The organism is Allobosea sp. TBD101 (assembly GCF_059817965.1).
Genome location: NZ_CM187543.1, coordinates 4,330,674 through 4,387,947, shown reverse-complemented (window position 1 = coordinate 4,387,947; position 57,274 = coordinate 4,330,674). Strand labels below are relative to the sequence as shown.

Sequence of the window (57,274 nt, the reverse complement as noted above, 5' to 3'; positions counted from 1 at the left end):
TGTTCATCGAATCCGGCGGCGATAACCTCGCCGCGACCTTCTCGCCCGATCTCGCCGACATCACGCTCTATGTCATCGACGTCGCCGGCGGCGAGAAGATCCCGCGCAAGGGTGGGCCCGGCATCACCCGCTCGGACCTGCTGATCATCAACAAGATCGACCTGGCGCCCTATGTCGGGGCCAATCTCGACGTGATGCGGTCGGACACGCAAAAGCAGCGCCCTGGCAGGCCCTTCGTCTTCTCCGACCTGAACCGGCTCACAGGCGTGGAGGAGATCGTCGCCTTCATCGAGAAGAACGGCGGCCTCGCCGCCGCATAGGCAGCCCCGGTCGTTGCGGCCTTCGCGAAGGCGGGCACCGCTGGCGCTGTGGGCTCCTCACCCTGTCTGCGGGCGGAAAGCCGACGGGGCGTATCGCGCCAGCTCCTGCAGCAGCATCGGCCAGGCTCGGAGCCCCAGCGCGACCGAGGGGATGTGGAAGAATTCGTTGGGCGCGTGCACGTCCTCGTCCGGCAGATTGAAGCCGAACATCAGCGTGTCCAGTCCCATCGCCTCCTTGAAGATCGCGGTGATCGGCACGGTCGCGCCGAGGCGCACATGCACGGGCTCCTGCCCGGAGGTTCGGCGCAGCACGGCCGTCGCCGCCTGCACCAGCGGGTGTTCCGCTACGAGCGTGGAGGCCGGCGAGCCCCCGCCGATCGCTTCGAAGCTGACCCGAACTCCCGGCCGCGCCACGGCGAGGATATGGTCCTTCAGGGCCTGGCAGGCCTGGTCGGGGTCCTGTCCCGGCGCCAGGCGGATGGTGATCTTGGCCCGCGCCTCGTCCGGGATGACGGTCTTGGAGCCGGCGCCGGTATAGCCGCCCCACAGGCCGTTTACGTCGATCGCGGGGCGTAGCGTCAGTCGTTCCCGGACGCTGTAGCCGGGCTCGCCGGCAGCGATGCCGCCGACATCCGCGACGAAGGCGGCCTCGTCGAAGGGCAGGGCCGCCGTATCGCGCCGGTCGCGCTCTGACAGCGGCCGCACGGCATCCATCAGGGCGGGGATGGCGATGGCGCCGTCGGCATCGTGGAGGGTGGCGATAATGGCGGCGAGTTCATGCAGGGCATTGCGGACCGAACCGCCATAGCGGCCGGAATGCAATTCCTTGTCGGCGGTCCGGACGACCAGTTCGAGCTTGGTCAGGCCGCGTGCGCCGACATTGATCGTGGGAACGGTCGGGCTCGCCCGGCCGCCATCGGCCGAGATCATCGCATCGGCTTGCAGCAGGTCGCCGTAGCGGCGGACGATCTCGTGCAGGCTCGGGCTGCCGGTCTCCTCCTCGCCCTCGATGAACAGCTTGATATTGACCGGGCAGCGCCCCTCGACGGCGAGAAAGGCCGCGACCGTCTCGATCGCGATCGTGGTCGAGCCCTTCACATCCGAGGCACCGCGCGCGTAGAGGCGCCCGTCGCGGATCGTCGGCTCGAAGGGCGGCGATTGCCAGAGCGCCAGCGGGTCCGGCGGCTGTACGTCGTAATGGCCGTAGACGATGATCGTCGGCGCTCCCGGCGCGCCGAGCCAGGCGCCGTAGACCGCCGGCTGCCCGTCGCCGTCGAGAAGCTGGACGTCGCTCAGGCCGATACCTTTCAGCCAGTCCAGCAGGAAGGCGCGCGTATCCGCCATGCCCTGCGCATAGGCGGGGTCGGTGCTGACGCTCGGCAGCCTGAGGAAGGCATCGAGGCGGGCCATCACACCGTCATGGCGACGCTGCAGGTAGTCGATGACGGGTTCGGCGCTCATCGCGAGCCTCCGCTCATGGGTTCGGGAGTAGGCTCCGCGGCCGGAGTCAGCAGCTCGGTCGGCATCTCGATCTCGGCTGAGAGCAGCAGGAAGGAGAGCGTCTTGCCGTGGCCGTCGAGCCCGAGGCTGCCGTTGACGCCACCATCCAGCACATCGTCGAGCACGAAGTTGAAGGCGTTGAGCTTCGGCAGCTCATAGCGCCTGACGGCGCTGGGCTTGCGCTCGCGGAAGACGCGCGCGACGAAAGCTGCCGTCAAGCGCTCGCGCAGCGGCTCGTAGAAACGCGGTTCGTGGCAGATGACGACGATGTTGAGCCGGTTGCCCTTGTCGCCGGAACGGGCATGGGCGAGTTCGTAGAGCGAAACCGCGCGGGTCATGCCATCTCCAGAAACGAGACTTGCGGTGCGACGTGCTTGCGATCCACCAGGCAGGACGCGCTGCGCAGCCGGGGCGTCAGGCGTCAGGCGTCTGCGGACGCCGCCGCCGCCGGCCGGGCCGGCGCAATACAGCGCCTCGACCTCGTCGAGCAGGCACTCCGCCGCAGCGCGGTCGGTGGCCTCGGCTGCGAACCGGACGCGCAGATCGCCGTCCGCGAAGTTTGGAAGCTCGGCATTCAGCCGCGAGCCGGCCGTATCGCCGAAGACGCTGACGACTCCGATCAGATCGGCGCGAACGCGCAGGGCGGGGTGAAGGCGGGCGAGGCGCTTCCTCACCGTGTCGATGGCGAGGGCGGCGCGGGATTTCGCATTGGGGCCGGCATAGGAGATCTCGGCTTCGGCGAGAAATCCGCCGTCGAAGCAGATCGTCGCTTTCAGCGTCTCGGGCCGGGGGTGCCCGCGCGCGCCGGTCACCCGCACCCGGTCCGGCCCGATTTCCGCGAGTTCGACCTGCGTGAGATCGAGCACCACATCCGGCGTCAGATAGTCGGCCGGATCATGGATCTCGTAGAGCGCCTGTTCCGTGACCGTCCGGCGGTCGACGAGCCCGCCCGTCCCCGCCGGCTTGGTGACGACGAAGGTTCCGTCCGGCTCGACTTCGGCGATCGGATAGCCCAACATAGCCATCCCCGGCACGTCCTTGACGCCGGGATCGGCGAAGTAACCGCCGGTCACCTGCGATCCGCATTCGAGCAGATGGCCAGCCAGAATGCCGGCCGCGAGCCTGTCCCAATCGTCATCCGCCCAGCCGAAACTGTGTTTGAGCGGGCCGAGCACGAGGGCGGGATCGGCGACGCGCCCCGTCACGACGATATCCGCGCCCGCGCTCAGCGCCGCGGCGATCGCATCCGCCCCCAGATAGGCATTCGCCGCCACGATGGCGGGCTCGTCGCGTAGCAGGGCGCCGTCGGTTTCCATGCGGGCGAAATCGGCCGAGCTGAACATGTCCCGCAGATCGTCGCCGGCCACCACCGCGATCTTAAGGTTGGGGCAGCCGAGCTCGATGGCCCAGCTCCTGATTTTCGCGGCGGCGCCGAACGGGTTGGCCCCGCCGAAATTGCCGATGATCTTGATGCCCGCAGCGGCGCAGGGCGCCAGCGCCGGCCAAAGCAGGCGCCTCAGGGCCGGAACCTCGCCGCGCGTCGGATCTGCCAGGCGGTCGAGCTGGGCGAGCGCCAGGGTGCGTTCCGCCAGGGTCTCGAAAATCAGGAATCGCGGGCCGTCATGACGCGCGAGCGTCGCGATCAGCGGCCCCGACGCATCGGCGCGATCACCGGCGAAACCCGCCGCAGCTCCGATCCAAACCTGCTGTGTCACCACTGCGTTTCCATGCCGTCCGCGTCATTCATGCGCAGGCATGCAAGCGCTCGCAGGGAAAAACGTCAAATAATGGCGCTTAATTTATATATAGGCTTGACCTATAAAAAGCTTCGCCTTTCCGCCCGGCTTCGCCAATGAACCAGACCCTGCGCCAGCTCGAAATCCTCGTCGCTATCGGCGATACCCTGAGCTTGACCGCTGCTGCGGAAAAGCTCGGCGTATCGCAGCCCTCTGTCAGCGAAACCTTGAGGCGCGTCGAGGGGGAACTCGGTTGCAGGCTGGTCGACCGGACGACGCGGCAGCTGGCTCTGACCTATGAAGGCCAGCATGTCGTGGCCAGCGCGCGGGAAGCGATGCGAAGCCTGGCGGGTACTTTCGAAGCGATCGCGCGGCGGGGCGACAGCGTGCATGGCCGCTTGTCCGTCGCCGCATTGCCGTCTGCCGTCTGTACCTTGCTGCCGCCAGCGCTGCGGGCCTTCCGTGATCGTTATCCGGGCATTGCGGTCGCGGTGCGCGATGCCTTGCAGGATCGCGCGATGGCGATGCTGCAGGACGGCAGCGTCGATCTCGTCATCGCCGGCCGGCCCGACGGACAGGGCGCTTTCGCCTTCGAGGAGATCGCGAGCGACCGGCTGATGCTCGTCGTGTCGCGCCGGCATCCCTTGTCCGGGCGCGGCAGCGTCGACTGGAGCGAGCTGGCACCCTTCGACTTCATTGCGATGTCGCCGTCCTCCTCGGTCCGGCGCTTCACCGATGCAGGCTTCATCCACGCCGATCTGCCGGCCGCGCCGGCCTATGAGGTCGATCAGATTTCCTGTGCCGCGGCGCTGGCAGCGGCGGGGCTCGGCGTGACGGTGCTACCGACGATGACCTTCGCCATGTTCAACGCCGACGAACTGGCCATGGTCCCTCTCGTCGCGCCAGTGATCCAGCGCAGCATCGGCATGACCTCGCTGAAGGATCGGCCGCTCTCGGCCAGCGCGATCAAGTTCGTCGCCGTCCTGCGCTCCGCTGGCGCTTAGGTCGGCGGGTCTATTTGAGCTGACTGTCCTTGCTGCCGCGTCGGTTGTAGCCGGAGAGCGCCGCCGATCGGTCATGGCCGGACTGGCAGGCAACGCAGAGCCGGGCGCCGGGCATGGCAAGGCGCCGCGCTTCGGGGATCTCCTCGCCGCATTCCTGGCAATGGATCTCGCCCGGGCCGCTGGGCAGCCGCGAGCGCGCGAGGCGAACCGCATCCGAAATCGAGCCGTCGATCTGGTCCTGAACCGCTCCGTCCGGAGCCCATCCGCTCGCCATCGCGCAATCTCCTCGACCTCCAAGATGGCCTTGGGCTGCGCGAAATCCAAGAGCTTCGGTTCAGGCGAAGCGCTTCGCCCCGGCGACGCAGAGCACCACCACGGCGGTCGCCGCGATCATCGTCCAGGCGATCGGTTCGCCGAGCAGCCAGCCTGCCAGCGTCAGCCCGAAGAACGGTTGCAGCAGCTGAAGCTGGCCGACCGTCGCCGTGCCGCCGAGCGCCAAGCCTCGATACCAGAACACGAAGCCGACCAGCATGCTGAAGACCGAAACATAGCCGAGGCCGATCCAGGCCGGCGCCCCGATGCCCTGCCAGGTCGATGGCCAGAACAGCAGGGTGATCACCGCCATCGCCGGCAGCGACAGGAGCAGCGCCCAGGAGATCACCTGCCAGCCGCCGAGCCGACGCGAGAGCGTCGCGCCTTCGGCGTAGCCGAGCCCGCAGAGCAGGACGGCGGCAACCATCAGCAGATCCCCCGTCAACGAGCCGCTGTCGCTATTGGCGAGCGTGAAGCCGACGACCGTCGCGCTACCGAGACCCGAGAACAGCCAGAACACAGGGCTCGGCCGCTCGCCGCCGCGCAGCACGCCGAACAGTGCAGTCGCAAGCGGCAAGAGCCCAATGAAGACGATCGAGCGCGCCGAGGGGATGTGCTGGAGGGCGAGCGCGGTCAGCAGCGGAAAGCCGAGTACGACGCCGAGCGCGACGACCGCGAGCGGGCGGATATCGGCGCGGCTTGGCCATTGCTGACGCAAGAGCATGAGGCAGGCGGTGCCCAGCAGGGCTGCGATGGCGGCGCGGGCGCCGGTCAGGAACAGGGGCGAGAAGCCGGCCACGGCCACGCGCGTCGCCGGCAACGAGCCGCTGAAGATCAGCACGCCGATGAGCCCGCTGCCCCAGCCCTTGCCGCCCCAATCCTTCATCATGCGACCTGCCTGCTCCTTCACGCCAAGCCGTGCTATAGGCGTGGGCGGCCGACGAAGCCAGCGACAGACCGATACATTCATGGTAAACTGTATGGCTATGGATGACCATACAATCCGATTGAGCGAACCTGCCGCGACGCGAACGGAGGCGGTAATGGCGGCGATCCGCGGCAGGCTGGCCGCGCGGACGCTGGCGCCGGGCGACCGCCTGCCTTCGATCCGCGGCTTCGCCGCGACGATGAAGGTTTCTCCCTCCACCGTCGTCGAGGCTTATGACCGCCTCGCGGCCGAGGGGCTGATCCGCGCGCGGCAGGGCTCCGGCTTCTATGTCACCAGCGGCGGCCTGCCGCCGCTGGCGCTGACGCAGGCGGCCTCGCCGCAGGAACTGGTGGTCGATCCGTTCTGGGTCTCGCGCCAGTCGCTCGATGCCGAGCCCGGCGCGCTGAAGCCCGGCTGCGGCTGGCTGCCGCCCGATTGGATGCCGGACGAAGCTCTGCGCCGCGGCTTCCGGGCGCTGGCGCGGGCCGATGGTGCGATCCTGACCGATTACGGCGGCACGCGCGGCGCCTCCGTCCTGCGCCGCCTCCTGCTCGGGCGCTTCGCCGAGGCCGGGCTCGCGGTTTCGCCGGAGCAGCTCATGCTGACCGGCTCGGGCACGCAGGCGCTCGACCTGATCTGCCGCTTCTTGTTGCGGCCGGGCGATGCCGTGCTTGTCGATGACCCCTGCTATTTCAACTTTCAGGCTTTGCTGCGGGCGCATCAGGTGCGCGTCCTGAGCGCGCCTTATACGCCGACAGGGCCGGACATCGCCGCTTTCGAAGCGGTGGTCTCGGCTGAGCGCCCGCGCCTCTACCTGACCAATTCCGGATTGCATAATCCGACCGGCGCCGGCTTGTCGCCACAGGCCGCCTATCGCGTACTGAGCGCCGCTGCTGCCAGCGACATGATCATCGTCGAGGACGACATCTTTGCTGATTTCGAGCCCGAGCCCTCGGCGCGTTTGGCGGCGCTCGATGGGCTGGAGCGGGTCATCCGGATCGGCAGCTTCTCCAAGACACTCTCGGCGGCCATTCGCTGCGGCTATATCGCGGCGCGGGCGGATTGGATCGAAGGGCTGGTCAACCTGCAGGTCGCGACCAATTTCGGCGGTCCAAGCCCGGTTTCGACGGAATTGCTGGCCGGCGTCCTCGCCGGTGGCAGCTACCGCAAGCATATGGAGGAGCTGCATCGCCGGCTCGCCCAGGCGCGGCGCGAGGTCTCGACCCGGCTGGAGCCCTTGGGGATTATCCCGTGGCTGATGCCGCGCGGTGGCTTCTATCTCTGGTGCCGCCTGCCTGAAGGCATCGATTCCGCCGAGCTGGCCCAGCTCGCGGTGATGCAGGGCGTGGTGCTGGCACCCGGAAATGTCTTCAGCGTTGCTCAGACGGCCGGCGATTTCATTCGCTTCAACGTCGCCCAGTCGCGCGATCCGCGCGTGTTCGAGGTACTCCGGCAGGCGATGGCGACCATCCGATTGCACGGTGGGGCCGCCGCCCGCGATTGATCCAGCGCAGAATGGGCATGTGCCGCACTCGTCAGCCCGCCGCCCCGCTGTTATAGACCGCCGCAACAACCGGCCCGGCCGGACAAGACCGAAAGCTTTGAGATCATGCATCTGAGGATCGGCACGCGCCGCAGCCCGCTGGCGATGGCCCAGACCCACCACGTCATGGGCTTGATCCGGGAGAAGTTCCCGCAGGCGGAATTCACCCTCTGCCAGATCGCCACCATCGCCGACCGCGATCGCGTCTCCGAATTCCACCAGTTCGGCATGGTCGGCGTCTTCGCCGTCGAGCACGAGCAGCAACTGGTGAAGCGCGAGGTCGACTTCGTCGTCCATTCGCTGAAGGATCTGCCGACCACCCTGCATGAGGGACTCGTCCTGGCTTCGGTGCCGCCGCGCGAGGACCCGCGTGACGCGCTCTGCGGCGCGACCATGGCCTCGCTGCGCCAGGGAGCACGCGTCGGCACGGGGTCGCTTCGGCGGCGCGCGCAGATCCTGAACCTGCGGCCGGATGTGACCGTTGTTCCGATCCGCGGCAATGTCGGGCCCCGCCTCGCCAAGATCGGCGGAGAGGATGCGCTCGATGCGGTCATTCTCGCGCAAGCCGGCTTGCGCCGGCTGGGGCTGGACGAAGCCTCGTCGGAGACGCTCGCCCCGTCCCTGTTCCCTTATGCGGTCGGGCAGGGCGCGCTCGGGCTCGAGGCCCGCGCCGAGGATACGGCGGTGATCGAGGTGCTGAAGGCGATCGAGTGCCCGCAGGCCCGTGCCGAGGCCGAGGCCGAACGCGAGATGATGCATGCGCTGGGGGCTGGTTGCAGCCTGCCGGTCGGCGCCTGTGCGACATGGCAGGACGGCCGCCTGACGCTGCATGCGCAGGTGACCTCGATCGAGGGTACCGAGCGCGTCGTCGCGGATCAGAGCGCGCTGCCGGAACAGGCGCGTGAACTCGGCCTTTCGGTCGCGCAGATTCTGAAGGAGCGCGGCGGCGTCGCGATCCTCGAGAAGAGCTATCGCGGGCATTATCCGAGCTTCAAGTCGCTGTAGCGCCCGTTCGGGCCACCGGTCCTTCGCCGCGGCGTCGAGTTCGGCGCGGCGGTGTGTCGTCTATCCCTTTGCTGCCGCTGGAGATTTCGCGGAGGCGGCATCAGCCTTTCGGCTCCTTACCGTCGTCGAGCATATTCACCACAATTCGACAAGCGCGCAGGTTTCTGGGGATGCATGCGCGAAAATCAGTGGCCAAAACCCAGTTGTCTCGCCAAAACTGTCAAAAAAATTGAACGACACGTTTTGGGGAGATGACGGTGCCGCGCGTTTTGATCGCCGAGTTCATGCATGAGACGAACACTTTCAGTGTTCAGCTTACGGACGAGGCCACGTTCCGGGCGCATGGCGCCTTCCGCGACAACGAGATCCCCGGGGCCTTCCGCGGCACGCGCACCTCGATGGGCGCGGCCTTCGAGGCGGCCGACAAGTTCGGCTGGAGCGTTGTCCATCCGCTGGTGACCGGCGCCAACCCGTCCGGCCGCGTCACCGATCACGCCTTCGATCTCTTCGCCGGCCAGATCGTCGATGCCGCTCAAGGCGTCGATGGCGTGCTGCTGCATCTTCACGGCGCCATGTCGACGGAAAGCTCTGATGACGGCGAGGGCGAGTTGCTCGCCCGGCTTCGCAAGCGCATCGGTCCTGACGTTCCTGTCGTTGCGGTGCTCGACCTGCATGCCACGGTCACGCAGCTCATGGCCGACAACGCCAACGCGCTGATCTCCTACCGGACCTATCCGCATATCGACCAATACGAGCGGACCTGGCAGGCCGCCGAATTGCTACAGCGGGCGATCAAGGGCGAGATCAAGCCCAGGGTCGCGCTCGCTCGCCGCCCGATCCTCTATGCCCTCGACGGTGGCCGCACCACCTCGCCGCCCTTCCTTGAGCTGCTGCGCCGTGGCGATGCGCTCGAAGCTTCCGGCGATGCGCTGGTCGTCAGCGTCCAGGCCGGCTTCTCCTCGGCCGACGTCCACGATATCGGCCCTTCGATCGCGGTCACGGCCGATGATCGCGCCAAGGCGCAAGCCATCGCCGAGGAGCTGATGGACTATGCCTGGGAGCAGCGCCGCTTCTCCTCGATCCATTTCACGCCGCTGGCCGAGGCCATGGCCCGCGCCAAGGCCGGCGAGGCCGATACGGGCAAGTCCGGCTACAAGCCGGTGGTGATCTCGGACTATTCCGACAATCCCGGCTCCGGCGCCTATGGCGATGCCACCAACCTGCTGCGCGCTGTGCTCGATGCCGGGCTGAAAAATGTCGGCTTCCACGCGATCAACGACCCCGAGGCCGTGCTGGCCGCGCAGGCGATCGGCGTCGGCAAGCGTGGCCGGATCAAGCTCGGCGGCAAGGTCGACCCGACCATGGGCGGCGGGCCGCTCGATCTCGACGCCCATGTCGTCGCGATCACCGACGGCTATTTCCTCTGCCATGGCCCGATGGCTGGCGGCGTCTGGCGCAATTACGGGCTCTCGGCGCTGCTCCGCGTCGACGATGTTGAGATCATCGTCATCACCCATAACGGCCAGGCGACCGACCTCGCGCAGTTCACCTCGCTGGGCGTCGATCCGACCCGAAAGTCGACGGTGATCGTCAAGTCGATGCAGCATTTCCGCGCCGCCTTCGAGCCGATCGCCCGCGAGGTTCTGGAGGTCGATACCGGCGCGCTTTCGACCCGCAATTTCAAGGAGCGGCCTTACAAGAAGGTCCGCCGCCCGATCTTCCCGCTCGACGATATCTGACCGCCGCTCGTAAGCGCCGGCGACGACTGAATGTGAGGAGAACACCATGGCGATTCAGGCCGATATCGTATTGCGCAACGGGCCGATCTGGTGCGGGCGCGAGGAGGGCGTCGTCGAGGCGCTGGCGATCTTCCGCGACAAGGTGCTGGCGGCCGGCAGCGATGCCGAGATCAAGCCGCTGATCGGGCCGAAGACCCGCGTCATCGACCTGAAGGGCCGGCTGGCGACGCCGGGCCTCAACGACTCGCATCTGCATCTGGTCTCGCTGGGCATGACCATGGGCTGGGTCGATTCCAAGCCCGAGAGCGCGCCGACGCTGGAGGCGCTGCTCGGCGCGATTTCGGCCCGCGCCGCACAGTCCAAGCCCGGCGAATGGATCCTCTCGCGCGGCTACGATCAGACCAAGCTCGACACCGGCCGCCATCCCTATCGCGAGGAGCTGGACCGCGCGGCTCCGAACAATCCGGTGATGCTGGTGCGCGCCTGCGGCCATATCGCGATCTGCAATTCCGAGGCGCTGCGCCTTGGCGGCATCGACGAGACGTCCCCGACACCGCAGGGCGGCCTGATCGAGCAGCAGAACGGTCGCCTCACCGGCCTGCTCGCCGAGAATGCCCGCGCCCCAGTCCAGGCGGCAATTCCGGCCGCGACCGAGGAGGACATCATCGCCGGCATCGAGCGCGGCGGGCAGTATCTGCTCTCGCTCGGCATCACCAGCTGCATGGACGCCGCCGTCGGCCAGAAGGGCGGCTTCCGCGAGATCGCGGCCTATCACCGCGCCAAGCGCGACGGCCGCCTGCCGGTCCGCACCTGGCTGACCTTGCTCGGCGACGACGGTCGCTCGATCGTGCCGCAATGCTACGACGCCGGACTGATCTCCGGCACCGGCGACGAGATGCTGATGATCGGCGGCGTCAAGCTCTTCCTCGACGGTTCGGCCGGCGGCCGCACCGCCTGGATGACGGAGCCCTATCTCGGCGAGGACAAGACCACCGGCGTCTGGATGTGGGAGGATGCCGAGCTTGAGCGTATGGTGCTCGACGCCCACAAGAAGGGCTATCAGCTCGTCTGCCACGCCATCGGCGATGCCGCGATCGAGCAGCTCATCACGGCTTACGAGAAGGCGCTTGCGGCCTATCCCGATCCGGACCGGCGCCACCGCATCGAGCATTGCGGCTTCTCGACCCCTGCCCAGCATGAGCGCATGGTCAAGGCCGGCATCTATCCCTGCCCGCAGCAGGTCTTCATCCATGATTTCGGCGATGCCTATGTGAAGGTGCTCGGCCCGGAGCGCGCGATGCCGAGCTATCCCTTCCGCACCTGGTTCGATCTCGGCCTCAAGCCGGCGACGGGCAGCGACGCACCGGTCTGCGATCCCAACCCCTTCCCGAATTTCCACACCATGCTGACGCGTGAGACCTGGAAAGGCACGGTGATGGACGAAAGCCAGCGCGTCTCGATCGAGGAGGCGCTGCAGGCCTATACCGAGTTCGGCGCCTTCTCGCAGAAGCAGGAGAATGTGAAGGGCCGGCTCGCGCCGGGCCTCCTCGCCGACGTCGCGGTGTTCTCGCGCGACCTGCTGAGCGCCGCTCCCGCCGACATCCTCAAGGACACGCGCTGCGATCTGACCATCCTCGGCGGCGCGGTCGTCTATGAGCGGGGAGCTTGAGGCAGAGCATCTTCGAGCGAAAAATGCCGGTTCGCGTGAAGAAAATGCGAAACGGGGCTCCGAACAGCTCTGCGACACCGTGAATCGCAGAGCTATTCGGGGAATTTGACCGTGCGGGGGAAGACAAGCGCGGCAAAGCCGTTATGGTTCCACTTCAAAGCAAACAACTCCGGATCAGCCGGAGCAGATGGGAAACGGGAGGATTGATCGTGTTGTTGAAGAAACTTGCCTTCGCTACCGCGCTGACGCTGGTAGCCTTCACCGTATCTGCACAGGCTCAGGAGCCGCGTCGCGGCGGAACGATCCGCTTCACGGCGCCCTATGGCGCCTCCTTCGTCAGCAATGACAGCCACGTCTCGAACCAGATCCAGGACGAGATCTACGGCTATGCGCTGCACGGCATGCTGTTCCGCTGGGATTCCAATACCGGCAAGCCGGAGCCCGAGCTCGTCGAGTCCTTCTCGACCTCGGCCGACGGTCTGACGCATACGCTGAAGCTACGCGAGGCCTATTTCCACAATGGCCGCAAACTGTCGGCCGATGACGTGATCTGGTCGTTCACCCGCCTCGTTGACGGATCGAAGAGCTATCCCGGCGCGCGTCACGTCTCGCGCATCAAGGGCGGCGCCGAGGTTCGCGAAGGCAAGGCGAAGGAAATCTCCGGCCTTAAGAAGATCGACGATCGCACCATCGAGATGACGATGACCGACGCGGTCGATCCGGGCTTCCTGTTCTTCAGCGCCCCCACCGCGATCCTGCCGGCCAAGGAGGCGCAGGAGGCGGACTTCTTTAACAAGCCGATCGGCCTCGGCCCCTTCAAGTTCGTCGAGCATGTGCCCGGCTCGCGCATGGTCTTCGAGCGCTGGGAGAAGTACTACAAGGCCGGCAAGCCCTATGCGGACAAGCTGGTGATCTCGCCGATGGGTGAGGCCGCGGCCCGCGACGTCGCCTTCCGCAACAAGGAGATCGACGTCTCGATTCTCGGCTCGACCCAGTACGTTGCGTACAAGGCCGATCCGAACCTCTCGAAGGGCATCCTTGAGGTCGCGGAGGTCTTCACCCGCAACATGGGCATGAATCCCGAATTCAAGCCCTTCTCCGACAAGCGGGTGCGCCAGGCGATCAACCATGCCATCGACAGCGAGCTGATCATCAAGCGCCTGGTGCGCGACAAGGCCTATCGCGCCGTGAGCTGGCTGCCGCTGTCTTCGCCGGCTTTCGACAAGGGCGCCAAGCCCTACGCCTTTGACCCGGATAAGGCGAAGAAGCTCCTGACCGAGGCGGGCTATCCGGACGGCTTCGAGTTCGAGTGGACAGCCACGCCGAACGAGAGCTGGGGTATCCCGATCGTCGAGGCGACGATCCCGATGCTCGCCAAGGTCGGCATCAAGGTGAAGGTCAAGCCGGTGGAAACCTCGGCTCTCGGTGGCGTCGTCGCGAAGGGCGATTTCCAGGCCTATATCTGGTCGAACACGTCCGGACCGGATCCGCTGACCACGCTGAAGTGCTTCCATTCGGCGACGCCGCGCTCGTCCTGCAACTACACCGGCTTCAAGAACCCGGCCTACGACAAGGTGCTGGACGATGCTGCCGCAGAGAAGGACGCTGCCAAGAAGGTCGAACTGCTGAAGAAGGCCAACGCGCTGCTGCAGGACGAGGCTCCGGTCTGGTTCTTCAACTACAACAAGGCGGTGCTGGCCTATCAGCCCTGGCTGCATGGCCTGCAGGCGAATGCGACGGAGCTCGCGCTCCAGCGCTACGAGGATCTCTGGGTCGACGCGACTTCGCCTGCGGCGAAGTAAGCGCGCCTCAGCGGAGGTTCTCGCCAGCTCGATGACACCCGCACCCCGGACCGGCGGCCACGCTGCTCGTCCGGGGTGACGGCGATTTTCGAGCCTTGACCTGAGTCCGCCCCGCGGCGGCGATCAGGAGTTTACCATGCTGCCCTATGTCATCCGTCGCCTGCTGCAGGCCATTCCGATCCTGCTTGCGGTCGCCGGGCTGATCTTCGTGATGTTCAGCGTCATTCCCGGCGATTTCGCCTCGACTCAGATGTCCGACGGCCGCTCGGTCGTCGATGCCGAGCAGGTCGCGCGCATGAACAAGCAATTCGGCCTCGACGATCCCGTCCATGTTCGCTTCGCGAATTATGCCGTGAAGCTTGCGACGTTCGATCTCGGCACCTCGTTCCGCACCCGCCAGCCGGTGATCAATTCACTGGTCGAGCGAATCTGGCCCAGTCTTCAATTGGCCATCGCCGCCATGACGTTCGCGATCGTCCTCGGTGTTCCGCTCGGCTTCCTGGCGGCACTGAAACCGGGTGGCTGGCTCGACATGCAGTCGATGTTCGTCGCCGTGTCAGGCCTGTCCCTGCCGCAGTTCTGGCTCGGGCTGATGCTGATGTATGCCTTCGCGCTGGTGCTCGGCTGGTTCCCGAGCTTCGGCTATGGCGACGGCAATCCGCGCTACATCGTGCTGCCGGCGGTCGCGCTCGGCGTGGCGCCGCTCGCCTTGCTGGCCCGCACCACGCGCGCCGCCGTGCTCGAGGTCATGAACGCCGACTTCGTCCGCACCGCCCGCGCCAAGGGCAACAGCGAGGTCCGGGTGATGCGCTGGCATGTGGCGCGCAACGCGATGGTCATCGTGCTGACGACGCTGGGCCTGCAGTTCGGCTCGATCATGGGCGGCGCCGTGGTGATCGAGAAGCTTTTCGCCTGGCCGGGCATCGGCTCGCTCCTGGTCGACAGCGTGTCGCTGCGCGACATTCCCGTCGTCCAGGCCTGCATCCTGCTGCTCGTGCTTTTCTTCCTCGTCGTGAACATCATCGTGGACGTGCTCTGCGCTCTGATCGATCCGCGCATCAAATACACCTAGGGGCGGGGCAGCCGATGAAATTCCGGGCTAATCTGTGGATCGGCGGCGTGCTCTTCGCTGCCGTCGTCGTCGGCGGGACGCTGGCGCCCTGGCTGGCGCATACCGATCCCGTCATGGATGCCAATCTGATGAATGCCGAGGTTCAGCCCGGTGCCGAGTTCTGGTTCGGCACGGATGCGCAGGGCCGCGACATCTACAGCCGCGTGCTCTACGGCGCGCGCATCTCGCTGACGGTCGGCATCATCTCGCAATTGATCAACACCGTGATCGGCGTGGCGCTGGGCATGTCGGCGGGGTACTTCGGCGGCTGGTGGGATGATTTCGTCAACGGCCTGACCAACCTCATGCTGTCGATCCCCTCGCTGGTCTTCGCACTCGCCATCATGGCGATCCTCCAGCCGGGCCTGACCAGCTTGCTGATCGCGCTCGGCCTGACCAACTGGTCCTATACCTGCCGGCTGTCGCGGGCCGCGACGCTGTCGATCAAGCAGCAGGGCTATGTCGAGGCGGCGCGCTCCTTCGGCTCGAGCAACCTGCGCATCATGCTGCTGCAGATCCTGCCGAACATCGCCGGTCCGATCATCGTCATCGGCACGCTCGGCATGGGCGGCGCCGTGCTGGCGGAGGCGGCGCTCTCCTTCCTGGGCCTCGGCATCCGCCCGCCCTTCCCAAGCTGGGGTTCGATGCTCTCCGATGCGCGCGACCAGATCACCACCGCACCCTGGATCTCGATCTTCCCCGGCCTCGCCATCTTCATGACCGTGCTCGGCCTGAACCTGCTGGGCGACGGCCTGCGTGACATCCTCGACCCGCATTCGCAACTTCGCAAAGCCTGATACCAGAGCCTATGACGACGCCTGACCTGATCGATCCGCCGCTTGAGACCATCCGCTTCCACGGGCTGAAGGCGGGGCCGAAGCTCCTCGTCTTCGGCGCCGTTCACGGCAACGAGACCTGCGGGCCCAACGCCATCGCCCGCGTGATCGAAGATTGCCGCGCCGGCCGGGTTTCGATCCAGCGCGGCGAGGTCACCTTCCTGCCCGTCGCCAATCCCAAGGCCTACAGGCAGAACACCCGCGAGGGCGATCGCAACCTCAATCGTGACCTGCGCGAGCGGCCGCAGCCTGTCGATAACGAGGACAGGCTCGGCAACCGCCTCTCCGCCATCCTGCGCCAGCACGACATGCTGCTCGACGTCCATTCCTTCACCGGGGAAGGCGTCCCCTTCGTCTTCTTCGGCCCGGACGACAATCGTGGCACGCTCGAACCCTTCCGGCATGGCGCGGCCGAGGCCGCCTTCGCCGCCAGCCTTGGTGTCGACCTGATGATCCATGGCTGGCTCGACATCTATGTCCGGCTGATCGCGGCGCGCGAGCGCCTGGGCCTGCCACGGCTCGCTGTCACCGAAGGCTTCGGCACGACGGAGTTCATGCGCTTCGCCGGCGGCTATGGCGTGACGCTGGAATGCGGGCGCCACGAGGACCCGGCCTCCGTCGATGTCGGCTACAAGGCGATCCGCAACGTGCTCGCCCATCTCGGGCTGACCGACGAGGCGCCGCCGGCCCCCGAGAAGCGCGTCGTCGTCCATATGGACGACCTCGTCATCTGCGAGGCCGAGGGCGACCGGGTCGAAGGCTCGTGGAAGACCGGTGACCGCGTCGCTGGGGGCACGCCGATCGCCCGTCGCGCCGACGGCACGATCGTGGCGATGCCGCGCGACGGCTTCATCATCTTCCCCAATCCCAAGGCCAAGCCCGGCGAGGGCATCTGCTATCTCGGGACGGAGAGCACCCGCCGGTTCTGAGAGCATTTTCGAGCGAAGTGGATACCGGTTCGCGTGAAGAAAATGCGCTAAAGCAAGACTCTGAGGCCGGCTACTGCACGATGCCGCGCTTGGGGCCGAAACCCGGAATATTGCAGCCGCAGCCCGAGCCATAGGGCAAGGGCGGCGTCGGGCAATCGCCCCGGCTGGTCACGCAGATATTACCGTAGCGTGGCTGCCTGTAATACGGGCGCTCATAGCCGTAGCCGCGGCGGTCATAGCGCCGCCGCGGACGGTCGTCGTCATCATCGTCATCATCGTTATAGGACGGCGCGCCGCGATAGGGGCCGCCGTAATACTGGGCCTGGGCCGGGATTGCGCTGAGCAGGACGGCGCAGGCCAGAACCGAGATCGTGAGTTGGCGACTCAGCATGTTCGTTCCTTTCGATATCCGCGCCGGCAAGCGGGCCGGCGCAGCGTTCGTCCTCTCTCTAGCCGGTTCATCATGAACGGCTTCTGAGGCGGCCTAGAGGCGCGGGAAGGACGCTTCGAAGCGGGCCGATGGGTCGACGAAAAGTGGTCTCGCCGACAGCAGCAAATGGCGGGCGCGGCTATTGCCGATCCAATCGCTAAAATGCCGGGGATCGGGCTGACGGGTTCTTAGAGCCTCGTGCGTAGAGCCATGCCCATGCATCTGCTGATGAGGCCCCGCAAACGCGCCGCGCAGCTGCCCGCGGATATCGAGATCGAGATCATCTCGCGTCTCTTCGCGGCCCTGCCACAAATCCTCTGCATCGCGGCCGGGCTGATCGTCGGCTCCGCCATCATGGCCGTGCAGACCGGTGAAACGATCTTCTGGTGGCTGACGGGAGCCGGCATCGTGACGACGCTGCTGCGCATCGCCAATATCGCCGGCTTCAAGCGGCGCGATCCCGCGCGCAAGCTGACCCTGGCGGAGGCGCGGCGCTGGGAGGCCGGCTATGCCTACACGGCCTTCGCCTTCACGCTGGTCATCGCCACGCTGACCCTGACGGCTGCGGCTGTCGACCATGCCGAAGGCTTCGTTCTCAGCCTCGGCCTGACCATGGCGCTGACCGCTGGATCCTATCTGCGCACCTTGCGCTACTGGATCTGCGCCGTGCTCTCGACCATCGCGATCGGCACGCTGGTCGTCGCCTTCCTGGTTTCCGGCGATCCGCTCTATCAGGCGCTCAGTGTCCTGCTGCTCGTCTACCTCTATTCGATCTACGAGAGTTCCGATCATATCATCGGCCAGTTCGAGGAACTGTTGATGGTCCGGCGCGAGCTCGATTTCGCCGCGAGTCACGACCCTCTGACCGGGCTCCTGAACCGCCGCGGACTGGATAGCGTTCTCGACGAGGCCGGCGATAGTGGAGAGGCGCTAGGGCTTCTGCTGCTCGATCTCGACGGCTTCAAGCTCATCAACGATCGCCACGGCCACCAGGCCGGCGACGACTTGCTCAAGCAGGTCGCGATGCGCCTGAAGGGCGTCGTGCGGCCGGGCGACATCGTGGCGCGGCTTGGCGGCGACGAGTTCGCCCTGGTCGTGCGCGGCGTCGAGGATGCAGCTGCGATCTCCGAAGTTGCCAACCGAGCGGTGTCGATCGTCAAGGCGCCGTTCATGCTGATGGGGCAGCTCGTCACCGTCGGCGCCAGTGTCGGGGTCTCCGTCAAGCCGGAACGGGATTCCGGACAGTGGACGGCGGAGGTGCTGACGCGCGCGGCCGATCAGGCGCTCTATGGCGCCAAGCGCGCCGGCAAGGGCCGCAGCATGATCGCCCACTGGGACGACGTCGCCTGACATCACCGCGAACTGCGGGTAGCTTGATCTCGGCGGGCCATTCACCTACCGTCCGGCAGGTAGCTCGCCGATGGCGCTGCGCAGAGACGGGAGAGGGCGATGTCGTCAGGCGGAAAGATTGTCGCGGAAGGCGCGCGCCGCTCGCCTTACTTCACCGAGGAGCATGAGGCGCTGCGCGACCAGGTCCGCCGCTTCGTCGAGACCGAGATCAAGCCGCATGCCGTGCAATGGGAGGAGGACGGTTTCGTTCCGCGCGACGTGCTGCGCAAGATGGGCGAGCTCGGCTTCTTCGGTATCCGCTACCCCGCCGATTATGGTGGCTCCGAGATGGACACGATGGCGACTGTCGTGCTGGCCGAGGAACTGGGCCGCTCGACCTTCTCCGGCGTCGCGATCACCGCGCTGGTCCATACCGACATGGCCTCTGTCCACATCGCCAATGCCGGCAGCCAGGCGCAGAAGGACAAGTACCTGCCCGATATCATCGCCGGCGAGAAGATCGTTGCCGTCGCCGTGACCGAGCCCGATGCCGGCTCGGACGTGAAGGGCATCCGCACCACGGCGCGGCGCGAGGGCGACCATTACGTCCTCAACGGCGCCAAGATGTTCATCACCAACGGCGTCCATGCCGATCTCTACTGCGTCGCCGCCAAGACGGATCCGCAAGCGCGGCCCTCGCAATCGGTCTCGATCTTCCTCGTCGAGAAGGGCATGCCGGGCTTCTCGGTCTCGCGCGCCCTCGACAAGCATGGTTGGCGTTCCTCGGACACCGCCGAACTCTCCTTCGTCGATTGCAAGGTGCCGGCCGAGAATCTGCTCGGGCAGGAGGGCCGCGGCTTCTACGCGATCATGAGCAATTTCCAGAACGAGCGCACCGTGATCGGCGCCATGGCGATGGGCGAGGCGCAGGCCGCGATCGACCTGACGCTGGACTATGTGAAGACGCGGAAAGCTTTCGGCGCGCCGCTCTGGGAGAAGCAGGCGATCCGCCAGCGCCTCGCCGAGCTTGCGGGCAAGGTCGAGGCCGGCCGCCAGCTCGTCTATCACGCCGCCTGGCTCGACGCGCAGGGCTTCGACGCCACGCGCGAGGTTTCGATGGCCAAGGCCTATTGCGGCGAACTGGTCAACGAAGTCATGTACGACTGCCTGCAGTTCCATGGCGGCATGGGCTACATGCGTGAGAGCGCGATCGAGCGCATGACCCGCGACGCCCGCGTCCAGTCGATCGGCGGCGGCGCGACCGAGGTCATGCTCGAAGAAGTCGCAAAGCGGCTGTGAGTGACGCCCCAGCGACGCGGCCTGCAGCCGAAGGTGGCTCGCGCCGCCTGATCCTCGACCATGCTGCGCGGCTGCTGCGTGGCGGCGGCTATCACCAGACCACCCTGCGCGAGATCGCCGAGGCCGTCGGCATCCGCAAGGCGAGCCTCTACTACCATTTCGGCTCGAAGGAGGAAATCGTCGAGGAGGTCGTCAACGATGGCGTGCGCTTCGTCCATGAGGCGGTCGTCGCGGCGCTGGCGGCTGAGGAGGGCGCTTCGCCGCGCGTGCGGCTGGAGGCTGCGATCCGCGCGCATCTCTCGGCGCTGCACGGCCATGGCGACTACACCTCCGCCAGCATCAAGGTCTTCACCTTCGGCGCGGCGCCCGTGCCGGAGAGCGTGCGGGCCGTGCGCCGCGCCTATGAGGATGTCTGGCGGCAACTGATCGCCGAATGGCAGCAGGCGGGCGGCATGCCGGCCGGGAATTCGCCGGATGTGCTCAGGCTCTTCCTGCTCGGCGCGCTCAATGGCTCGACCGACTGGTACCGGCCGGAACGCTACTCGATCGACGCTCTGGCGCGGGAGTTCGTGGCGCTGCTCTCGCCGCATTGAGCGTCAGTCCCGCCTCCCACGCAGGGGAGGGCGGCATCGTCATGGCTGACCGGCGCGGCGGCGGTTGCTAGCATCGCTCACGCGGGGCTGACGGTCGCCTCGCGATCTGACGAGGATCCTTCGCCCGATGCGCGCCTTCTATCACCCCGACCAAGCCCTTCACGATCCCCAGCAATACATGCGCTTCGGCAAGGTCGTGGCCCCCAAGGACCTGCCGGAACGGACGGAACGCCTGCTTGGCGCGCTCAGGAAACACGGCATCACGCCGGAGCAGCCGGCGGCGCATGGCACTGAACCGGTTCTGGCGATCCATGATGCGGGCTTCGTCAGGTTCCTCGAAACCGCCTGGGCGCGCTGGCAGGACCTGCCGGCCGAGCGCGGCCCGGAAGTCTGGCCGAGCACCTTCCCCTATTGGAGCGGCCGCCCGGACGAGGATGTCCGTCCGCCCTGCCGTCCCACCGGCTTCATCGGCCAGCTCGGCTGGTATCTCGGCGATCTCTCGGTCCCGATCGGCGAGCATTGCTGGCATTCGACGCTGCGCTCCTCGGAGACCGCGGTTTCCGCAGCCGATGCGATCCTGGCCGGCGAACGCGCCGTCTACTCGCTCTGCCGTCCGTCCGGCCACCATGCCCGCGCCGATCGCGCCACCGGCTTCTGCTATCTCAACAACACCGCGATCGCGGCCCAGCGCCTGCGCTCGCAATTCGGCAAGGTCGCGATCCTCGACGTCGACGCCCATCACGGCGACGGCACGCAGCAGATCTTCTACCGCCGTGACGACGTGCTGACGATCTCGGTCCATGCCGATCCCACGAACTACTATCCGTTCTTCACCGGCTATGCCGACGAGCGCGGCAACGGCCCGGGCGAGGGCTTCAACCTCAACCTGCCCTTGGCGCATGGTGCGGGCGGTGCGGCGATGGAGGCGGCCGTCGCCGAGGCCGGCAAGGCGATCCGCGATTTCGGCGCCGAGGTCGTGGTGATCGCGCTCGGCTACGACGCCCACAAGGACGACCCGATCGGTGTGCTGAAGCTGGAAGCTTCGGATTTCGGCACGATCGGCCGGCAGGTGAAGGGTTTCGGCCTGCCGACGCTCGTGGTGCAGGAGGGCGGTTACGCCATCGAGGCGATCGGCGATTGCCTCGACGCGTTCCTGGGCGAGTTCAAGTAACGCTCTTCTTCGTAACCCCATGTGTCTTCCCGTGCGCGCTGCGGCATGAAATGCCGCTGCGCAGACACGGGACCGCATGACGAGAAGGCACTCTTTCCTGCGGACAGTCCCGCATCTGCGCAGCAACACTGCGTGTTGCAACGCGTGCGGGGTGACGCCCCACGTCAACGGCCCCCGTGCAGCGTTTGCGACCGCCAACCACCGCGTCATCCCGTGCGCGCTGCGGCATGTGAATGCCGCTGCGCAGACACGGGACCGCGTGACGAGAAGGCGCCCTTTCCTGCGGACGGTCCCGCATCTGCGCCGCAGCACTTCGTGCCGCAGCGCGTGCGGGATGACACCCTTTGGCGATCCTCAGATCGCCGCTTCGATCAGGAACGGCCCCTTGCGGCTCAGCGCGGCCTTGAACAGGCTCGCGAACTCCTCGGCCGTCGTCGCCCGCGCGGCTTCGACGCCCATGCCCTTGGCCATCATCACCCAGTCCAGCGCTGGCTCGTCGATGTTCAGCATCAGCGTGGCGTTGCGGCCGAAATCGTTGACGCCGACGGCGCGCATCTCGCCATGCAGGATCTGGTAGGTCCGGTTGGCGAAGACGACGGTGACGATGTCGAGGTTCTCGCGCGCCTGGGTCCACAGCCCCTGCACCGTGTACATGCCTGAGCCGTCGGCCTGCATGCCGATCACCTTGCGGTCGGGGCAGGCGACGGCCGCGCCGATTGCAAGCGGAATGCCTTCGCCGATCGCGCCGCCGGTGAGCTGGATATAGTCGTGCTGCGGCGCGCTGTGGCAATCGTAATAGAAGCTGCGGCCGGACGAGACCGACTCGTCGCAGACGATGCAGTTCTCCGGCAGCAGGGCGGAGACGATGGCGCAGGCCTTGTCGGCATCGAGCTTGCCGGTCGGCAGGCCGAGCTGTTCCTTGCGCGCCGGGGCGATGTAGAGCGGGGCCGTCTTCGTTGCGCCCATCTCCTCGGCGAGCCCGGTTATCGCGGCCGGCAGGTCGTCGCCGGGGATCGCGAGCTTGGCGACCTCGCAGCCGTCATGGATCAGGCGGCCGGGCTTGCCGGGATAGGCGAAGAAGCCGACCGGGACCTGCGCGCCGACGAGCACGAGATAATCGACATCCTTGAGCTGCTCGAGCGCCTTGTCGATCGGATAGAACACCTTGGGCATGGCGACGCGGCCGGCGCCGCGCTGGATGCGCCCGTTCGACATCTGGCTGAAGATTTGGGCGCCGGTCACCGCGCAGATGCGAGCAGCCATCTCCATCGGCTTTTCGCGGAGCGCGAGGCCGGTCAGCATGATCGCGCCGCGCTTGCCATGCTTGCGCAGCCCGGCTGCGACCTCGCGGATCGTCGCGCCATCGACGCTCTTGAGCGCCGGCAGTTCGGTCGGCTTCAACGTGGCGGGCTCGACGCTGCCCCAGGCGCAGTCGGCCGGCAGGATCACGGTGGTGACGCCGGGCAGGGTCAGCGAGGCGACATAGGCCTCTCCGATCGCCGGGCCGACATCCTCCGGCGTCGCGATGCGGCGGACGAAATGCGACATCGGCTCGGCCAGGCTCTCGATATCGCTGGTCAGCGGCGCATCATGCTGGAGATGGTAGGTCGCGTGGTCGCCGACGACATTGATCATTGGCGTGCGGGCGCGCCGCGCGTTGTGCATGTTGGCGAGCGCATTCGCCATGCCAGGGCCGCAATGCAGCAGCGTAGCCGCCGGCTTGTCGGCCATCCGGGCATAGCCGTCGGCCGCGCCGGTCACCACACCCTCGAACAGGCCGAGCACGCAGCGCATTTCGGGCTTGCGGTCGAGCGCCGCGACGAAATGCATCTCGGAGGTTCCGGGATTGGCGAAGCACGTATCGACCCCGTTGATCAGAAGCGTGTCGCAAAGGCGGTCGGCGCCGTTCATCGGAAAACCTCGACTCAAAGAAATAAGGGCGTCTACGCGCCAGCGGGCGGAAGAGGAGGAAATTCCCTCTGCCCTGTCAAACGAGAGAATGTCATGACTTTCCCAAGCGGCGCTGATCGGCCGCTTGACGTTTTTGCATATGCAATTACGCTAATCTGGAACGAAGGTTGCATCGCACCATGGATGACGTTTAGGCGTCTGAGTGAGGTGTCAGCCAAAAAACAGGGGAAGGGTTTCAATCATGGCAGTTTTCAAGCGCGCTGGCGCGGCAGTCGGTTTTGGCCTTGTTGCGCTTCTCGCGGCGGGCGGTGTCCAGGCGCAGACCAAGGTGAATATCGGCATTTCCGGCTGGACCGGCTTTGCGCCGCTGGTGCTTGCCAAGGAGGCCGGCATCTTCGCGAAGAACGGCCTCGACGTGACCATCAAGAAGATCCCGCAGAAGGACCGCCACCTCGCCATCGCATCGGGCGACATCCAGTGCGCCGCGACCACGGTCGAGACCTGGATCGTCTGGGATGCGGCGGGCGTCAAGACCAAGCAGATCTTCCAGCTCGACAAGAGCTACGGTGCCGACGGCATGGCCGTGCGCAAGGATGTCGCGGCGATCAAGGACCTGAAGGGCAAGACGGTCGCGGCTTCCGCGCCCGGCACCTCGCCCTATTTCGCGCTGGCCTGGATGCTCAAGGAGAACGGCCTCTCGGTGAAGGACGTCAAGGTCGTCAACATGGAGCCGGGTCCGGCCGCGCAGGCTTTCATCGCCGGCCAGAACGACGCGGCCATGACCTACGAACCCTATCTCTCCACGGTCCGCGACAATACCGCTGCCGGCAAGATCATCGCGACGACCCTCGATTACCCGATGGTGATGGACACCTTCGGCTGCACGCCGGCTTTCCTCGTCAACGACAAGGCGGCGGCGGCACTGACCCAGAGCTATTTCGAGGCACTCGAGATGATCAAGAAGGACCAGGCCAAGGCCTACGAGATCATGGGCGCCGACGTGAAGCAGACCGGCGAGCAGTTCGGCAAGTCGGCCGGCTTCCTGCGCTGGTCGGATGCCGAGGGCAACAAGAAGTTCTTCGCCGGCGACTGGCAGGCCTTCTCGGCCAAGGCTGCGGACCTGCTCCTCGAGATCGGCCTGATCAAGGCCAAGCCCGATCTCGCCACGCTGGTCGACACGAAATTCGTCACCGGCAAGTGACAGCGACTGCGTGATCGGCGACATCCTCCCGGATGTTCTGGAGCCCGGCCTGCGCGTCGTCTTCTGCGGCACGCAGGCCGGTGCCGCCTCGGCCAGGCGCGGCGCCTATTATGCCGGGCCGGGCAACAAGTTTTGGCCGGTTCTCCACCAGATCGGGCTCGTGCCGGAGAGGCTCCAGCCTGAGGAGTTCCGGACCCTGCTGCGCTATCGGATAGGCCTGACCGATGTCGCCAAGCGCACATCGGGTCCGGATTCCGCGCTGCGTGGCGACCATTTCGATCTGGCCGGCTTCGTCGAGCGGATCGCTGCGAACCGGCCCCGCATCCTCGCCTTCAACGGCAAGCGTGCGGCTCAGGCCGCCCTTGGGATCAGCCAGGGGCGGCTCGCCTACGGGCCGCAGGCGCGCCGACTGGCCGATGCCGACATCTACGTCCTCCCCTCGACTTCAGGCGCCGCAGCCGGCTTCTGGTCGATCGAACCCTGGAAGCAACTGGCCATGGCCGTGACCGGAACCCTACCGCGATGAGACCCTTGCAACCCGTCTCGGCCTCGGCCCGTATCGGCTACGGCCTGGCTTTCTTCGCACTCTTCGTCGCGCTCTGGTCGGTCGCGACCTTCGGCGGCTATGTCCAGCGCCTCTTCCTGGCCGATCCGCTGACCATGGTCGGCGAGGGCTACAACCTGATGGTCCGCTACGGCTTCGGGTTCGACATCATGATGACGATCTGGCGCGTCGTCGGTGGCTTCATCCTGGCCGTCCTCGTCGCCCTGCCGATCGGCATCCTGATGGGCGCCTACAAGCCGATCGAGGCCTTCCTCGAGCCCTTCGTCTCCTTTGCGCGCTATCTGCCGGCCTCGGCCTTCATCCCGCTCCTGATCTTGTGGGCCGGCATCGGCGAGACGCAGAAGCTGCTCGTCATCTTCATCGGCTCGGTCTTCCAGCTCATCCTGATGATCGCGGTCTCCGTCGGCTCGATCCGTCGCGATCTCGTCGACGCCGCCTATACGCTGGGCGCGACCGACAGCTCGGTCGTGCGCCGCGTCATGCTGCCGAATGCGGCGCCCGAGATCGCCGAGATCTTCCGCCTCGTGCTCGGCTGGGCCTGGACCTATGTCATCGTCGCCGAGCTGATCGGCTCGTCCTCGGGCATCGGCCACATGATCACCGACAGCCAGGCGCTGCTGAACACCGGGCAGATCATCTTCGGCATCATCGTGATCGGCCTGATCGGCCTGGTCTCGGATTTCCTCTTCAAGGCGGTCAACCAGCGCCTGTTCCCGTGGGCGCGCACATGAGCAAGCTTGTCATCGAGAATGTCGGCAAGGTCTTTCCGGCGCAGCGCGGGGCTGAGCCGACGCGCGCCCTGATGCCGGCCTCGCTCAACGTTGCCGACAACGACTTCATCACCATCCTCGGCCCCTCCGGCTGCGGCAAGTCGACCTTGCTGCGCATCATCGGCGGGCTGGAGACCGCGAGCGAAGGCCGCGTCCTGCTCGATGGCTCTGCCGTTTCAGGGCCGGGCGCCGATCGCGGCTTCGTCTTCCAGAGCTACACGCTCTTCCCCTGGCTGACGGTGCAGCAGAACATCGCCTTCGGCCTGCGCGAGAAGGGCGTGTCCGAAGCCGAGCGCCTGAAGGTCGCGCGTGACTGGGCGGTGCGCGTCGGGCTGGGCCAATTCGTCGACCATTTCCCGAAGCAACTCTCCGGCGGCATGCAGCAGCGCACGGCGATCGCCCGCGCGCTCGCCAACGACCCCAAGATCCTGCTGCTCGACGAGCCCTTCGGCGCGCTCGACAACCAGACCCGGGCGCTGATGCAGGAAATGCTGCTCGGCATCTGGGAGCGCGAGCAGAAGACCGTGCTCTTCGTCACCCATGATATCGAAGAGGCGATCTTCGTCGGCTCGCGCGTTGTGGTGATGAGCAAGCGCCCGGGACGGATCAAGGCCGACATCCCCGTCGATCTGCCGCATCCGCGGCCCTACACCATCAAGACGACGCCGGAATTCGTCGCCCTGAAGGAGCGGCTGGTCGAGGAGATCCGCGCCGAGGTCATCGCCGCGGATCACTAGTCTAGCGCTAGCCCTGCTTCCCTGGCGGAACTGAACCGCATCGCCTGCGTTGTCATGTCGCAGGCGTGTGGCTGCCTTGCGCTGAGGGGCCGTTACGACGGCGCATTGCGTTGCCATCTTCAGCGAAAGGGGCGCTGCCAAAGGTGGGGCCAATGCATTCGCTGATTGCCAGGATGTTGTCTCGGCTCGCGATCGAGCCACGTATCGATGTCGTATTCCCCGATGGTACATTGCAGTCGGTCGGGCAGGGTGCCGCGCCGCGTTTGCGGATGCGCATCGTCGATTCACCGACGGAACTGAAACTCGCGCTCAATCCCGAGCTCGCCCTCGGCGAGGCGGTGATGGATGGGCGCGTGGTCGTCGAGCAAGGCTCGCTCTACGACCTGCTCGACGCGCTGGTCGCAGCCATGCACCGGGCGCGCCCCAAGGGCTGGGGCAAGGTTCTGGAAGGCTTGCGCACGGCGGTTCGGCGCTTCCACCAGCACAACACGCCGGCGCTCGCCCGGCGCAATGTCGCGCATCACTACGATCTCAAGAGCGATTTCTTCCGGCTCTTCCTCGATCCGGACATGCAGTATTCCTGCGCCTATTTCGCCGAGCCCGGCATGACGCTCGCGCAAGCGCAGCTCGCCAAGAAGCGCCACATCATGGGCAAGCTCGATCTCCAGCCTGGCCAGCGCGTGCTCGACATCGGCTGTGGCTGGGGCGGCATGGCGCTGTCCATCGCCGGGGAGACCGGCGCCTCGGTCACCGGCATCACGCTCTCCGAAGAGCAACTCGCCATCGCCAGGCAGCGCGGCGCCGAAGCCGGCCTGCCGGTCGAGTTCCGCTTGCAGGACTATCGCCATCTGAACGAGCCCTTCGACCGCATCGTCTCGGTCGGCATGTTCGAGCATGTCGGCGTCGGCTTCTACCGCGACTACTTCCGCAAGATCCGGGAATTGCTCAGCGATGACGGCGTAGCGCTGGTCCACACCATCGGTCGTTCGTCACCGCCCGGCGCGACCAATCCCTTCATCGCCAAGTACATCTTCCCCGGCGGCTATATCCCCGCCATGTCGGAGGTGGCGGCGGCGGTCGAGCAGGAAGGGCTCGTGATCACCGATGTCGAGGTGCTGCGCCTGCACTATGCCGAGACACTGAAGATCTGGCGCGAGAACTTCCTCGCCCGGCGCGATGAGGCCGTCGCCATGTATGACGAGCGCTTCGCCCGGATGTGGGAATTCTATCTCGCCGCCTGCGAGGCGAGCTTCCGGCATGACGACCTCGTCGTCTTTCAGTTCCAGCTTGCCAAGAAGCTCGATGGTTTGCCGATCACGCGCGGCTATATCGCGGAGCGCGAGGGCGAGCTGGGGAAGGCGCTCTAGGCAAGCTCCAGGCTTGTCATTCCGGGTTCTTCGCTGTGCGAAGCCCCGGAATGACAACGATGGTTCAAGCCGGCTCCGGCCCGACATAGCGGGCGCGAGGTCGGATCAGGCGTCCGGTTTCGCCCTGCTCCAGCGCATGCGCGATCCAGCCGGCGCAGCGTGCGGCAGCGAATAATTGGAACGGCACGTCCGGCGCGAGCCCGAGTTCGTTCGCGATCGCCGTCAGCACGAAATCGATATTCGGCTCCTCGCCGGTCAGCGCCGTGACGGCCCGGCGCGTCTCCTCATAGGCTGGCGGTAGCGTGAAGGCCGTGAGCAGCGCACGAGCCCGAGCATCGCCATCGGGATAGAGCGGATGGCCGAAGCCGGGCAGGGGCATGCCGGTGGCAAGCCGCGCCGAGACCGCCATCTCGACGCCTTCGCTTGCGATCTCGCGCATCAGGCCGAGCACACGCGGCGTCATCCCGCCATGCAGCGGCCCCGACAATGTCGCGAGCCCGGCGAGGATGCTAGCGGCGAGCGAGGCGCGCGTCGAAGCCGCGACACGAACGGCAAAGGTCGAGGCGTTGAGCTCGTGATCGGCGAGCAGCACCAGCGCGCGACGGATCAGGTCGGCGCCGCGTTCGTCGCAGCCCCAGGCCTGTGCCAAACGGTGATGGATCGGCCCCTGTCCCGGCCGCCCGGCGATGGCGTCGACCAGCGAGTCGATGACGGAAGCCGCCTCCAGATAGAGCGCCTTCTTGGTACGGCCGGCCATGGCGGGATCGCTGGCGGCGCGCGCGGCGATCACGGCGAACATGCGCTGCCGCGGTGGCGCCTCCGGAACGATCGTGAACAGCGGCGGGAAGCGCTGCGAGCCGCAATCCCACAGCAGCCGCGCGACATCTTCCAGCTTCGCCGTCTCGGCCAGCACCTCGGCATCCTGCCCGCGATACCAGAGCTTGCCGCGCTGGATCGTGGCGATGCCGGAGGCCAGGATCGGCTCGCCGAAGGCGATCGCATCCTCGGCGATGGCGGCGGGCTTGCGCCCGCGCGCCTTGCGATGCTCCAGCCGGGCCACGTCCTCTGCCCGGTAGAGCCGCCGGCGCGAGTCGCCCGCATCGCCGCGCGCCTCGATCAGCCCGCGGCTGACATAGGCGTAGAGCGTCTGCGGCTTCAGCCCGAGCCGCTGCATTACCTGTTGTGCCGTCAGCCAGTCGGTCATGGCAAAATATATTGATTATATTGTTCAAGATTGATTCTACTGATGAAGCTATCAATCTTCAAGCCTCAGATGTTGAGGAGAACCCGCCATGTCCGATGGCCTTGAAGATGTCGTTGCCGCCCATACCGTGCTCTCGGAAGTCGATGGAGCGGCGGGCCGGCTGGTGATGCGCGGCCATAGTCTCGATGAGCTCGCGGGCCATACCTCCTTCGAGGAGATGGCCGCGCTGATGCTCGACGGCTTCGTGCCGGATCTGCCCGCCATGAAGGATCTGCCGGCGGCGCTCGGCGCGGCCCGGCAGGAGCTGTTCGCGACGGTGGTGCAGGAGGCCGTTATCCCCGTGACGCTCGGGCCGGTCGAGATGATCCGCGCGATGACGGCGCTGGTTCCTGACGGCGAGGATGTCGGCACGGTGTTGCGGCTTCTGGCGGCGCCCGCCGTGTTCACCGCCGCGTCGCTGCGCCTACGCCAAGGCCTAGCGCCGGTTGCGCCCGATCCGTCGCTGTCTCAGGCAGCCGATACGCTGCGCATGCTGACGGGCAAGGCGCCGACGAAGCAGCAGGCCGCCGCGCTCGACACCTATCTCGTCACGGTGGCCGATCACGGCCTTAACGCCTCGACCTTCGCCTCGCGCGTCGTCGCCTCGACCCGCGCCGGCCTGGTCTCGGCCGTGCTCGCCGGGATCGGTGCATTGAAGGGGCCGCTCCATGGCGGCGCGCCCGGTCCGGTGATCGAGATGCTCGATGCGATCGGCGCGCCCGGCAACGCCCGTACCTGGCTGGAAACCGCGCTCGATCGCGGCGACCGGCTGATGGGCTTCGGCCACCGCATCTATCGCGTGCGCGATCCGCGCGCCGATGCGCTGAAGGGCGCGATCCGCCGGCTCGGCGCCGATAGCGGGCGGCTCGCGCTGGCCGAGGCGGTCGAGCAGGCGGCGCTCGCCATCCTGCGCGAGCGCAAGCCGAACCGCACGCTGGAAACCAATGTCGAGTTCTACACGGCGCTGCTGCTGGAGGCGCTCGGCTTCTCGCCGGACAGCTTCACCTGCGTCTTTGCGCTCGGCCGTACGACGGGCTGGCTCGCCCATGCCAAGGAGCAGATCGCCGGCGGCCGCCTGATCCGTCCGCAATCGGTCTATGTCGGCCCGCAGCCGCGGCAGGCGGCCTAGCGCGTTGGTGCCAGCTTTACGACGAACAGCTCGCCGCCATTCCCGGCGGCGAGTTTTGCGGTCACCGGAGCTTGGAGCACGGCGCTGTCCCCGGCGGCCAGCGCCATGCCATTCACCAGCCAATCGCCCCGGCGCGCGACCAGAACCAGCAATCCGCGCTCGGCCGCAATCTCATACGCTCCGCCTGTCAGCCGCTCGACGCTGTGACTCCAGGCCCCGTGCCGGCTCATCACGTTGAGGTCGTCGATCGCTCCATCGACCAGCACGCCATCCACTGCCCGGTCGGCGGCGAAGAAGAACGGCGCGGTCGCGCGATCGAGCGCCACCGTCTCGCCATCACCGAAAGCCAGCCGAATGCCGTTGCCGGTCAGCACCGACAGGGTGCGATCAATGCCGTGGAAGGACGAGAACGGTCCGTCCTGCCCGACATGAGCCATTGAGATGCGCCAGTCGAAATCGCTCAGGGAGGCTCCCTCAGGAGAAACAGCGATCTCGGTCGTGGTGCCGCCGCCGTTCTTCCACGGCATGACCTTGCAATTGGCGGCGCGGATGATGCGCATGGCAGGCTCCTTCGAATTCATGCCGAACCCTTGTCATTCCGGGGCGCCCGAAGGGCGAACCCGGAACCCACGACTGGGTAGAACATCGTGGTTGGACAAGGCTCGCCCGGTCGTGGGTTCCGGGTTCTCCGCTGGCGCGGAGCCCCGGAATGACACGAGGGCTCAGCCCAGGATACCCGGCAGGTTGAGCCCCTTGTCGCGGGCGCAGTCCAGCGCGATGTCGTAGCCGGCGTCGGCATGGCGCATCACGCCGGTGGCCGGGTCGTTCCAGAGCACGCGCGCCAGGCGGGCAGCCGCGTCATCCGTGCCGTCGGCGCAGATCACGACACCCGAATGCTGCGAGAAGCCCATGCCGACGCCGCCCCCATGGTGCAGCGAGACCCAGGTCGCGCCCGACGCCGTGTTTAGCAGGGCGTTGAGCAGCGGCCAGTCGGAGACCGCGTCCGAGCCGTCCTTCATCGCTTCCGTCTCGCGGTTCGGCGAGGCGACCGAGCCGGAATCGAGATGGTCGCGGCCGATCACGACCGGCGCCTTGAGCTCGCCGTTCCTGACCATCTCGTTGAAGGCGAGGCCGAGGCGGTGACGGTCGCCGAGGCCGACCCAGCAGATGCGCGCCGGCACGCCCTGGAACGCGATGCGCTCGCGCGCCATGTCGAGCCAGTTATGCAGGTGCTTGTTGTCGGGCAGCAGCTCCTTCACCTTGGCGTCGGTCTTGTAGATGTCCTCAGGATCGCCCGAGAGGGCGGCCCAGCGGAACGGGCCGATCCCGCGGCAGAACAGCGGGCGGATATAGGCCGGCACGAAGCCCGGGAAGGCGAAGGCGTTCTCGAGACCCGCTTCCTTGGCGACCTGGCGGATGTTGTTGCCGTAGTCGAAGGTCGGGATGCCCATGTCCTGGAAGGCGATCATCGCCTCGACATGCTCGCGCATGGAGGCGCGGGCCGCGGTCTCGACGGACTTCGGGTTGGCCTCCCGCGCCTGCTTCCACTGGCCCATGGTCCAGCCCTTCGGCAGGTAGCCGTTGATCGGATCATGCGCCGAGGTCTGGTCGGTGACCATGTCGGGGCGGATGCCGCGGCGGACCATCTCGGGCAGGATCTCGGCGCAGTTGCCGAGCAGGCCGACCGACTTCGCCTCGCCTTTCTCAGTCCAGCGGGCGATCATCTCCAGCGCTTCGTCGAGCGTCTCGGCCTTCTCGTCGAGATAGCGGGTGCGCAGGCGGAAATCGATCGAGTCCGGGTTGCACTCGACGGCGAGGCAGGAAGCGCCGGCCATAACCGCGGCGAGCGGCTGGGCGCCGCCCATGCCGCCGAGGCCGCCGGTCAGGACCCATTTGCCCTTGAGGTTGCCGCCATAGTGCTGGCGGCCGGCCTCGACGAAGGTCTCGTAGGTGCCCTGCACGATGCCCTGGGTGCCGATATAGATCCAGGAGCCGGCCGTCATCTGGCCGTACATCGCGAGCCCCTTCTTATCGAGCTCGTTGAAATGGTCCCAGTTGGCCCAGTGCGGCACGAGGTTCGAGTTTGCGATCAGGACGCGCGGCGCATCCTTGTGGGTGCGGAACACGCCGACCGGCTTGCCGGACTGCACGAGCAGCGTCTCGTCGGCCTCGAGCTGGCGCAGCGTTTCGACGATGCGGTCGAAATCCTCCCAGGAACGGGCGGCGCGGCCGATGCCGCCATAGACCACGAGCTCCTGCGGGTTCTCGGCGACATCAGGATGCAGGTTGTTCATCAGCATGCGCAGCGGCGCCTCGGTCAGCCAGCTCTTGGCGCTGAGTTCGGTGCCGGTGGCGGGGCGGATGACGCGGGTATTGTCCAGGCGGGTCATGAGCGGCTCCGTTCGAGAGTCTTGGCCGCATCGAGGGCGGCGGCGATGATGGCGGACAAGGCGGTTTGCAAGGAAGCGGCCTTCGGTGCGTCGAAGGTCCAGGGCGCGTTCTCCTCGGAGAGATAGGCCGAGAGCGCGATTTCCATCTGGAGCGCGTGGACTTGGCTTGCGGGGCGCCCGTAATGGCGCGTGATCCAGCCACCCTTGAAGCGGCCATTGGCGATCTGGGTGAGCGGCTGGCCCGCCATCGCGGTGACGGCGGCAGCCTCGACACTCGATGCGCAGCTTTGGCCGGAATTCGTGCCGAGATTGAGCGTCGGCAGCGTGCCCTCGAACAGGCGCGGGATCACCGACTTGATCGAGTGACAGTCCCACAGCACGCAATAGCCGTGCTCGGCCTTCACCCGTTCGATCTCGTTGGCCAGCGCCGTGTGATAGGGCTGGAAATAGGCCGCCTTGCGCCGCTCGATCTCGGTGGCGTCCGGCCCGGTCTGCCAGATCGGCGCGCCGTCGAAGGTCGTTGTCGGCACGAGTTCGGTCGTCGCCTGGCCCGGATAGAGCGAGACGCCGGCCGGGTCGCGGTTGAGGTCGATGACGAAGCGCGAAAGCTGCGCTTCGACGATGCTCGGCGCGAACGGCACGGCGAAGCCGTAGAGCTGGCGCATGTGCCAGTCGGTATCCTCGACCAGCTTTCCGCGCGCGTTGAGCTGCGCCGCGACTTCTGGCGGAACGCCGGTGCCGGGATGCGGCATCGAGAGGATCAGCGGGGACGAGCCCCGCGTGACCGTGACGATGTCGGCGCTCATGCGCTGCACTCGGCGAAGCTGTCGAGGCCGGCCGCCTTGCCGACCGCGCCGGAGAGCACGAACTCGGTCGCGGCCGCGAGATCGGGCGCGAGATAGCGGTCCTCGGTCAGCGGCGCGATCTTGCTGCGCAGCAGGGCGAGCACCGGCTCCAGCCGCGGGCTGGTCTTGAGCGGGCGGTGATGCTCGATCGCTTCCGCCGCCGCCATCAATTCGACGCCGATGACGCTGGCGGCATTCTTCGCCATGTCGATCAGGCGGAAGGCGCCATGCGTCGCCATCGAGACATGGTCTTCCTGGTTGGCCGAGGTCGGGATGGTGTCGACCGAAGCCGGATACGCCTTCTGCTTGTTCTCGGAGGCGAGCGCGGCGGCGGTGACCTGTGCGATCATGAAGCCCGAGTTCAGGCCGGCATCACGGGCAAGGAAGGGCGGCAGGCCGCTCATGACGGGATCGACCAGAAGCGCCATGCGGCGCTCCGAGAGGTTGCCGATCTCGCAGACGGCCATGGCCAGGATGTCGGCGGCGAAGGCGACCGGCTCGGCGTGGAAATTGCCGCCCGAGACGATCTCGCCGGGGCCGAGCACCAGCGGGTTGTCGGTGACGGCATTGGCCTCGATGGTCAGCGTGGCGGCGGCGTTGCCGATGAGGTCGCGCACAGCGCCCATGACCTGCGGCTGGCAGCGCAGCGAATAGGGGTCCTGCACCTTGCTGTCGCCATGGCGATGGCTCTCGCGGATGGCGCTGCCGGCGATCAGGTCGAGCAGGATCTTGGCGACCTTGATCTGGCCCGGCTGGCCACGGAGATTCTGGATGCGCGGATCGAACGGGGTGTCGGAACCCTTCAGCGCGTCGACGGAGAGCGCGCCGGCGACGAGCGCGGCGTCGAAGACGCGGGCGATCGCAGCGAGGCCGGTCAGAGCCAGCGTGGTCGAGACTTGCGTGCCGTTGATCAGCGCGAGGCCTTCCTTGGCGCCGAGCGCCAGCGGAGCGAGGCCCGCGCGCTTCAGGGCGTCCGCCGCCGGCAAGGTCTCGCCCTTGAGGCGGATCTCGCCGAAGCCCATCAGGGCTGCGGTCATATGGGCGAGCGGGGCAAGGTCACCGGAGGCGCCGACCGAGCCCTTGGCCGGGATCACCGGCAGGGCATCGGCCTTGAGTGCGTTGGTCAGCGCTTCGATCACGACGGGCCGCACGCCGGAGGCGCCGCGCGCCAGGCTCGCCGCCTTCATCGCCAGCAGCATGCGCACCACGCCGTCGGGCAGGGCAGGGCCGGTGCCGACCGCGTGCGAGACGATCAGGTTGCTCTGGAGCTTGGCGAGATCGGCATCAGCGATGCGGACGCTGGCGAGCTTCCCGAAGCCGGTATTGACGCCATAGGTCACGGTGCCGGCGGCGACGATCTCTTCGACGATCTTCTGGCCGGAGGCGATGTTCCTGGCGCTATCGCCGCCGAGCGAGGCGACGGCGCCGTCGAGGATCGCGCGCCAGTCGGTGAGATGGGCTGCGCCCGGGTTTAGCGAAACCGTGGTCATTGTCCGTTCCAGATGCGGGTGTGAAGGGGATTGAAACCGATGCGGTAGGCGAGTTCTGCCGGGCGCTCGATCTCCCAGATGGCGAGATCGCAACGCTTGCCGGGCTCGATCGTGCCAACCTCGTCCTGGAGGCCGAGAGCCTTGGCGGCATGGCGGGTAAGACCCGCCAGCGCCTCTTCCGGCGTCATCCGGAAGAGCGTGCAGGCCATGTTGAGGACGAGCAAGGGCGAGGTCATCGGCGACGAGCCCGGATTGGCATCGGTCGCGAGCGCGATCGCCGCGCCATGCTTGCGCATCAGTTCGATCGGCGGCTTCTGCGTCTCGCGCAGGAAATAGAAGGCGCCGGGCAGCACGACCGCGACCGTGCCGGCTTTGGCCATGGCGATGACGCCGTCCTCGTCGAGATATTCGAGATGGTCGGCGGAGAGCGCGCCCATCTCGGCCGCCAGCTTCGCGCCATGCAGGTTGGAGAGCTGCTCGGCATGGACCTTGATCGCCAGGCCCTTGGCCTTGGCGGCCTCGAACACGGCCTTGGTCTCGTCCGGCGAGAAGGCGATACCCTCGCAGAAGACGTCGACGGCATCGGCCAGCCCCTCGGCCGCGACGGCATCGAGCATCGGTCCTGCGACGAGCGCGGCGTAGTCGCCCGAACGGCCCTTGTATTCCGGCGGCACGGCATGGGCGCCGAGGAAGGTGGTGCGGACAGTGACGGGCCGCTCGCGGCCGATCCGGCGCGCGACGCGCAATTGCTTGAGTTCCGCCTGCTGCTCCAGCCCGTAGCCGGACTTGATCTCGACGGTGGTGACGCCCTCGGCCAGCAGCGCGGCGAGGCGCCGGTCGGCGGAGGCGAAGAGCGCATCCTCGCTCGCCTCGCGCGTTGCCTTGACGGTGGAGAGGATGCCGCCGCCGGCCCGCGCGATCTCCTCATAGGTCGCGCCCTGGAGACGAAGCTCGAACTCATGCGCCCGGTCGCCGCCATAGACGAGATGGGTGTGGCAATCGATCAGTCCGGGCGTGATCCAGCGCCCCGCGCAATCGACGGTCTCGGCGGCCTGGAAGGCGGGCGCCTCATCGCGCGGCCCTGCATAGACGATGCGCCCGTCGTGGGCCGCGATCACGCCATCCTCGATCGCTCCATAGGGGGTATCGACCGTCGGCGACATCGTCGCCAGCCGCGCATTCGTCCAGAGCTTGTCGCAAGCCAGCGTCTCACCAGGCGCTTTCGCCACCGTGCGTCCTCCCGCTACTCTTTGATGTGAAGCCATGCTATCTAATTGCATATGCAATTGGCAAGTGTTATTTGCATATGTAATTAGACGCCAGCGAGCGACGGAGCGAAACGGTGACCGAGACCCTGCATCTGGCCGAGGCTCTTCTGCCCGAAGGTTTTGCCAGCGATGTGAAGCTGACCGTCACTGAGGGGGCGATCGTTTCCGTCGAGGCGGGGGTGAAGCCGACGGGAGATGTCCGTAGCTTCTCAGGCATCGCGCTGCCGGGCATGCCGAACCTGCACAGCCACGCCTTCCAGCGCGGCATGGCCGGCCTCTCCGAGCGTCGCGGCGCTCCGGAGGATTCCTTCTGGACCTGGCGCGAGGTGATGTACCGCTTCCTCGACCGGCTCGATCCCGACGATGTGCAGGCGATCGCCGCGCAGGCCTTCGTCGAGATGCTGGAGGGCGGCTTCACCGCGCTCGCGGAGTTCCACTATCTCCACCACGACAAGGATGGCCGCGCCTACGCGAATATCGCGACGATGGGGCAGGCGATCGCGTCGGCCGCGCAGGAAACCGGGCTCGGCCTCACGCTGCTTCCGGTACTCTACCGCTTCGGCAATTTCGGGCAGGCGCCTTCGGTCCACGGCCAGCGCCGCTTCGTCAACGAGCGCGACGCCTATCAGCGCCTGCTCGAAGGCAGCCTTGCCGCGATCCGCGATCTGCCGGACGCGCGGCTCGGCGTCGCCCCGCATTCGCTGCGCGCAGTTGCACTCGACGATCTCGGCTGGGTCTCGTCGCTGCGCCCGAACGATCCCGTGCATATCCATGTCGCCGAGCAGGTGCCCGAGGTCGAGGCCAGCCTGAAGATCACCGGCAAGCGCCCGGTCGAATTGCTGATGGACGCGATCCCGCTCGACAAGCGCTGGTGCCTGATCCATGCGACGCATCTGAGCGATGCCGAGCGTGACGGCATCGCCCGCAGCGGCGCGGTCGCCGGTCTCTGCCCGATCACCGAGTCGAGCCTCGGCGATGGCATCTTCGACGGCATCCGTTATGCGCAGTCCGGGGGCGCCTATGGCGTCGGCAGCGATTCCAACATCCAGATCGATGCGGGCTCGGAACTGCGGCAGCTCGAGTACTCGCAGCGCCTGCGCGACCGTCGCCGCGCGCTTTTCGCGGAGGAGAAGGCCTCGACCGGTCTCGCGCTCTGGCAGGCGGCCTGCGCCGGCGGCGCGCGCGCCTGCGGCCGTGCCATCGGCGCCATTGCGCCCGGCCATCGCGCCGATTTCATCACGCTCGACACCGATCATCCGGCCCTCGTCGGCAGGTCGGGTGCCGAGGCTGTCGACAGCGCGATCTTCGCCGCCAACGCGATGCCTTTGCGCGATGCCGTCGTCGGTGGCAGGAGGGTGGTGGCCGAGGGGCGTCATGTCGCCCGCGATTCGGTGCGCACGCGCTTCGCCGGCGTGATGCGGCGCCTGCTCGCAGCCGAATGATCAGGGACGACGATGACGGAGACCCGGCTCGACGCGGTGAAACTGGACGGTGCCGGGCCGGTCTATGACCAGATCCGGCGCGCGATCCGCGATCTCGTCGTCAGCGGGGAATGGCCGCCGGGCACGAGCGTGCCGCCCGAGCATGCATTGATGGAGCAGCTCGGCGCCTCGCGCATGACCGTGCATCGCGCGCTCGTCCAGCTTGCCCGCGAGGGTTTGATCGTCCGCCGCCGCCGCTCGGGGACCGTGGTCGCCACGCCACCGGCGAGCCACGCCATGCTCGACATCCTGTCGATCCCGGAAGAGGTGCGCCAGCTCGGCCAGGCCTACGCCTATGAGGTGCTGGCGCGCACCGATGGCCGGCCTTCGCCGGAGGTGGCCGAGCTCTTCGGCCTGAAGCGTTCGGACAGGATCGCGCATCTCCTCGTCCTGCACCGCGCCGACGGCAAGCCGCATGTGCTGGAGGAGCGCGTTATCCACGCGGCCGGCGTGACCGGCCTTGCGGATGAGGATTTCGCCGCGACCCCGCCGGGCGACTGGCTGTTGCAGCACAGCCTCTGGTCGCAGGCCGAGCATGCGATCAGCGCGATCGGGGCAGGGGACGAGCAGGCCGCCTTGCTCGAGATCGCGGTTGGAGAGCCCTGCCTGCTGGTCGAGCGGCGAACCTGGAACCAGTCGCAGCCGGTGACGGCCGTGCGTCTGCTCTATCCCGGCTTCCGTCACCGCTTCGTCGGGCGCTTCGGGCCATATGGGGCGGCCTGAGGGCTGGGCGCGCCACGCCATCGCGTACAAATGAAAAGGCCCGCCGGTCAGGCGGGCCTTTGTAGGGTTGCTGTTACCTCAGCAATCGTAGACGAAGCGGCGGCCCCATTCGTCCCGCCCGTAACAGCTTTGACGCGTCGCGGCGCCACCGATGATCGCGCCGCTCGCGCCACCGATTGCAGCACCGGCCAGCGCGCCGCCGGCACGTCCTGTCGCAGCGCCGCCGATGATGGCGCCGGCGCCCGCACCGATCAGCGCGCCCGTGCCGGCATTCTGCTCGCGCGCCGTGCAGGCGCCGAGAGCAGCGCCCAGCGCCGCGACGAGCATAAGCTTCTTGATGATCATGACCTCTCCTCCTCCGTGAGATGACGAGTCGCTCGCAGCAGCAAACAGCGCCGGACGGCTAAGGTTCCGCCGGTTTGTGAGCCACGAGCGGCCTTTTCGCCGGTCCTCCGTTTTGGAGACGGGTTTTGTGTCCGCACGAAGGCCGCGAAAATTCGCGATGCGCCGGAACCTATCGCTGCAGCGCCGGTTGGAAAGGCAAGGGCCGCCGGATGACGGGTTCTCCGGCATCGCATCGCGAGACAAGGGGGAAGACCATGACCGATGTTCCCATGACAGCCAGCACGACCGCCAACCCGCTGATCGCGGGTGCACGCGTCGCCGGCACCGATGTCTACAACGCCGGCGGCGACCATCTCGGTGAGATCTACGACGTGATGCTCGACAAGCTGACCGGCAAGGTCGCCTACGCGATCATGTCCTTCGGCGGCTTTCTCGGACTGGGCGAGAAATACCATCCGATCCCGTGGAGCGTCCTCGACTACGACACGCAGCGCGGCGGCTATGTCGTGCCGCTGACCAAGGAACAGCTCGAGGCGGCGCCCATGTATGACAGCGAGGGCGAGCCCGACTGGGACGACAAGGCTTATGGCAAGCGTGTCCACGACTACTACGGCACGATGCCCTACTGGATGATGTAGCGGCGAAGCGTTTCGGAGCGAATTCGATGTCGGTTCGCGGGCAGAGCCTAAGGTCCGTGCCAGCGAATGCGCAATAAATCGAAGATTTGAATCGGTTCCGTGTTTCAGGGAAACGTGGAGCCGATCAGGGCGCAAGTCGCGGCGGTTGCTATCCCCCCAGCCGAACCGTCGTGGCGGCGGGATGCGGGCCGAAAGGCCCGCATCTTCTTTTTGAGGTGTTCGAGAAATACCCGAATTTTGCGGCTGATCGATCATTTTTCGTCAATCCACGGGAACAGTAGAGCCCCTTGGCGCGTCTCATCGCTGGGGGATTTCGACACCCGACGATCCGCAGCGGCGAGTCCGCGTAGCGGTCCGGCCCTCACATCAGGAGAAGGCGAGATGCGCATCCGCTACGGCTATCGGATCGAGTTGGTCTGTGCCCATGACATGCCCTTGATCACGCTGCTCGACGTGCACCCGTCGCGCCGGCACGATCTGACGGCGCCGGACGAGATGAAGCTGACCGCTCTGGCCGATCCCTCTCTGGCGATCGCGATGACGCAGGATCTCGATGCGTTCGGCAATATTCGTCGACGCATGATCGCGCCATCCGGCGGCATCCGCCTGGAATCGCAAGGCGTTGTCCATGATTCCGGTGAGCCCGATATCATCAACCCGGCCGCCCGCGAGGTTTCGCCGTCGCGTCTCCCCGACTCGGCGCTCGTCTATCTGCTGGGCAGCCGCTATTGCGAGACCGACAAGCTCTACGATCAGGCCTGGGGCCTGTTCGGACAGATCCAGCCGGGCTGGTCGCGGGTGCAGGCGATCGTCGACTTCGTCCACAATCACCTGAGCTTCGGCTATCATTACGCGCGCAACACCCGCACGGCCGCCGAAGCCTTCGAAGAGCGGATCGGAGTCTGTCGCGACTTCGCACATCTCGCGATCACGCTCTGCCGCTGCATGAACATCCCGGCGCGCTACTGCAACGGCTATCTCGGCGATATCGGCGTGCCCGCTAATCCGGCGCCGATGGATTTCAACGCCTGGTTCGAGGTCTTCCTCGGCGGGCGCTGGCACACCTTCGATGCCCGCCATAACGAGCCGCGCATCGGCCGCATCGTCATCGCGCGTGGCCGCGACGCGACCGATGTCGCGATGATCAGCTCCTTCGGCGCGCATACGCTGCAGCGTTTCGAGGTCGTCACCGAAGAGGTCGAGGAGGTGCCGATGCCGCTGATGCCGCGGATGCCGGAACAGTTCGACGCCCGCCCGGCCGCTGCGTAAGCGCTCTTGCGCGTGGTCGAGCGCCACCCATCTACCCCAGCACCATGCGCTACACCGTCATCGTCAATGCCCGTGCCGGCACGGTTCTCGAAGCCGGTGCCGATGCTTTCGCCACGCGGCTGGAGGCGGCCTTCGCCGCCCATGGCTGTGGCGCGGATGTCCGTCTCGTACCTCCGCGCGAGATCGACGACGCGCTCTCGCTCGCGATCGAGGACAGCCATGCGATGCCGGTCCTGGCCGGCGGTGACGGCACGATCAACGGCGCCCTGCCGGTCCTGATCCAGGCCGATCGCCCGATCGGCATCCTGCCGATGGGAACAGTGAATGTGCTTGGCCGCGATCTCGGCCTGTTCGGCACGCTCGAGCAGCAGGTTGCGGCGCTTTGTGGGGGGGAGCCGGTCGAGATGGATGTCGGCCGGGTCAACGACCGCCTGTTCCACTCGATCTCTGGCATGGGCTTTTTCAGCCTGATGGCGCGCGAGCGTGAATATGCCCGCCGCCGCTTTCCCTTCAGCCGCGCCGCCGCCTTCGGCATCGCCGCGACGCGCTCGATCCTGTTCACCCGGCCGGTCACGCTCGACATCGCCGTCGGCGGCGATCATCGCATCGTCGAGGCTGATGCCGTGCTCGTCACCGTCAACCGCTTCGAGGGGGCGGACTGGCGCCGCCCGCAACTCGACGAAGGCGTCTTCGAGGTTCATGTCCTGAATGCCGGCGGACTCTATTCGCGCGGCAAGGCGGCGCTCTCGGTGGTCTCGGGCCACTGGCGCGACTCGCACAACCTGACCTCCTTCACCGGCGATGCCGTGACGTTGACCCGGCGCGACAAGCGGCGCGGCCACATCACCTTCGACGGCGAGGTCGAGCGCAAGGCCGGCCCGTTGCGCTACGGCCTGTTGCCCAAGGCTTTGCGGGTGATCGCCGCACGCCCCGCCAGTCATTGAGCGAAGCCGGATCATGGCGGCAGAACGCCGCCTGTTCGATCCCGGCCCATCTCGGATAACCTCCTGTCCGACCCCTCCCGGAGACCGCCTTTCTTGCCCCAGTCTCGTATCCTGGTTCCCGCTGTCGCCGCCTTGGTTTTCCTCGGGCTCGCGCTGCTGATCGTTTCCGGGCGCAGCTTCGCTCTCGACACCACGCTGATCATGCTGTTCCGCGATGCGGCCAATCCCGCGATTCCGATCGGGCCGGCCTGGTTCCAGGAGGCGGTGCGCGACATGACGGCGCTCGGCAGCTTCGTCGGCCTGTTCTTCATGGCGCTGACGGCGACGCTGGCGCTCTGGCTCTGCGGCTACCGCCGTCTCGCGATCGGGCTCGTCGTCAGCCTCGTTGCCGCCTTCCTGGCGAGCACCGGCCTGAAGATCGCGATCGCCCGCGAGCGGCCCGATATCGTCGAGCATGCCGCCCTGACCTTCACCGCCAGCTTCCCGAGCGGCCACGCCTTCCTCTCGGCCGTGACATTGCTGACCATCGCCGGCTTCGTCGGTCTCGCTTCGCGGCGGGCCGATATCGCCCGCTTCTGCATGGTCATGGCCGTGGTCATGGTCGGCCTGATCGGGCTGAGTCGCGTCTATCTCGGCGTGCACTGGCCCTCCGACGTGCTCGGTGGCTGGGCCCTCGGCATTGTCTGGTCTAGCGTCGCGACGGCCTGGCTCGGCCGCAAGATGGTGGAAGCCGATCCAGCCTGACCCGGGAGGGTTCAGCGCATGTCGATCGTTGCGTTGACGCCGAGATCGGGCGTGCGGCCGAGGATCTTGGCGGTCGCCAGCTTGAACGCGACGAGCATGCTGCTCGACGGCCCGTCCCAGATTTCGGCCGATGTTGGCGTCAGCGCGAGCAGGGTCGCGTCGGGATCATCCGGCCCGTTCGGGAACCAGGCGCTGGCGATCGGCGTCCAGACCTGCCGCAGCGTCTCGCGGCTCGGGACCTCGGAGGCCGAGCAGGAGATCGCCGCGTAGAAATTGCGGTCTTCATGGCTGATCGCGACGCCGACGGAAGGCGAACGCAGGGCCGCTCCGATGATGCCGGTATGCCGGTGGGTGATGAAGAGCAGGCGGTGATGATCACGGTCGAGATGCCCTGACATCGGCCGTGTCCTGATGTCGCCCTCTGCGACGAGCGAGACCATGTAGACGGGGTGCGCGGCCAGCGCGGCCCAGATGCGTTCCTGCAGTTCGGTGTCTGGCATGGCAACCTCCTGCCGGTGCGATCCTGTCACGGCCGGTCCCACGTGGAAACCAGCCTGTGCGTCATGGCAACGCCGCGCGTGAGGCAACGTTCCGCGCGCTGCGGGGAACATCGCGACCCGGCCTGCGTTGGGATTGGGCTCGCGGCTCCGCCGCCATATCGGGAATGCTCCATGGCTCTATCGCGTAATCTCCTGGCCGTGCTGGTCCTCATCCTCGTCGCTGCCCTCGCCGTGACCGGCTATTCGCTCTACCAGGAGAAGAAGCAGCCTGATGGCATCGAGATCTCGGTCGGCAAGAACGGTTTGTCGATCAAGGAGAAGTAGTCCCCAGCCATGGTCCGCGATGCGGCTGCGGGAGAGCCGGCTGGGCAAAGGGCATTGGCCTTGCCGGCCCAAAGGCGCTAACACCCGAACCACGAACCTGTGTCGTGGGAGAACAAGATGAACGCGCCCTTCAAGAACCTCATCGCCGGCGAATGGGCCGGCGGCGCCAATGCCTCGCGCAACATCAATCCCTCGAACACCAACGACGTCGTCGGCGAGTACACGCAAGGCTCGGTCGAGGACCTGAACAACGCGGTCGCCGCCGCCAAGGCCGCCTTCCCGGCCTGGAGCCGCTCCACCCCGCAGGAGCGCTACGATATCCTGAAGAAGGCCTCCGACGAGATCCTCGCCCGCAAGGACGAGCTCGGCCGGCTGCTCTCGCGGGAAGAGGGCAAGACGCTTGGCGAGGGCATCGGCGAAGCCACCCGCGCCGGCCAGGTCTTCGCCTTCTTCGCCGGCGAGTGCCTGCGACTCGGCGGTGAGATGGTCCCCTCGGTGCGCCCCGGCGTCGGTGTCGAGATCACCCGCGAGGCGGTCGGCATCGTCGGCATGATCACGCCCTGGAACTTCCCGATCGCGATCCCCGCCTGGAAGATTGCGCCTGCGCTCGCCTGGGGCAATTGCGTCGTCCTGAAGCCCGCCGATCTCGTGCCGGGCTCGGCCTGGGCACTGGTCGACATCCTGCAGCGTGCGGGCCTGCCCAAGGGTGCGCTCAACCTCGTCATGGGCCGCGGCTCGGTCGTCGGCCAGGCGCTGCTCGAGCATAAGGCCGTCTCGGCGATCTCCTTCACCGGCTCGGTCGGCACCGGTCGCAAGGTTGCGGCTGCCTGCATCGCCGGCAATCCGATGAAGAAGGTCCAGCTCGAGATGGGCGGCAAGAACCCGCTCGTCGTGCTCGACGACGCCGACCTGAAGGTCGCTGTCGAGGTGGCCGTCAACGGCGCCTTCTTCTCGACCGGCCAGCGCTGCACGGCCTCCTCGCGCCTGATCGTCCAGGCCGGCATCCACGACAAATTCGTCGAGGCCTGCATCGAGCGCCTGAAGACCGTCGTCGTCGACGATGCGCTGAAGGCCGGTACCCATATCGGCCCGGTCGTCGACCAGAGCCAGCTCGATCAGGACCTGAAATACATCCAGATCGCCAAGGACGAGGGCGGCAAGCTGGTCTTCGGCGGCGAACTTCTGAAGCGCGACACCCCCGGCTTCTATCTCGCGCCGGCGCTGTTCACCGAGACGACCAATGCCATGCGCATCTCGCGCGAGGAGGTCTTCGGCCCGGTCGCCAACATCGTCCGCGTCAAGGACTATGACGAGGCGCTGGCTGTCGCCAACGACACCGAGTTCGGACTTTCCTCCGGCATCTGCACGACCTCGCTCAAGCACGCGACGCATTTCAAGCGTAACAGCGAGGCCGGCATGGTGATGGTCAACCTGCCGACGGCGGGCGTCGACTATCATGTGCCGTTTGGCGGCCGGAAGGGCTCCAGCTACGGCCCGCGCGAGCAGGGCGCCTACGCCAAGGAGTTCTACACCACGGTCAAGACGGCCTACACGCTGGCCTGAGGCTTCGCCGTCATTGCGAGCGTAGCGAAGCAATCCAGGGGCAGCAGAGCTCTACGTCCCCTTGGATTGCTTCGTCGCTTCGCTCCTCGCAATGACGGTTCAGGTTGGCAAAGGCGCCTTCAGCCGACCGGGACCACGTCCACGGCGACGCCGACCTTCTGCGTGCCCGGCCCGATCACCACGCCGTCGAGTGGCGCGACATCGGTATAGTCGCGGCCGAAGGCGGTGACGATATGGTCGTCCGCCACGATCAGGTCATTGGTGGGATCGAGCCCGACCCAGCCGATTTCCGGCCCGCACCACAGCATCGCCCAGGCATGGCTGGCATCGGCGCCTTCGAGGCGCTTCTGGCCCGGCGGCGGGATGGTGCGGATATAGCCGGAGACGTAAGCCGCCGGCAGGCCGAGCCCCCTGAGACCGGCGATCATGATGTGCGCGAAATCCTGGCAGACGCCGTGGCGCTGGTCGAAAGCCTCCGCCAGTGGCGTCGTCACCTCCGTCGCCTCGGGATCGTAGACGAAATCGCGCCTGATCCGGGTCATCAGGTCGCAGGCGGCCTCCAGCACCGGGCGCCCCGCGGCGAAGCTCGACCGCGCATAATCGACCACGGCCGGAACATGCGGCACGAGCCGGCTCGGATAGAGGTGATGCGCCGGCGAATCCGGCTGGAGGCTCCGTGAATCGAGCGCCAGCGTCGCGACATCCTCCCAGTTCCGCGTCAGCCCGGCATGGGGCGGAGGTGGCCGGTCGACCTCGATCCGCGCGCGCATCTCGAGTTTCAGCTCGCGATGCGGCTTGGTGATGGTGATCGTGGTCATGTGGTTGCCGAAGAAGCAGATGCCGTCATTGCGCTCGGCCGGGCGCGGCGTGATCAGCAACTCGCTCTTGAGCACGCGTTGGCCCGCCCCGTCGCGCGGCAAGAGCCGGAGGATGCAGCGCGAAAAGGGCACCGGCCGGCTATAGCCGTAGGTCGTGACGTGGCGCAGCTCGTAGATCACGCGATGCTCGTCATCCGCGAGCCTTCGGGGCCGCTGTTCTGCAGGAAATAGCGATCGGCGATCGCGCCGGAGAGCCCCATCAGCAACTGCTCGAACAGGAGGATGCTGGTCCGGTCGAGCCGGCTCGCCTCCATCGTCCGGCAATCGGCCGCGAGCCGCAGCACCAGCCGGCGCGGCGCTTCCAGCATGCCGTCATCGGTGAGCGTCGGCAGGTTGGCGATCTCGGTGTCCAACCGCTCGACCTGGAAGGCGACGGAGCGCGGATTGTAGGGGTCCAGCATCACCAGGTCGAGCACCGGCTGCAGGCTGGCGCCGAGCAGATAGCGCGAGCGATAGGTGATCTGCGAATCCGTCAGGTCAAGCAGGGCGTCGAGATTGTCGCCGGAGGCGTTGCTGTCCGCGAGTTGCCGGGCGAAGCGGCAGGTCGCGATGCCGCGCTCCAGGCGACGGCCGATATCGAGGAAACGCCAGCCATTGCCGCGCACCATGTTCTCCTGGCCGAGGCCGGAGAAGGCGGCGAGCGATTTCAGCGCGCGGTCGGCGATCTCATAGGCCTCGCCCTCGCTCGGCTTGCGGCCCTCCTCGGGATCGAGCTGGTGCTGCAGGTCGCCGAACAGCCGCCAGGCATCGACGGAGAGGCGTTCGCGGATGACCGAAGCGGTGCGCCGCGCCTCGCGCAGCGAGGCGGCGGCCGAGCCGTAATCGTCGAGGCTGTAGATCGCGGCATAGGCCTGTGCCGCCGGCGTCCGCTTCTCCTGCCCACCGGGGGCGGCTCCCGAGGCCACGAGCATGCCGGCGAGCTGGCGCACCGTGTCGCTGCGCCCCGGCGCGGGATCGGGATCGATCAGGCGGCCGAGCAGCGCGCGCACGAGGCGTAAGGTGGCCTCGCCGCGCTCCAGATAGCGCCCGAGCCAGAACAGGTTGTCGGCCGCCCGGCTCGGCAAGGTGCCGGTGACGCGGCGGATGCTGACCCGGTCCGGCGTCGGCAGCAGGCTGACCTGCGCGACCGGCTCCTCCGAAGTGACCCAGACATCGCTGGAGCGCACGCCGTTGCGCATGCTGACCGCGCGGGCATCGGGTTCGTCCGAGATGCGGCAGAAGCCGCCGGGCATCACCTTCCAGCCATCCGGCGTCGCCGCGGCGAAGACGCGCAGCGTCATCGGGTGCGGTTCGAGCCGGCCGTTCTGGAAGACCGGCATGGTCGAGAGCCGGACGACCTCCTGCCCGACATAGTCCATGCCGCGCGCCTCGATACGGCCGCGCAGGGCCGCGCGCTCCGCCTCCGGCAATTCCCCGGCGACGACCTGCGTCGAGTCCGCTCCGTTGCCGGCGCCGCGGAAGGCCGGCGCGATGCTCATTTCGCCGAGCCGGTCGAGCACGGTCTGGCGTTCCTGCGGTTGGCCGCACCACCAGGTCGCGATATTCGGCAGGATCAGATCCTGGCCGAGCACCTGCCGGGCGAGCGCCGGCAGGAAGCCCATCAGGGCGCGGGCCTCGACGACGCCGGAGCCGAGCCCGTTGGCGACATGGACCTGCCCCTGCCGAACGGCCTCGACCAGCCCGGCAACGCCGAGCGCCGAGCCGGAATTGAGTTCCAGCGGATCGGCGAAATCGCCGTCGATGCGCCGCCAGATCACGTCGGCACGCTTCAGGCCGGCGATGGTGCGGACATGCACTCGGCCCTCGCGCATCAGCAGGTCGCCGCCCTCGACCAGCAGGAAGCCGAGATAGCGCGCGAGATAGGCCTGCTCGAAATAGCTTTCGTTGAGCGAGCCGGGCGTCAGCAGCGCGATGCGCGGCTCGACGCGCTTCGAGCGCGCGACCAGACCGGCACGGAAGCTCTGGAAGAAGGCCGCCAGCCGCTCGATATTCATGTTGCGGAACATGTCGGGGAAGGCGCGCGCCAGCGCCAGCCGATTCTCCAGCGCGTAGCCGGTTCCGGACGGTGCCTGCGTGCGATCCTGCAAAACCCACCAGCGCCCATCCGGACCGCGGCCGAGATCGGCGGCATAGAGCTGGAGCGTGCCACCACCCGCGATGCCATGAAGCGGGCGCAAGTAATCGGGGCTGCCGGTGACGACAGCGGCGGGTAGGTGGCCCCCCGCGATCAGCTCGCCCGGCCCGTAGATATCGTCGAGCACGGTCGAAAGCAGTTCGGCGCGCTGCGTCACGCCGGCGGCGATCGCCTGCCATTCCGTCTCGGGGATGACGAGGGGCACATGCGAGAGCGGCCAGGCGCGTTCGCCGACGCCGGGATCGCGCTCGTCAATATCGCCATGGACGCGATAGGACACGCCGGTATCGCGCACATGCCGGTCGGCGAGCCCGAAGCGCTGCGTCAGCTCCGAAGGCGACAGCGCGCACCAGGCCGAGAGAAACGGCTCCCAATGCGAGCGCACTTGGCCGTTCTCGTCGATGAACTCGTCGAAGACACCCGGTAGCGGGCGATAGCCGGCGAGCAGCGCGGCGCGCCGCTCGGCCCTGCTGCGTCCCGATCGGGTGCGACCCTGCACCGACATGCTTCGCTCTAAATCCCTGCCGGGCGCCTCAAATCCAGCGTGAGCGGGAATTCGGCGCTGCGTTCTTCCGGCGGAATCGCCAGAGGGCCTGGACTATGCCCGATCGCCTCGAAACGTGCGAGCCGTCTTGCCTCCGCCTCGTAGGAATTGACCGGGGGTGTCTCGTAATTGCGCCCCCCGGGATGGGCGACATGATAGACGCAGCCGCCGAGCGAGCGGCCGGACCAGAGATCGACGATGTCGAAGGTCAGGGGCGCATGCACGGGGATCGTCGGATGCAGGCCGGACGCCGGCTGCCACGCCTTGAAGCGCACCGCCGCGACCGCCTCGCCGGAGGTGCTGGTCGCGGTCATCGGCAGGCGGCGGCCGTTACAGGTCACGAGATGGCGACCCGGCACCAGCCCGGTCGCCTTGACCTGCAGGCGCTCGATCGAGGAATCGACATAGCGCACCGTGCCGCCGATCGCGCCTTCCTCGCCCATGACATGCCAGGGCTCGAGCGCCTGCCGGATTTCGATCTCGACGCCGCCATGCGCGACCTTGCCGAAGAAGGGGAAACGGAACTCGGCCTGCGCCTCGAACCAGACGGGGTCGAAGGCATAGCCGGCCCGCTGGAGGTCGCCGAGCACGTCCTTGAAATCCTGCCAGACCATCTCCGGCAGCATGAAGCGGTCATGCAGAGCGGTACCCCATCGGACCAGCTTGCCGTCCAGCGGTTCGCGCCAGAACCAGGCGATCAGCGCACGCAGCAGCAATTGCTGGGCAAGCGACATCCGCGCATCCGGCGGCATTTCGAAGCCGCGGAACTCGACGAGCCCGAGCCTGCCGGTTGGTCCGTCCGGCGAATAGAGCTTGTCGATGCAGATTTCGGTGCGGTGCGTGTTGCCGGAGACGTCAACCAGGAGATTGCGGAACAGCCGGTCGACCAGCCAGAGCGGGATCGGCGCCTCGCCGGGCCCGGGCACCTGCGCCAGCGCGATCTCCAGCTCGTAGAGCTGATCCTGCCGGGCCTCGTCGATGCGCGGGGCCTGGCTGGTCGGGCCGATGAACAGGCCTGAGAACAGGTAGGAGAGAGCGGGGTGCCGGTTCCAGTAGAGGATGATGCTCTTGAGCAGATCCGGCCGGCGCAGGAAGGGCGAGTCGGCCGGCGTCACGCCGCCAAGCACGACATGGTTGCCGCCGCCGGTGCCGGTATGACGGCCGTCGACCATGAATTTCTCGGCACAGAGCCGCGCCAGCCGCGCCTCCTCGTAGACGCCCTGCGTGATCGCCGCAGCCTCGCGCCATTCCGTCGCCGGGTGGATATTGACCTCGATCACGCCGGGATCGGGCGTGACCTTGATCACGTCGAGGCGCGGGTCGAAGGGCGGCGCATAGCCCTCGATATGCACGGGCTGGCCGAACTCCTCCGCCACCGCCTCGACCGAGGCGACGAGGTCGAGATAATCCTCCAGCCGCTCGACCGGGGGCAGGAAGACGCAGAGCACGTTATCGCGGATTTCGAGGCTGAGCGCTGTGCGGACATGATCGCCGCCGATCTCCTGCTCGCGCCGGTCCTGGACCGGCCCTGAGGCGGTGGCCTGCGCTTCCACGCTCATCTGCGCCGGGCCGGGCCGCTCCTCCGTGGAGGTCGGTTCCGCAGGACGCGCCTCGGGATGATCGGTCCAGCTTGCTCCGGCCGGTCCCGCCGCCGCCAAAGGCGGGCGCGGCTCCAGCGGGTCCTGCGGATGGATATGCGGATACTCGGCCTTGGGCACGACCGGCAGCGTGCCCAGCGGCAAGCGGTAGCCGACCGGCGAGTCGCCCGGCACAAGGAAGAGCTTGCCGCGGCGTAAGCGCCATTTCTCCGAGCGCCAGCGGCGGTCGCTCGCGCCCGCCTGCCAGCGCTGAACCGGGATGACATAGCCGCGCGGATTGCCGAGGCCGAGCTCGAAGACGCGTGCCATCCGCGAGCGCTCCTCCGGATCGGAGAGGCGCGAATCGAGTGGATCGACATTGTCGGGAAGCTGCGCCTCCTTGAGCAGCCAGACACCGGTATCCTCATAGGCCGGCACCACATAATCGGCGCCGAGCCCGAGCTTCTCGGACAGCCCCTGCGCCAAGGCTTCGGCATCGCGAATGGTGGCGCTGATCTCCAGCTCGCGGTCCCCGCCGGTCTGGGCTTCCGGCTCGCGGGCGATCAGGTCGGCATTGCGCCAGATCGGCTCGCCGTCGCGGCGCCAGTACAGAGCGAAGGCCCAGCGCGGCAGGGTTTCGCCCGGATACCATTTGCCCTGGCCGTAATGCAGCATCCCGCCCGGGGCGAAGCGCTGGCGCAGCCGCCGGATCAGCGTGTCGGCCCGCTGGCGCTTGGTCGGCCCGACCGCGGCGATGTTCCATTCCGCGCCGGTCTGGTCGTCGATCGAGACGAAGGTCGGCTCGCCGCCCATGGTGAGGCGGACATCCTGCGCCTTGAGATCGGCCTCGACGGTCTCGCCGAGCGCATCGAGTTCGCCCCAGGAGGCATCGGAGAAGGGCAGGGTGATGCGCGGCACCTCGTGCACGCGCGTTACGCTCATCTGGAAGTCGAAACTGGTCTCGGCATAGCTCGCCACGCCCGAGACCGGCGCAGCCGAGCGGTAATGCGCCGTCGCGGCCAGCGGCAGGTGGCCCTCTCCGGTGAGCAGGCCCGAGGTCGGGTCGAGCCCGACCCAGCCGGCGCCGGGGATATAGACCTCGGCCCAGGCATGCAGGTCGGTGAAATCCTTGTCCGTCCCGCGCGGGCCTTCGAGCGGGTCGATATCCGCCTTCATCTGGATCAGGTAGCCGGAGACGAAACGTGCTGCGAGACCGAGATGCCGGAGCGCCTGGACCAGGAGCCAGCTCGTGTCGCGGCAGGAGCCAGATCCGATCGACAGCGTGTGCTCCGGCTCCTGCACGCCCGGCTCCATCCGGATGCCGTAGGCGATGCGCTGTTGCAGGCGGGCGTTGAGGTCGACGATGAAGTTGACCGTGTTCATCGGCTCGCGCGGCAATTCGGCGAGGAAGGCTTCAAGCAGCGGGCCGGCCGGCTCCGTCACCAGATAGGGTGAGAGTTCCTCGGTCTGCTCTGGCGTATAGGCGAAGGGGAAGTTCTCGGCCTGCGTCTCGACGAAGAAGTCGAAGGGATTGATGATCGACAGTTCGGTGACGACATCGACCTCGATCCGGAACTCGGTCACCGGCTCCGGGAAGACATAGCGCGCCAGCCAGTTGCCGGCCGGGTCCTGCTGCCAGTTCACGAAATGCTGGGCCGGCGTCACCTTCAGCGAATAGCTCTCGATCGCGGCGCGACAATGCGGCGCCGGCCGCAGGCGCACGATCTGCGGCCCGAGCGTGACTGGCCGGTCGTAGCGGTAATGCGTGACATGGTTCAGCGCGGCGATGATGGCCAAGTTTCGCCCCCTAATCCCAGGCGAGCGCCGCCTGTAACGTCAGGTTAGCCGGGCGGTTGACGCGCGCAAGGCATCGCCAGCGCCCGGATGGCCTCATGACCCGGCTTCGCTGCTCAAGAGATGTGCAAAATGAGCCGTTCCGCCCTTTCCATGGCCGTTGGTCGACTGGACAGCCGCACCGGACTGGTTGCAGATAGCGCCCAACGGGCGGACAGCGCCCGCGCAACACGAACGATGGGGAATCCGATGCGTCACGTAGCCAAATTGATGGTGGTTTCGGCCTTTACGGCCCTGATGTCGACCACCGCCGCCTTCGCGCAGACGCCGAAGGACACGATCGTGATGGCCAAGCAGATCGACGACATCATCACGCTCGACCCGGCCGAGGCTTTCGAGTTCTCGGGCGTCGAGGTCGGCGCTAACGTCTACGACAAGCTCATCAACATCGACATTTCCAAGAACAACGAGCTGATTCCGGATCTCGCCGAGAGCTGGACCGTCAGCCCCGACAACCTGACCTACACCTTCAAGCTGCGCAAAGGCGTCAAGTTCCACTCGGGCAACCCGATGACGGCCGCCGACGTGGTCTACTCCTTCCAGCGCGCGGTTACGCTCAACAAGTCGCCGGGCTTCATCCTGCGCCAGTTCGGTTTCGTTGCCGAGAACGTGCTCGACAAGGTCAAGGCCGTCGACGAGAACACCGTCCAGATCACGGTCTCGAAGCCCTACGCGCCGACCTTCTTCTATAACTGCCTGACCTCCGGCGTCGCCGCCATCGTCGACTCGAAGCTGGTCAAGGCCAATGAGAAGGACGGCGACTGGGGCAATGGTTGGCTCAAGCTGAACTCGGCCGGCTCGGGTGCTTTCAAGGTCCGCAGCTATCGCCCGAACGAGCAGTACACGCTCGACGCCAACGAGAGCTGGTACAAGGGCGCGCCGAAGAGCAAGCGCATCGTCGTACGCCATGTCGCCGAGCCGGCCTCGCAGCGCCTGCTCGTCGAGAAGGGCGACGTCGACATCGCCCGCAACCTCTCGAAGGACCAGCTCGCAGCGGTCAAGAACAACAAGGACCTTGAGATCGTCCAGGGCGACAAGGGCTATATCCTCTATATGGGCCTGAACCAGAAGAACCCGAACCTCGCCAAGCCCGAGGTCCGCGAGGCGCTGAAGCTCCTGGTCGATTACGCCTCGATCGAGAAGAACATCCTTGAGGGCACCTACAAGCACCATGAGTCGTTCCTGCCGCAGGGCTTCCTCGGCGCGATCTCGGACAAGCCCTACCAGCTCAACGTCGCCAAGGCGAAGGAGCTGCTCGCCAAGGCTGGTCTCAGCAACGGCTTCACCGTCACCATGGACACCCGCTCGATCTCCCCGATCACCGATATCGCGCAGGCGATCCAGGCGACCTGGGCCCAGGCCGGCGTCAAGCTCGAGATCGTCCCCGGTGACGGCAAGCAGACGCTGACCAAGTACCGCGCCCGCACCCACGACATCTATATCGGCCAGTGGGGCCCGGACTATCTCGACCCGCACACGAATGCCGAGACCTTCGCCATCAACGAGGATAACGGTGAGGATGCGAAGTCGAAGACGCTGGCCTGGCGCAATGCCTGGAACATCCCGGAGATGACCAAGGTCACGCAGGGCGCCGTGCTGGAAGCCGATGCTGGCAAGCGCAAGACCACCTATGAAGGTCTGCAGCGCGACCACCAGAAGGTCTCGCCCTTCGTCATCATGTTCCAGCAGATCGAGGTCTCGGCCGAGCGCAAGAACGTGAAGGGCTGGGTCATCGGACCGAGCTCCGACACCAACCGCTACTCCACCATCGTCAAGAACTGAGCCTTCTGGCTCAGGAGCCCGCCGCGATTCCGAAAGGTCGCGGCGGGCTTCCTTTCATGCTCATCCCGGACATGGTCTGGATTCTGGCGCGGCGTGAAACGCCTGCGGCGATCCCCGGCGCTCCGACGAAAAACACTGGAAATGGAGGCGGGTCATGACAGCCGTGACGCAAGCTCCCACAGGCAAGGCCGCCGCGCCGGGCAGGCTGCGGCGCTGGGGCCGCGCGCTCTCGCGCGAGTTGACGACCGTGGTCATCACCATGTTCGGCCTGCTGCTGGTCACCTTCTTCATCGCCCGCGTCATTCCGATCGACCCGGTGCTAGCCGTCGTCGGCGACAACGCCCGGCCTGAAACCTATGAGGCGGCGCGCATCGAGCTCGGCCTCGACAAGCCGCTCTGGCAGCAATTCGCCATCTATATCGGCAAGGTCTTCACCGGGAATCTCGGCACCTCCGTGCTGACCTCCAACCCGGTCGTCGAGGACATCAAGCGCGTCTTCCCGGCGACGCTTGAACTCGCGACTTTGGGCACGCTGATCGGCGTGCTCATCGGCGTCCCGCTCGGCATCGTCGCCGCCGTCAACCAGGGCCGCTGGCAGGATCAGGTCGCCCGCGTCGTCGGCCTCGTCGGTTATTCCGTCCCGGTCTTCTGGATCGGCCTGATGGCGCTCCTGCTGTTCTACGCCAAGCTCGGCTGGGTCTCCGGGCCCGGGCGCATCTCGGTCGTCTGGCAGGACATCGTCACCACCCGCACCGGCGTCATCATGATCGACGCCGCGCTGGAGGGTGAATGGGAGGCGTTCTGGGACGCCCTCTCGCATCTGATCCTGCCGGCTCTGGTGCTCGGCCTGCTCTCGGTGGCCTATATCAGCCGCATGACCCGCAGCTTCATGATCACCGAGCTGCAGCAGCAATATGTCATCGCCGCCCGCGTGAAGGGCGTCTCCGAGACCGCCGTGATCTGGCGCCACGCGCTGCGCAATGCCGCCGTGCCGCTCTTCACCGTGATCGCGCTCTCCTACATGCACCTGCTGGAGGGCTCGGTGCTGACCGAGACGATCTTCGCCTGGCCCGGCCTCGGCCGCTATCTCACCAATGCGCTGCTCAACGCCGACATGAATGCGGTGCTCGGTGGGACGCTGGTGGTCGGCGTCGTCTTCATCGGGGTCAATCTCCTGACCGACATCATCGGCCGCCTGGCCGATCCGCGCGTGCGTTGAGGAGACGGACATGAGCGACACTTCCTCTCCCGGCCTGCACGCCTGGCTGATCAGCGACTCGCCTGAGTCACGCCGACAGGCCCGTCTCGGCCAGCTTTACCGGCAATGGCTTGCCTTCAAGCGCAACCCGATGGCGGTGGCGGGCCTCGCCATCATCGTCCTGCTGCTGCTGATCGCCGCCTTCGCGCCCCTGATCGCGCCCTTCGACCCGATCGCGCAGGCGCTCGACAAGCGGCTGCTGCCGCCGTCGACGACCAACTGGTTCGGCACCGACGCGCTCGGCCGCGACATCTTCAGCCGCATCGTCTACGGCACGCGCATCACGCTGGTGATCGTGCTGCTGGTCGTGGTCACCGTCGGCCCCTTCGGCCTGCTGATCGGCGCGATCTCCGGCTATTACGGTGGTTGGGTCGATCGTCTGCTGATGCGCATCACCGACGTCTTCCTGGCCTTCCCGCGCCTCGTGCTGGCGCTGGCCTTCGTCGCGGCGCTCGGCCCCGGCATCGTCAACGCCATCATCGCCATCGCGATCACGACCTGGCCGCCCTATGCCCGCGTCGCCCGCGCCGAGACGATGGTGATCCGCAACCAGGATTATATCGCCGCGATGCGCCTGCAGGGCGCCTCGCAGGCGCGCATCATCTGGAAGCATGTCGTGCCGATGTGCATGTCCTCGCTGATCGTGCGCACCACCTTCGACATGGCCGGCATCATCCTGACCGCCGCCGGCCTCGGCTTCCTCGGCCTCGGCGCGCAGCCGCCGATGCCGGAATGGGGCGCGATGATCTCGGCCGGCCGCGAGCAGATCTTCGACCAGTGGTGGGTCGCGACCTTCCCCGGCGTGGCGATCTGCATCGTCGCGCTCGGGTTCAATCTGCTCGGCGACGGGCTCCGCGACGTCATGGATGCGAGGTAAGTCGATGACGAGCGAACAGCCTCTTCTTGAAGTCGACAATCTCAAGGTCGACTTCCACACGCCGACCGGGATCGTCCGGGCCGTGCGCGGCCTCTCCTTCACGCTGGGCCGCGAGCGGCTCGGCATCGTCGGCGAGTCCGGCTCGGGCAAGTCGATGACCGGCCGCGCCATCCTCGACCTGATCCCGCATCCGGGCGTCGTCAGCGCCGACCGTATGCGCTTCCGTGGTCAGGACCTGACGGCCATGGACAAGGGCGCACGCCGCAAGCTGCGCGGCCGCCATATCTCCATGGTGATGCAGGACCCGAAATTCTCGCTGAACCCGGTCGAGACCGTGGGCAGCCAGATCGCCGAGGCCTATCGCATCCACCGCAAGGCCGGCGTCCGCGAGGCGCGCGAGCGCAGCCTCGCCATGCTGGAGCAGGTCCAGATCCGCGAGCCTGCGCGCGTCTACGATCTCTACCCGCACGAGGTTTCGGGCGGCATGGGCCAGCGCGTCATGATCGCGATGATGCTGATCGCCGAGCCCGAAGTCCTGATCGCCGACGAGCCGACCTCGGCGCTCGACGTCACCGTCCAGCTCCAGATCCTCAAGATCCTCGACGACCTCGTCACCGAGCGCGGCATGGGGCTGATCTTCATCAGCCACGACCTGCATCTGGTGCAGTCCTTCTGCGACCGCGTCATCGTCATGTATGGCGGCAAGGTCATGGAGACGCTGCCGGCGGCCGAGCTCGCCGATCCGGCGGCGCGCAGCCGCCGCCATCCCTATACGCTCGGCCTGCTAGAATGCCTACCGGACCTCGACCATCCCCGGGCGAAGCTCGCCACCCTCAACCGTGACCCGGCGTGGCTGGCATGACGAACACAGCGATCTCCGTCGACAAGCTCAACGTCTCCTTCGGCGACTCCCATGTCGTGAAGGACCTCTCCTTCGACGTCCGCAGGGGCGAGAGCTACGGCCTCGTCGGCGAGTCCGGTTCGGGCAAGTCGACCGTGCTGCGCGTGCTCTCCGGCCTCAACCGGGAATGGAGCGGCAATGTCACGATCGAGGGCGTCGTGCAGCCCAAGGTCCGCGACAAGACCTTCTATCGCAACGTCCAGATGGTCTTCCAGGACCCCTATGGCTCGCTGCACCCCAAGAAGACGGTCGACGACACGCTGGCCGAGCCGCTCGCCATCCACGGCCTCGACAACGCTGAGGCCCGCATCGGCAAGGCGCTCACGGATGTCGGCCTGCCCGCCTCGTTCCGCTTCCGCTATCCGCACCAGCTCTCGGGCGGCCAGCGCCAGCGCGTCGCGATCGCCCGTGCGCTGGTGCTCGAACCCTCGATCCTGCTCCTGGACGAGCCGACCTCGGCGCTCGACGTCTCGATCCAGGCGGAGGTGCTGAACCTGCTCGCGGCGCTCAGGCAGGAGCGCAAGCTGACCTATATCCTCGTCAGCCACGATCTCTCGGTCGTCGGCCATATGTGCGAGCGCCTGCTGGTCATGCAGTTCGGCCGCGCGGTCGAGGAGATGACGGTCGAGACGCTGGCCGCGCGTCAGCCGCAGACGGCCTATGCCCAGCAGTTGCTGACCGCGAGCGCGGGCTTCCGGCGCGCGGGCTGAACGACGAGGGGATCGGCCCTGCGCCGTCCCCTCTTTGCAGCGCGGCAAAACCGTCC

50 protein-coding genes (1 of these 50 running past the window's edge) are annotated in these 57,274 nt (G+C 66.9%); 33 read left to right on the top strand and 17 right to left on the bottom strand.

From position 1 onward, the window contains the following. Nucleotides 1-320 carry the 3' portion of an urease accessory protein UreG gene (gene ureG, locus AC6RIC_RS21380; protein WP_454658028.1) on the top strand. It extends 301 nt beyond the left edge of the window, so only the last 320 of its 621 coding nucleotides appear in the window; its start codon lies beyond the left edge, outside the window; it ends in the stop codon at nt 318-320. A 57-nt stretch (nt 321-377) separates the two neighbouring features. On the opposite strand, the gene AC6RIC_RS21375 is transcribed toward ureG, so the two are convergent. Further along, nucleotides 378-1,781: a dipeptidase gene (locus tag AC6RIC_RS21375; RefSeq protein ID WP_499733825.1), complete on the bottom strand. Its 1,404-nt coding sequence runs from the start codon at nt 1,779-1,781 to the stop codon at nt 378-380. Beyond that, nucleotides 1,778-3,535, bottom strand: coding sequence for an acyclic terpene utilization AtuA family protein (locus AC6RIC_RS21370; RefSeq protein WP_499733824.1), 1,758 nt, complete (start codon nt 3,533-3,535; stop codon nt 1,778-1,780). The genes AC6RIC_RS21375 and AC6RIC_RS21370 overlap by 4 nt, the downstream gene beginning before the upstream one ends. Before the next feature lie 137 nt (nt 3,536-3,672). Here AC6RIC_RS21370 and AC6RIC_RS21365 point away from each other — a divergent pair, with 137 nt between their 5' ends. Then, nucleotides 3,673-4,560, top strand: coding sequence for a LysR family transcriptional regulator (locus tag AC6RIC_RS21365; protein WP_499733823.1), 888 nt, complete (start codon nt 3,673-3,675; stop codon nt 4,558-4,560). A gap of 10 nt (nt 4,561-4,570) precedes the next feature. On the opposite strand, the gene AC6RIC_RS21360 is transcribed toward AC6RIC_RS21365, so the two are convergent. Both AC6RIC_RS21360 and AC6RIC_RS21355 read right to left on the bottom strand, forming a co-directional pair. Further along, entirely contained in the window at nt 4,571-4,834 is a 264-nt protein-coding gene (locus AC6RIC_RS21360; protein WP_499733822.1) for a DksA/TraR family C4-type zinc finger protein, read from the bottom strand. A gap of 60 nt (nt 4,835-4,894) precedes the next feature. Then, complete coding sequence (locus tag AC6RIC_RS21355) at nt 4,895-5,761, bottom strand: DMT family transporter (protein ID WP_499733821.1); 867 nt, start codon at nt 5,759-5,761, stop codon at nt 4,895-4,897. Between the two features lie 154 nt (nt 5,762-5,915). On the opposite strand from AC6RIC_RS21355, the gene AC6RIC_RS21350 reads away from it, so the two are divergent. The 8 genes from AC6RIC_RS21350 (at nt 5,916) to AC6RIC_RS21315 (ending at nt 16,434) form a co-directional block, all read left to right on the top strand. Continuing rightward, nucleotides 5,916-7,304, top strand: coding sequence for an aminotransferase-like domain-containing protein (locus tag AC6RIC_RS21350; RefSeq protein ID WP_499733820.1), 1,389 nt, complete (start codon nt 5,916-5,918; stop codon nt 7,302-7,304). Nucleotides 7,305-7,409: 105 nt separating this feature from the next. After that, on the top strand, nt 7,410-8,348 hold the full coding sequence (hemC, locus tag AC6RIC_RS21345) for a hydroxymethylbilane synthase (RefSeq protein ID WP_499733819.1): 939 nt from the start codon (nt 7,410-7,412) through the stop codon (nt 8,346-8,348). A 257-nt stretch (nt 8,349-8,605) separates the two neighbouring features. Then, nucleotides 8,606-10,087, top strand: coding sequence for a M81 family metallopeptidase (locus tag AC6RIC_RS21340; RefSeq protein WP_499733818.1), 1,482 nt, complete (start codon nt 8,606-8,608; stop codon nt 10,085-10,087). Nucleotides 10,088-10,133: 46 nt separating this feature from the next. Then, nucleotides 10,134-11,756, top strand: a complete 1,623-nt coding sequence (locus AC6RIC_RS21335) for an amidohydrolase (RefSeq protein WP_499733817.1) — start codon at nt 10,134-10,136, stop codon at nt 11,754-11,756. 215 nt (nt 11,757-11,971) lie between these two features. Continuing rightward, nucleotides 11,972-13,558 (top strand): ABC transporter substrate-binding protein, encoded by a 1,587-nt coding sequence (locus AC6RIC_RS21330; protein WP_454659038.1) that lies wholly within the window; start codon nt 11,972-11,974, stop codon nt 13,556-13,558. Nucleotides 13,559-13,694: 136 nt separating this feature from the next. Next, complete coding sequence (locus AC6RIC_RS21325) at nt 13,695-14,630, top strand: ABC transporter permease (RefSeq protein WP_257733956.1); 936 nt, start codon at nt 13,695-13,697, stop codon at nt 14,628-14,630. Nucleotides 14,631-14,644: 14 nt separating this feature from the next. Continuing rightward, nucleotides 14,645-15,466 carry an ABC transporter permease gene (locus tag AC6RIC_RS21320; RefSeq protein WP_499733816.1) on the top strand — a complete coding sequence of 274 codons (822 nt, stop codon included), beginning with the start codon at nt 14,645-14,647 and terminating at the stop codon, nt 15,464-15,466. An 11-nt stretch (nt 15,467-15,477) separates the two neighbouring features. After that, entirely contained in the window at nt 15,478-16,434 is a 957-nt protein-coding gene (locus AC6RIC_RS21315; protein WP_499733815.1) for a succinylglutamate desuccinylase/aspartoacylase family protein, read from the top strand. A gap of 70 nt (nt 16,435-16,504) precedes the next feature. Here the strand turns inward: AC6RIC_RS21315 and AC6RIC_RS21310 are convergent, their stop codons facing one another. After that, nucleotides 16,505-16,825 (bottom strand): hypothetical protein, encoded by a 321-nt coding sequence (locus AC6RIC_RS21310; protein ID WP_499733814.1) that lies wholly within the window; start codon nt 16,823-16,825, stop codon nt 16,505-16,507. Nucleotides 16,826-17,092: 267 nt separating this feature from the next. On the opposite strand from AC6RIC_RS21310, the gene AC6RIC_RS21305 reads away from it, so the two are divergent. The 4 genes from AC6RIC_RS21305 to AC6RIC_RS21290 all read left to right on the top strand — a co-directional run bounded on the left by AC6RIC_RS21305 (nt 17,093) and on the right by AC6RIC_RS21290 (nt 21,256). Beyond that, a complete protein-coding gene (locus tag AC6RIC_RS21305) occupies nt 17,093-18,214 on the top strand; it encodes a diguanylate cyclase domain-containing protein (RefSeq protein WP_499733813.1) in 1,122 nt (373 codons plus the stop codon). A 99-nt stretch (nt 18,215-18,313) separates the two neighbouring features. After that, nucleotides 18,314-19,492, top strand: a complete 1,179-nt coding sequence (locus AC6RIC_RS21300; RefSeq protein WP_499733812.1) for an acyl-CoA dehydrogenase family protein — start codon at nt 18,314-18,316, stop codon at nt 19,490-19,492. Then, a complete protein-coding gene (locus tag AC6RIC_RS21295) occupies nt 19,489-20,085 on the top strand; it encodes a TetR/AcrR family transcriptional regulator (RefSeq protein WP_499733811.1) in 597 nt (198 codons plus the stop codon). The genes AC6RIC_RS21300 and AC6RIC_RS21295 overlap by 4 nt, the downstream gene beginning before the upstream one ends. Before the next feature lie 127 nt (nt 20,086-20,212). Beyond that, entirely contained in the window at nt 20,213-21,256 is a 1,044-nt protein-coding gene (locus AC6RIC_RS21290; protein WP_499733810.1) for a histone deacetylase family protein, read from the top strand. 354 nt (nt 21,257-21,610) lie between these two features. Here the strand turns inward: AC6RIC_RS21290 and AC6RIC_RS21285 are convergent, their stop codons facing one another. Then, nucleotides 21,611-23,167, bottom strand: coding sequence for an acetolactate synthase large subunit (locus AC6RIC_RS21285; RefSeq protein WP_454658010.1), 1,557 nt, complete (start codon nt 23,165-23,167; stop codon nt 21,611-21,613). A gap of 241 nt (nt 23,168-23,408) precedes the next feature. Between AC6RIC_RS21285 and AC6RIC_RS21280 the strand changes: the two genes are divergently transcribed. From AC6RIC_RS21280 to AC6RIC_RS21260, 5 genes are all read left to right on the top strand, one after another. Continuing rightward, nucleotides 23,409-24,368, top strand: coding sequence for an ABC transporter substrate-binding protein (locus tag AC6RIC_RS21280; protein WP_499733809.1), 960 nt, complete (start codon nt 23,409-23,411; stop codon nt 24,366-24,368). Between the two features lie 10 nt (nt 24,369-24,378). Then, nucleotides 24,379-24,894: a mismatch-specific DNA-glycosylase gene (locus tag AC6RIC_RS21275; RefSeq protein WP_499733808.1), complete on the top strand. Its 516-nt coding sequence runs from the start codon at nt 24,379-24,381 to the stop codon at nt 24,892-24,894. Further along, complete coding sequence (locus AC6RIC_RS21270; protein ID WP_494584243.1) at nt 24,891-25,664, top strand: ABC transporter permease subunit; 774 nt, start codon at nt 24,891-24,893, stop codon at nt 25,662-25,664. The genes AC6RIC_RS21275 and AC6RIC_RS21270 overlap by 4 nt, the downstream gene beginning before the upstream one ends. Continuing rightward, on the top strand, nt 25,661-26,440 hold the full coding sequence (locus AC6RIC_RS21265) for an ABC transporter ATP-binding protein (protein ID WP_499733807.1): 780 nt from the start codon (nt 25,661-25,663) through the stop codon (nt 26,438-26,440). The genes AC6RIC_RS21270 and AC6RIC_RS21265 overlap by 4 nt, the downstream gene beginning before the upstream one ends. A 173-nt stretch (nt 26,441-26,613) precedes the next feature. Continuing rightward, on the top strand, nt 26,614-27,807 hold the full coding sequence (locus tag AC6RIC_RS21260) for a class I SAM-dependent methyltransferase (protein ID WP_499733806.1): 1,194 nt from the start codon (nt 26,614-26,616) through the stop codon (nt 27,805-27,807). Nucleotides 27,808-27,871: 64 nt separating this feature from the next. Here the strand turns inward: AC6RIC_RS21260 and AC6RIC_RS21255 are convergent, their stop codons facing one another. Then, on the bottom strand, nt 27,872-29,011 hold the full coding sequence (locus tag AC6RIC_RS21255; RefSeq protein WP_499733805.1) for a citrate synthase family protein: 1,140 nt from the start codon (nt 29,009-29,011) through the stop codon (nt 27,872-27,874). An 88-nt stretch (nt 29,012-29,099) separates the two neighbouring features. Between AC6RIC_RS21255 and AC6RIC_RS21250 the strand changes: the two genes are divergently transcribed. Further along, complete coding sequence (locus AC6RIC_RS21250; RefSeq protein ID WP_499733804.1) at nt 29,100-30,179, top strand: citrate synthase/methylcitrate synthase; 1,080 nt, start codon at nt 29,100-29,102, stop codon at nt 30,177-30,179. Here the strand turns inward: AC6RIC_RS21250 and AC6RIC_RS21245 are convergent. The 5 genes from AC6RIC_RS21245 to hutI form a co-directional block, all read right to left on the bottom strand. Beyond that, nucleotides 30,176-30,739: a HutD/Ves family protein gene (locus tag AC6RIC_RS21245; RefSeq protein WP_499733803.1), complete on the bottom strand. Its 564-nt coding sequence runs from the start codon at nt 30,737-30,739 to the stop codon at nt 30,176-30,178. The genes AC6RIC_RS21250 and AC6RIC_RS21245 overlap by 4 nt on opposite strands. Before the next feature lie 162 nt (nt 30,740-30,901). Further along, nucleotides 30,902-32,569, bottom strand: a complete 1,668-nt coding sequence (gene hutU, locus AC6RIC_RS21240) for a urocanate hydratase (protein ID WP_499733802.1) — start codon at nt 32,567-32,569, stop codon at nt 30,902-30,904. Further along, nucleotides 32,566-33,375: an N-formylglutamate deformylase gene (hutG, locus tag AC6RIC_RS21235; RefSeq protein WP_499733801.1), complete on the bottom strand. Its 810-nt coding sequence runs from the start codon at nt 33,373-33,375 to the stop codon at nt 32,566-32,568. The genes hutU and hutG overlap by 4 nt, the downstream gene beginning before the upstream one ends. Further along, nucleotides 33,372-34,904, bottom strand: a complete 1,533-nt coding sequence (hutH, locus tag AC6RIC_RS21230; RefSeq protein WP_499733800.1) for a histidine ammonia-lyase — start codon at nt 34,902-34,904, stop codon at nt 33,372-33,374. Before hutH ends, hutG begins: the two co-directional genes overlap by 4 nt. Further along, nucleotides 34,901-36,109, bottom strand: coding sequence for an imidazolonepropionase (hutI, locus tag AC6RIC_RS21225; RefSeq protein ID WP_499736640.1), 1,209 nt, complete (start codon nt 36,107-36,109; stop codon nt 34,901-34,903). The genes hutH and hutI overlap by 4 nt, the downstream gene beginning before the upstream one ends. Nucleotides 36,110-36,246: 137 nt before the next feature. Between hutI and AC6RIC_RS21220 the strand changes: the two genes are divergently transcribed. Next, nucleotides 36,247-37,614 carry a formimidoylglutamate deiminase gene (locus AC6RIC_RS21220; RefSeq protein WP_499733799.1) on the top strand — a complete coding sequence of 456 codons (1,368 nt, stop codon included), beginning with the start codon at nt 36,247-36,249 and terminating at the stop codon, nt 37,612-37,614. 12 nt (nt 37,615-37,626) lie between these two features. Further along, nucleotides 37,627-38,376: a histidine utilization transcriptional repressor HutC gene (hutC, locus tag AC6RIC_RS21215; RefSeq protein WP_499733798.1), complete on the top strand. Its 750-nt coding sequence runs from the start codon at nt 37,627-37,629 to the stop codon at nt 38,374-38,376. A 78-nt stretch (nt 38,377-38,454) separates the two neighbouring features. On the opposite strand, the gene AC6RIC_RS21210 is transcribed toward hutC, so the two are convergent. After that, complete coding sequence (locus AC6RIC_RS21210) at nt 38,455-38,721, bottom strand: YMGG-like glycine zipper-containing protein (RefSeq protein ID WP_454657997.1); 267 nt, start codon at nt 38,719-38,721, stop codon at nt 38,455-38,457. A gap of 254 nt (nt 38,722-38,975) precedes the next feature. Between AC6RIC_RS21210 and AC6RIC_RS21205 the strand changes: the two genes are divergently transcribed. From AC6RIC_RS21205 to AC6RIC_RS21190, 4 genes are all read left to right on the top strand, one after another. Continuing rightward, a complete protein-coding gene (locus tag AC6RIC_RS21205) occupies nt 38,976-39,359 on the top strand; it encodes a PRC-barrel domain-containing protein (RefSeq protein WP_454657996.1) in 384 nt (127 codons plus the stop codon). Between the two features lie 381 nt (nt 39,360-39,740). Then, complete coding sequence (locus tag AC6RIC_RS21200) at nt 39,741-40,628, top strand: transglutaminase-like domain-containing protein (RefSeq protein WP_499736639.1); 888 nt, start codon at nt 39,741-39,743, stop codon at nt 40,626-40,628. 44 nt (nt 40,629-40,672) lie between these two features. Further along, nucleotides 40,673-41,572, top strand: coding sequence for a diacylglycerol/lipid kinase family protein (locus AC6RIC_RS21195; protein WP_499733797.1), 900 nt, complete (start codon nt 40,673-40,675; stop codon nt 41,570-41,572). A gap of 93 nt (nt 41,573-41,665) precedes the next feature. Then, a complete protein-coding gene (locus AC6RIC_RS21190; RefSeq protein ID WP_499733796.1) occupies nt 41,666-42,316 on the top strand; it encodes a phosphatase PAP2 family protein in 651 nt (216 codons plus the stop codon). An 11-nt stretch (nt 42,317-42,327) separates the two neighbouring features. Here AC6RIC_RS21190 and AC6RIC_RS21185 read toward each other — a convergent pair whose 3' ends face one another. Then, nucleotides 42,328-42,816, bottom strand: a complete 489-nt coding sequence (locus AC6RIC_RS21185) for a pyridoxamine 5'-phosphate oxidase family protein (RefSeq protein WP_454657992.1) — start codon at nt 42,814-42,816, stop codon at nt 42,328-42,330. Nucleotides 42,817-42,987: 171 nt separating this feature from the next. Here AC6RIC_RS21185 and AC6RIC_RS21180 point away from each other — a divergent pair, with 171 nt between their 5' ends. Further along, a complete protein-coding gene (locus tag AC6RIC_RS21180; RefSeq protein WP_499733795.1) occupies nt 42,988-43,140 on the top strand; it encodes a hypothetical protein in 153 nt (50 codons plus the stop codon). 117 nt (nt 43,141-43,257) lie between these two features. Then, nucleotides 43,258-44,703, top strand: a complete 1,446-nt coding sequence (locus AC6RIC_RS21175; RefSeq protein ID WP_499733794.1) for an aldehyde dehydrogenase family protein — start codon at nt 43,258-43,260, stop codon at nt 44,701-44,703. A gap of 119 nt (nt 44,704-44,822) precedes the next feature. Here AC6RIC_RS21175 and AC6RIC_RS21170 read toward each other — a convergent pair whose 3' ends face one another. Genes AC6RIC_RS21170 through AC6RIC_RS21160 form a run of 3 tightly spaced genes read right to left on the bottom strand, consistent with a single transcriptional unit; the run spans nt 44,823 to nt 51,633 of the window. Continuing rightward, nucleotides 44,823-45,701 (bottom strand): transglutaminase family protein, encoded by an 879-nt coding sequence (locus AC6RIC_RS21170; protein WP_454657989.1) that lies wholly within the window; start codon nt 45,699-45,701, stop codon nt 44,823-44,825. Further along, on the bottom strand, nt 45,698-48,220 hold the full coding sequence (locus tag AC6RIC_RS21165) for a circularly permuted type 2 ATP-grasp protein (RefSeq protein ID WP_499733793.1): 2,523 nt from the start codon (nt 48,218-48,220) through the stop codon (nt 45,698-45,700). The genes AC6RIC_RS21170 and AC6RIC_RS21165 overlap by 4 nt, the downstream gene beginning before the upstream one ends. A gap of 8 nt (nt 48,221-48,228) precedes the next feature. Next, nucleotides 48,229-51,633 carry a transglutaminase family protein gene (locus tag AC6RIC_RS21160; protein WP_499733792.1) on the bottom strand — a complete coding sequence of 1,135 codons (3,405 nt, stop codon included), beginning with the start codon at nt 51,631-51,633 and terminating at the stop codon, nt 48,229-48,231. A 234-nt stretch (nt 51,634-51,867) separates the two neighbouring features. Here AC6RIC_RS21160 and AC6RIC_RS21155 point away from each other — a divergent pair, with 234 nt between their 5' ends. The 5 genes from AC6RIC_RS21155 (at nt 51,868) to AC6RIC_RS21135 (ending at nt 57,218) form a co-directional block, all read left to right on the top strand. Then, nucleotides 51,868-53,472 carry an ABC transporter substrate-binding protein gene (locus AC6RIC_RS21155; RefSeq protein WP_499733791.1) on the top strand — a complete coding sequence of 535 codons (1,605 nt, stop codon included), beginning with the start codon at nt 51,868-51,870 and terminating at the stop codon, nt 53,470-53,472. A 163-nt stretch (nt 53,473-53,635) separates the two neighbouring features. Beyond that, nucleotides 53,636-54,691 carry an ABC transporter permease gene (locus tag AC6RIC_RS21150; protein ID WP_454659036.1) on the top strand — a complete coding sequence of 352 codons (1,056 nt, stop codon included), beginning with the start codon at nt 53,636-53,638 and terminating at the stop codon, nt 54,689-54,691. 10 nt (nt 54,692-54,701) lie between these two features. After that, the gene (nikC, locus tag AC6RIC_RS21145) at nt 54,702-55,607 is read left to right on the top strand and encodes a nickel transporter permease (RefSeq protein WP_499733790.1); all 906 of its coding nucleotides are present in this window, start codon (nt 54,702-54,704) and stop codon (nt 55,605-55,607) included. Nucleotides 55,608-55,611: 4 nt separating this feature from the next. Next, the gene (locus AC6RIC_RS21140; RefSeq protein WP_499733789.1) at nt 55,612-56,469 is read left to right on the top strand and encodes an ABC transporter ATP-binding protein; all 858 of its coding nucleotides are present in this window, start codon (nt 55,612-55,614) and stop codon (nt 56,467-56,469) included. Then, nucleotides 56,466-57,218 (top strand): ABC transporter ATP-binding protein, encoded by a 753-nt coding sequence (locus tag AC6RIC_RS21135; RefSeq protein ID WP_499733788.1) that lies wholly within the window; start codon nt 56,466-56,468, stop codon nt 57,216-57,218. Before AC6RIC_RS21140 ends, AC6RIC_RS21135 begins: the two co-directional genes overlap by 4 nt. The last annotated feature ends 56 nt before the right edge of the window (nt 57,219-57,274 follow it).

Coding starts and splice junctions, on each gene's coding strand:
- AC6RIC_RS21270 (WP_494584243.1), top strand. CDS start 24,891: ATGAGACCCTTGCAACCCGTCTCGGCCTCGGCCCGTATCGGCTACGGC.
- AC6RIC_RS21140 (WP_499733789.1), top strand. CDS start 55,612: ATGACGAGCGAACAGCCTCTTCTTGAAGTCGACAATCTCAAGGTCGAC.
- hutU (WP_499733802.1), bottom strand. CDS start 32,569: ATGACCCGCCTGGACAATACCCGCGTCATCCGCCCCGCCACCGGCACC.
- AC6RIC_RS21195 (WP_499733797.1), top strand. CDS start 40,673: ATGCGCTACACCGTCATCGTCAATGCCCGTGCCGGCACGGTTCTCGAA.
- AC6RIC_RS21205 (WP_454657996.1), top strand. CDS start 38,976: ATGACCGATGTTCCCATGACAGCCAGCACGACCGCCAACCCGCTGATC.
- hemC (WP_499733819.1), top strand. CDS start 7,410: ATGCATCTGAGGATCGGCACGCGCCGCAGCCCGCTGGCGATGGCCCAG.
- AC6RIC_RS21310 (WP_499733814.1), bottom strand. CDS start 16,825: ATGCTGAGTCGCCAACTCACGATCTCGGTTCTGGCCTGCGCCGTCCTG.
- AC6RIC_RS21300 (WP_499733812.1), top strand. CDS start 18,314: ATGTCGTCAGGCGGAAAGATTGTCGCGGAAGGCGCGCGCCGCTCGCCT.
- AC6RIC_RS21290 (WP_499733810.1), top strand. CDS start 20,213: ATGCGCGCCTTCTATCACCCCGACCAAGCCCTTCACGATCCCCAGCAA.
- AC6RIC_RS21355 (WP_499733821.1), bottom strand. CDS start 5,761: ATGATGAAGGATTGGGGCGGCAAGGGCTGGGGCAGCGGGCTCATCGGC.
- AC6RIC_RS21280 (WP_499733809.1), top strand. CDS start 23,409: ATGGCAGTTTTCAAGCGCGCTGGCGCGGCAGTCGGTTTTGGCCTTGTT.
- AC6RIC_RS21175 (WP_499733794.1), top strand. CDS start 43,258: ATGAACGCGCCCTTCAAGAACCTCATCGCCGGCGAATGGGCCGGCGGC.
- AC6RIC_RS21360 (WP_499733822.1), bottom strand. CDS start 4,834: ATGGCGAGCGGATGGGCTCCGGACGGAGCGGTTCAGGACCAGATCGAC.
- AC6RIC_RS21135 (WP_499733788.1), top strand. CDS start 56,466: ATGACGAACACAGCGATCTCCGTCGACAAGCTCAACGTCTCCTTCGGC.
- AC6RIC_RS21285 (WP_454658010.1), bottom strand. CDS start 23,167: ATGAACGGCGCCGACCGCCTTTGCGACACGCTTCTGATCAACGGGGTC.
- AC6RIC_RS21250 (WP_499733804.1), top strand. CDS start 29,100: ATGTCCGATGGCCTTGAAGATGTCGTTGCCGCCCATACCGTGCTCTCG.
- AC6RIC_RS21350 (WP_499733820.1), top strand. CDS start 5,916: ATGGCGGCGATCCGCGGCAGGCTGGCCGCGCGGACGCTGGCGCCGGGC.
- nikC (WP_499733790.1), top strand. CDS start 54,702: ATGAGCGACACTTCCTCTCCCGGCCTGCACGCCTGGCTGATCAGCGAC.
- AC6RIC_RS21315 (WP_499733815.1), top strand. CDS start 15,478: ATGACGACGCCTGACCTGATCGATCCGCCGCTTGAGACCATCCGCTTC.
- AC6RIC_RS21200 (WP_499736639.1), top strand. CDS start 39,741: ATGCGCATCCGCTACGGCTATCGGATCGAGTTGGTCTGTGCCCATGAC.
- hutH (WP_499733800.1), bottom strand. CDS start 34,904: ATGACCACGGTTTCGCTAAACCCGGGCGCAGCCCATCTCACCGACTGG.
- AC6RIC_RS21375 (WP_499733825.1), bottom strand. CDS start 1,781: ATGAGCGCCGAACCCGTCATCGACTACCTGCAGCGTCGCCATGACGGT.
- hutC (WP_499733798.1), top strand. CDS start 37,627: ATGACGGAGACCCGGCTCGACGCGGTGAAACTGGACGGTGCCGGGCCG.
- hutG (WP_499733801.1), bottom strand. CDS start 33,375: ATGAGCGCCGACATCGTCACGGTCACGCGGGGCTCGTCCCCGCTGATC.
- AC6RIC_RS21180 (WP_499733795.1), top strand. CDS start 42,988: ATGGCTCTATCGCGTAATCTCCTGGCCGTGCTGGTCCTCATCCTCGTC.
- AC6RIC_RS21265 (WP_499733807.1), top strand. CDS start 25,661: ATGAGCAAGCTTGTCATCGAGAATGTCGGCAAGGTCTTTCCGGCGCAG.
- AC6RIC_RS21210 (WP_454657997.1), bottom strand. CDS start 38,721: ATGATCATCAAGAAGCTTATGCTCGTCGCGGCGCTGGGCGCTGCTCTC.
- AC6RIC_RS21185 (WP_454657992.1), bottom strand. CDS start 42,816: ATGCCAGACACCGAACTGCAGGAACGCATCTGGGCCGCGCTGGCCGCG.
- AC6RIC_RS21255 (WP_499733805.1), bottom strand. CDS start 29,011: ATGACCGACTGGCTGACGGCACAACAGGTAATGCAGCGGCTCGGGCTG.
- AC6RIC_RS21325 (WP_257733956.1), top strand. CDS start 13,695: ATGCTGCCCTATGTCATCCGTCGCCTGCTGCAGGCCATTCCGATCCTG.
- AC6RIC_RS21305 (WP_499733813.1), top strand. CDS start 17,093: ATGAGGCCCCGCAAACGCGCCGCGCAGCTGCCCGCGGATATCGAGATC.
- AC6RIC_RS21335 (WP_499733817.1), top strand. CDS start 10,134: ATGGCGATTCAGGCCGATATCGTATTGCGCAACGGGCCGATCTGGTGC.
- AC6RIC_RS21320 (WP_499733816.1), top strand. CDS start 14,645: ATGAAATTCCGGGCTAATCTGTGGATCGGCGGCGTGCTCTTCGCTGCC.
- AC6RIC_RS21365 (WP_499733823.1), top strand. CDS start 3,673: ATGAACCAGACCCTGCGCCAGCTCGAAATCCTCGTCGCTATCGGCGAT.
- AC6RIC_RS21260 (WP_499733806.1), top strand. CDS start 26,614: ATGTTGTCTCGGCTCGCGATCGAGCCACGTATCGATGTCGTATTCCCC.
- AC6RIC_RS21245 (WP_499733803.1), bottom strand. CDS start 30,739: ATGCGCATCATCCGCGCCGCCAATTGCAAGGTCATGCCGTGGAAGAAC.
- AC6RIC_RS21165 (WP_499733793.1), bottom strand. CDS start 48,220: ATGTCGGTGCAGGGTCGCACCCGATCGGGACGCAGCAGGGCCGAGCGG.
- AC6RIC_RS21155 (WP_499733791.1), top strand. CDS start 51,868: ATGGGGAATCCGATGCGTCACGTAGCCAAATTGATGGTGGTTTCGGCC.